Below are 55,961 nucleotides of genomic sequence, written 5' to 3'. Positions count from 1 at the left end.
AAAAAGCAGCATGTTGCTGCCTGGCGCGCCAGCGGCCTTACACGCCAGCAATACTGTGAGCTCAACGATATTCCCTTCACATCCCTTCGCGAATGGCCGCAGGACGTTGCAAAAGCTGAACGGCGTACCAGCAAACCCGCCGTTCTTCCTGTTCATGTTGCAAGCCCTGTATCACCAACCGGGACACTTCCGCCTGTCACGAACGAGCCGATCACTCTCTTCCTGCCCGGCGGGATACGTATGTGCTGCCATCCTTCGCAACTGAATGATGTATTCAGGGCCCTCAAATATGTTGACGCCTGATAATGTCTTCCTTGCCGTTAAACCCGTCGATATGCGCCGCGGTATCGACACGCTGACGCAGTATATACAGGATGAACTCAAATCGACGTGGCACGAGGGCTCCGCCTTCGTCTTTGTCAACAAAGCACGTTCGCGTATCAAAGTCCTGCGCTGGGATAAACACGGCGTCTGGTTGTGTACCCGACGTCTGCATAAAGGCAGCTTCCGCTGGCCACGTGCAGATGACGCTGCCTGGCACCTCACTCCCGACGAATTTAACTGGCTTATCGCCGGGGTCGACTGGCAGCAGGTCAATGGTCACGACCTGGCTAAATGGCTCCCGGAAACACCTTCCGCATATACGCAAAACACAGCGATAACTCAGTGAAAAATAATGAATATCTATGCCTTAAGTGGTATGCTTTACGACATGGATATCTCCGCTCTCACCACGACAAATGACATCGAAAAACTGCGCGCTATGGCACTTGCCATGGTGCAAAAAGCCATGTCTGAGAATGCTGAAAAAGAGCGGGAATTACAGGCCAAAAGCCAGCGTATCCAGCTTCTGGAAGAAATGCTGAAACTGGTGCGTCAGCAACGCTTCGGTAAAAAATGTGAAACACTGGCCGGGATGCAGCGTTCCCTGTTCGAAGAGGACGTGGACGCTGACATCGCCGAAATCACTGCGCAACTGGATAAACTGCTGCCGCCCTCTGTTGAAGAAGACGACAAAGCGCCCCGTTCACGGCCGGTACGTAAACCTTTACCGGCCCATCTTCCGCGCGTTGAAAAGGTTATCCCGCCAGCCACTGACCATTGTCCTGAATGTAACGAACCGCTGCACCATATCCGTGATGCGGTGAGTGAAAAGCTTGAGTATATCCCCGCACGCTTCGTGGTGAACCGCTATGTGCGCCCGCAGTACAGCTGCCCCTGTTGCCAGAAGGTGTTCAGTGGTGAAATGCCGGCGCATATCCTCCCGAAAAGTGCCGTTGAACCGTCGGTCATCGCACAGGTGGTCATCAACAAATACTGTGACCATGCGCCCCTGTATCGTCAGAATAACATCTTCGCCCGCGCGGATGTTGACCTGCCAGAGAGCACGCTGTCAGATATGGTTGGTGTCGCAGGCGCGGCTCTGTCGCCTCTGGCGGAACTGTTACACAGGGAACTCCTCACCCGTGGCGTCATACACGCCGACGAAACCGGGATGCGTATCCTGGACACGAAAAAAGGCGGTAAATCACGTTCGGGTTATCTGTGGTGTTATGCCAGCGGAGAAAGAAGTGGTCCACAGATAGTCAGCTTCGACTGCCAGACCGGGCGTGGTCATGAACATCCTGAAAACTGGCTTCAGGACTGGAGCGGGACGCTGGTTGTCGACGGTTACCAGGCTTACCGGACGATGGCGGGTAAAACGCCTGGTATTATCCTTGCCGGATGCTGGGCCCACGCCAGAAGGGGCTTCGCCGACCTGTATAAAATGAACAAAGATCCACGGGCGGCCATGGCGGTGAAAAAGATCGCCGGGTTGTACAGGCTGGAGAAAAAGATCAGCAGCCGTCCCGTGGAAAAAATCCGCCAGTGGCGACAGCGTTATGCCCGCCCGATACTGGAAGAACTGTGGTCCTGGCTTGAGGAGCAGGAGCAAAGATGCCCTCCGGGAGGAGCATTACACAAAGCGATCGTCTACGCGCTGGCACGGCGCGTGGAACTGAGTCTGTTCCTGGAGGATGGCGCAGTTCCCCTGGATAACAATGTCTGCGAAAGAGCCATCAAAACTGTGGTCATGGGCAGAAAGTCGTGGCTGTTCGCCGGTTCCCGGATGGCGGGAGAGCGTGCGGCCCGGATAATGAGTCTGCTGGAAACGGCTAAGCTCAATGGTCTGGAGCCTCATGCGTGGCTGACGGAAGTTCTGAACAGGCTGCCGTTATGGCCCGAAGATCGTCTTAATGAACTGCTGCCACTGCCGGGGTTCATCTTCTCAGCTTAAGGGGCATAAATGCTGAGCGGGAAGGGGCAGAAAGCCGCCCTGTGACCTGCCAGCCCCCGGCAACTCCCGGTGTCAGGACTCACGCGCCTGACACCGAAAACCGCGGGAACCCACTCACCACGCGGCTTCAGCGTCGTGAGAAACCCGAGTCAGTACTCGCCCCCCATACAGCCATTCCCCTGGTCAGTACTTCAACCCCCGTCGCAAACACCCGAGTCAGTACTTCATCACCCGACCGGATTACCCTGGTCCGGTTAGCAGGCTGCAATCGGTGCGTCAAGATGTTATGACCGGAACGTCACGTAGAGGCAAGCAGTCCCGCCATACCACAAGCAAAGCCACTCAGCGCATAGACAGCAAATTTATACCAGCTCACACGAATACCAGCGAAGCGGGTGGCTGTTTCATTGGAACCGATTGAGATGACAAGACGACCAAAAACCGTATATTTATAAATAAAGTATGCAATGATAGCGAAGGCAATCAGGATATAGACAGGCATTGGCAGACCAAACAAATATCCCGTACCAAAATCTACGAGTGAGGTATCATCAATAAAGATCGGCTGTCCCTTAGAGACAATCAATGCCAGTCCCCGGGCAATGGTCATCATTGCAAGGGTAGCGATAAAGGGGGCGATATTAAAGGCCGTAACGAGGACTCCGGCACCGGCCCCCACAAAAGCACCGATAAACAGGCTGGCGAATACCGCAGGCCACAAACCAATTTCCGGGATAAGGATTGCTACGGCGACTGAAATCAATGCCATTACTGAACCTACGGACAAATCTATACCACCGGTCAGAATAACAAACAACATACCTAATGCAGCCAGGCCTAATGGCACACTCTGACGAAGTACATTGGTAACATTATCCCCACTGTAAAATTTATCTGATAGTAAACCAGCGATGACCAGCATCAACAGAAAAACAATCAGTGTGGAGTTATTCATTAAAAATGTGAGCACCCGTCCAGGTAATGAAGAGGTAATCGTGGATTGCGATGTTGTTACATTTTCCATTGTGTCTTTTTCCCCGTTCATACTAAAGCGCGTTTTGGAATTGCGTGTTTCATAATATTTTCTTCTGTGATCTCACCATCAGTGAGTTCACGTGTTATACTTCCTTCACTCATTACATATACCCGATGGGATAAATTAATAACTTCAACCATCTCGGATGAAATCAAAATGATAGCGTATCCACGTTGCGCAAGTTCATGAATAACATTGTAAATTTCCACTTTGGCTCCGACGTCCACGCCACGCGTGGGCTCATCAAGTATCAATACATCACAATTTGTATTTAGCCATTTCGCAATAACCACTTTTTGTTGGTTACCCCCACTGAGACTGGATAAAGGATCTTCTACTGAACCCAGTTTTATTTTCAGTTTTTGCCGATAATCTTCAGCCAGTTTTTTGTCCTGATAATGGTTAATAATTCCAAAGCGATAACAAACCTCTCTTATACGGGAGAGCGAAGTATTTTCACGAATACTTTGTGTCAGGATCGCCCCTTGTTCCTTACGGCTTTCTGGCACAAGACCAATACCATGACGCATTGCATCGACAGGATGATGAATTATTACGGGCTGACCATTTTTTTTCACCGTGCCAGTTGCCATGCGATCAATACCAAATAAGCAACGGGCAACTTCCGTTCGTCCCGCGCCGACCAGACCAGCAAGACCCACGATCTCGCCTTTGCGGACATAAAGGTTAATATTGCGTAACAACGCACGGGTAGACAGGTTCTCTGCACGTAAAATTTCGTCCTGTGATGGAACATTAAGTGGCGGATAGAGATTTTCGAATTTACGTCCAACCATTGCGGCAATAATATCATCTTCACTACATTTTTTTGGGTCAAGATCGCCCATAGATTCACCATCTTTAATCACGCTGATACTGTCGGCGATCATAAAAATTTCCTCGAGTCGGTGAGAAATATATAAAATAGTAACACCCTGTCCTTTTAACAGTTTTAACTGACTAAACAGAATTCGAATTTCTCGTTCAGACAAAACTGCTGTTGGCTCATCCAGAATCAGGATCTTCACATCACGCGCCAGTGATTTGGCAATTTCCACCATCTGTTGATATGCCACGCTGAGATTAGCGACTTTTTCTTCCGGTGAAATATCAAAACCCAGACGACTTAATATTTTGGCTGCTTTTTGATTCAAAACCTTCCAGTTTATAACCCTCTTGCCGAAGGTCAAATTATCAAGAAAAATATTTTCCGCAACGGTAAGATCCGGAGCCAGGGATAATTCCTGATAAATAATTCCAATATTATGCTCACGACTTTGTCCTGGCGAAGTAAAATGCACTTCCTCTCCATTAATATGTAAGGCACCGCCGTCTTTGATATAAATCCCGGAGAGAATCTTCATTAGAGTCGATTTTCCGGCACCATTTTCACCAACAATAGCGTGAATATTCCCATGTCTGACTTTCATGCTTACATTTTTCAGAGCATGGATCCCGCCAAACCTTTTTTCTACTTTGTCGATGACAATTGAATAGTCTTCCATCAGAAATGCCTCATTGATGCCATTTTAACATCGCAGCAGAGGTTAATCTCTGCTGCGATAGCAGATCAAAAAATAGAATCTTTGTTATAATATTTGCTGACGTTGTCTTTGGTGATTAGAATTGACGGAATATAAACGTAGTCAGGGAAATCTTTCTGGCCGTTCTGATATTTAGTAATAACATCCATGACTGTGTTTGTCAGCAGGTCCGGGTTGTTGGAGGCAGTGGCCTGAATATCACCTCGTTGAATGGCTTCCAGACCTTTTTTGTAGCCATCGTGTGAGAACACACTGACATTTTGTAGTTTATTTGCGGCTTTCAGTGACAACACTGCGCCCAGTGCCATATCATCCATTTCGCTGTAAACACAGTTAATTTTATCTCCCTGAGCAACAATAAGGTCTTCCATCGCTTTCAAACCACCCTGTTGGTCCCAGTTACCCCAGCCCTGGCTTAATACGTTTACCTGAGTATGATTATATTTACGCAGTTGTGCTTCCATCACGCCTCGGAAGAAATTAGCACGCCTGGCTTCACCAACCAGGTTGCCCTGGTTACCACTGATCAGGACACAGTTCAGTGGTTTATCACCGAATTTTTCAACAGCGTATTCGCCTATCAAAATGTTGTTTTTGGCGTTGTTAGCCTGCACACGGGTAACGACGGGGGCATCAAGAGAGATATCACTGTCCAGTACAATGACCGGGATATTTTTACTCCTGGCAATTTGTGTAATACGTAATCCGGCTTCAGGATCCTGTGGGTTCAGAACCAGATAATTAATACCCTGAGCCAGCATATCTTCCACGTCGGAGATCTGCTTGTTCAGGTCACCACGCGCATCGGTAGTAATTAACTCATAACCGTGTTCTTTCGCGTGAATTTTCATGTATTCTGTCAGGCCATTGAAAAACGCACCATTCAGAGTTCGGTTGGCAAAACCGATTTTAATTTTGTCATCTGCGTGAGCTATGGCAACGACAGAAGTCAGGGCAAGTGTCACGCCCCAGACGAGTTGTTTTAATTTCATCTTGTTTTCCTTATATATGGATACAGAGTTGCCTGTAGTAGATATATCAGAGAGTAAAATCATCATGACAATACCCGTCGCGCTTCAACTTGCTGGCGATAGAGTAAACGCCAGTGTTGTAAACGATCCTGTAACGATTCCCAGCGCTCCACATCAGGTAAATAGCGGTGATGAACTGGAGGTTTTACACACACTGTTTTTTCATCTGCTCCGGCTGCCAGTTGAGCCAGCCGTGCGGCTCCCAATGCGCCTCCAGCTTCACCACCTTCGTGGGTGATAATAGGCATATACAGAACGTCAGCAATTAACTGTGCCCAACAGGAACTGCGTGCGCCACCACCAACCAGTGAACATTCTGTCAGTTCAGTACCGGACTCACTCAGTACCCGCAACCCATCAGCCAGACCGAAAGTCACGCCTTCAATCACGGCATAACCAAGATGTGCCCGTGTGGTTATGTGGTTCAGACCATGGAATGCTCCCTGTGCCCACGGATCATTATGCGGTGTCCGTTCCCCAGAGAGATAAGGTAAGAAGAGAGGGGATTGTTCACGTTGCTCATCGGTCATCTGCTCCACTTCCGCCATCAGCGTATTTTCATCACTACCAACTAACTGACATAACCAGCGTAACGCACTGGCTGCGGTGAGCATAACGCTCATCTGATGCCAGCGGTTCGGCAGGGCATGACAGAACGCATGTACAACAGATTCTGGATCAGGCCGGTAGCGATCATTAACAGCAAATAGTACCCCGGAGGTTCCCAGTGAAAGAAAGGCATCTCCAGTATTTACAGCACCGATCCCCACGGCACTTGCTGCGTTATCACCACCACCTCCGGCAATAATCACCCCATCAGACAGGCCCCATAGAGCAGCGATATCAGCACTCAATAAACAACTGATTTGAGAGCCTTCAACCAGTCGCGGCATCATGGTACGGTTTAAACCACAGGCGGCAAGTAAATCATCTGACCAGTCGCGTCTGGCCACATCCAGCCACATGGTACCCGCGGCATCAGACATATCACTGACCATCTCGCCGCTCATACGCCAACGCAAATAATCTTTTGGTAACAACACATATGCGATTTGCGTGAAAATATCAGCTTCATGCTCCGCGACCCATAACAGTTTCGGCGCGGTAAAGCCAGGCATCGCCAGGTTACCGGCTATACGATACAACTGTGGTGAATTGCGGGTCAGTGTTTCACACTGTTCTGCACTGCGGGTATCGTTCCATAAAATACAGGGACGTAATACTTCGCCACAATGATCCAACAACACCGCGCCGTGCATCTGACCAGACAGGCCAATAGCGCGGATATCTAACCAGCGTTTACCCACTTTGCGGCGTAACTGAGCCAACGCCTGGTTCAGGGCCCGCCACCACTCTTCTGGTTGTTGTTCTGACCAGTGAGGATGAGGTCGCTGCACTGTCAGTGGTGCGCCCGTGACTGCGATAATAACCCCATGATCATCCAGCACAAGTGTTTTAATCTCCGATGTGCCTGCATCAATTCCCAGATACATAACCAGCCTCTTCCAGTCGTGTTACGGTGTCGCGCAGCAACCAGGCAAAGCGCACATTATTGGTCAGAGGGCCAAACAGAGCCTCACTGGCACTGAACTGTGCCAGCGCATCATCAGATGCCAGCAGGGCGTGCAGTACATCAGCGTCCAGCACACCGTCCTGGTATGAGTATGGCAATTCACCACGATGCCAGCGTTGCAGAAACAGGAAAAACAGGGCTGGTAATACCGCTGTCGCACGTGGCTCATCACCGCGCTGATAACATTCCAGCAGCGTTGGAGTAATAAAACCAGGGATCTTCGACAGGCCATCAGCCGCAACTCGCTGATTTGTATCCCGAATATAAGGGTTACTAAAACGTGACAATACAACATCACGGTAGTTTTCCAGGTTCAAGGGACTGGGTGACAGGGAAGGGATCACATCTTCGGTGACATAATCCCAGGCCAGCTGGCGAATAGCATCAGTTTGGGTACTTTCGTGGATATAAGACTGCCCCAGCAGAGTACCAGCCCAGGCAATACAACTGTGGCTGGCGTTAAGAATACGAATTTTGGCTTCTTCCCACGGTAGTACAGATTCTACCATTTCCACGCCAGCGTCTTCTAATTTTGGGCGACCCGCGATGAAGTCATCTTCAATTACCCACTGAATGAAGGCCTCCCCCATTACTGGGACACTATCTTCTATACCAGTGACTTCACGTACACGTTCAGCTATATCGTCAGTTGGACGCGGAGTAATACGATCAACCATGGTGTTTGGTGAAGTGGTCTGATCACGAACCCATTGATACAGTTTGGTATCCTGGCGTAATTCCAGAAATGTGAGAAAACCATTGCGGAAACGTTCGCCGTTATGTCGCAGATTATCACAGTTCAGTAACGTCACAGGTCCGGAGTGTTTAGCCATACGTTCATGCAACACACGAGCCAGAGCACCATAAATAGTACAGGCTCCACCAGACAGGTCTGCCTGAATATCAGGGTGACGTGGATCAAGTTTATGCTCAGTATCGAGGTAGTAACCACCTTCTGTCACAGTAAATGAGATCACTTTAGTATTTTCATCAGCGCCCTGTACCACTAATTCGCTGATTTCACTGTCCCACGTCAGTACCTTGCGGATTGAACGGATTGTTTCGTACTGTCTCGCTCCTTCTGGCGAAACGGTTTCCAGTACGTATTCTCCTTTCTGAGCAGCCAGTGAAGCGAGAATCTCGCTGGCGTCTTCACGGATATTCCCCAGTGCAATACTCCACCTGTCATCACCTTGTTGCATAAGCCTGTGCAGGTACCACGCCTGATGCGCACGATGAAAAGAACCTGCCCCTATATGCATCCAGACTGCTTTTTCTTTGGACATAATCCCCGCCTTATTGAACATTTGACAATTTAAAGAGCAAATACTCACATGTTGGATTTATGTTAATGAAAGCGGACGACACATTTCTGTGAAGAAAACCACAAATATAGCATTTGCCCCAATCCGTAGCATTTGCCCGGATGTTTAATAAATAATATACGGGTAAAATGCCGTCATGTTGCTAAGGGAAATCACCAATGAATAAAGAAGAAAAAAAGCAGGAACTGGCCGCACGTGCTGCCTGGATGTACTACGTTGCCGGACTCACTCAGATGGATATTGCCAGTACACTGGGATTATCACGGCAGGTGGCGCAACGATTGATCTCAGGAGCCCGGGAAATGGGAATGGTCACAGTGAACATAAGCCATCCTGTCACAAACTGTATGATACTGGCCAATAAATTACAGAAACACTATGCCCTTACTATGTGCCGGGTAGTGCCCTCCACCGGACTTGAAAATGATGCTATCCAGCAGATGCTTGCGGTTGAAGGTGCAGAAGTAATGGCACAGTTTATTGCTGAGGACAAACCACAGGTATTTGGTATCGGTTCCGGCAAAACACTGAGAGCTATTATCGACGCCCTGCCATCATTTGAGCGTCCGCAGCACCAGTGTATCTCAATGATTGGTGCCATTGCCCGTGACGATTCCGGAACTCGTTATGATGTTCCTTTAAAAATGGCGGAGAAGATGCAGGGTAAATATTTCTTTATACCGGCTCCCCTCTACGCAGACAGCCCGGAGGATAAGTTCATGTGGTGCCAGCACCAGCTCTATCAACGGGTTGCAACACGAGCGCTAAATGCAGATATCACCTTTCTCGGCATTGGTGAAGTGGGTATTGGATGTCCCCTCAACGCCGAAGGCTTTATCACTGATGAACAGGTAGATAGACTGGAAAAACAAAATGTAGCAGGCGAAATGCTCGGCCATTTCTTTACCCATGAGGGGGAACGTCTGAAGGGAGAACTGGATACACTGTTAACCAGCGTGCCTCTGTGTAGTCATACTCCACGTCAGGTCTTTGGTTTTGCCGGTGGTGAAAAAAAATACTATGCAATCCGGGCTGCTTTAACCGGAGGCTGGATTAATGGCCTGGTGACGGATGAAGACACAGCAATAAAACTTCTGACTGACATTAAATAATAGTAAGCGTCTTCCCGGTGCTATCTGGTAAATTTCTGATACGTTAGACAATGTATCCACTACTAAATAATTGTAGGCGCCAAAAATGTGAGATATACAGAAAAGTGCCACACTGGGCAGACCTAAAGATTTCTTCAATTATCCTACTGAATTTAAACCACGGCTACCTGCTCCCGTGGTTATTTCGTTAATCATTATAAACAGGTAGACAGAATGACCGAATCCAGTGGTTACAAATCAGTCCAGGTCTTTATCGACGTTGACGTCGGTAAAGGCACTCATCACGATGTTGCCGTTAATCCCTCAAGTATGTACCTGTTCGATAAAATGTTATCCAACAACCAAAATAAACTCAGGTTACTCCCCGGGAAATCCGTAACGTAAGGATTACTTTACAGATGAGAAGTTCCAGGGCAACATCATGCCCAGTTAATTTGAGAAGGGCCCCCAGTGACGGTAGCAATTCATCAGGACGTTCTTTGAACATGACAATAGCCGCTTAATATGCAAACTTTCTCATTACCATACTCAAAAATAACGTTCTGCCAGAATAATTACCATGGAAAAAAGAAGAATAACAATACAACACCATCCGTATAAAGAAAACACTTAATCAGTCTGTCCTGTTTATTGGCAACGAAGAAAAGAAAGGCTGTCTCTATAATTACAAAAGGATGCCAGATGACAGGCAATTGTTATGGGTAAGTATCAATAACTGTTCCTAATTCATGCAGCCAGTGAAAGTCAACAAAAAAACAACGGGTAAGATGGAAGTGGTGTAACGTCCGGTTCCGCGGCATGGAGAATCGACGGTTCATCCCTGCCGGGGTCACAAAAACAGTTATGCGGCTGGCAGCCTGATGCGGTCAACAAAAAGAGGGCGTTTTTTATGCCCTGTGATGCACTGCGAATCAGCAGAAAACCATCACGGATAAAAAAACAAAGAACCACCAGATGCCACGATGACGTATGCTGATTCAGGGAGTCGGTAAGTTGCTGCGCCAGACCGTATGCATGAGCCGGGCGCAGCCGGCTGATAGTTGTTCATGCCTGAATCAGCCAGTGGCGCATTCTACCTTTGTCTTGCGGCAACTCAACACTTTTCGTCAGCTATCGGATTCTTCCGACACCTGTGCAATATCCTGGGACTTGATTATTTACCGCAGCAGGACATACGCTGATTCATCTTTCACCAACAACGCGTTACAGTTTATGACATCAATGAAACCACAATTTCTCAGGGTCACCGTTCTGGCAGGACTGCTGTATTCTTTCATGGTTTCCGGCGCGATGGCTGGCAATTATCGAGGATGTGAGTACAAACGCCGACATCTGGAGCACCAGTTAGAATATGCGCAGGCATACAATAACATTCACCGGATGGCCGGGCTGCAAAGAGCTCTCCGTCATATTGATGAATACTGTACTGATGGCAGATTGCCGGAGCAAAAAGACAGAAAAGTCGCCGAAAAACAGCAAAAAGTGACAAAGCGTCAGTATGAGCTGGAACAGGCCCGGATATCCGGGAAAAGTGAAAAAATCGCTGACAGGCAGGCGAAACTTGCTGAAGCCCGGAAAGAACTGGCGCAGGCGCGTGCTGAATTGAATCACTGATACCATTATTACATTTTCAGAAACAGGAAGTATTATGGATATAAAACAATGGTTACACTTTGACAGGATGATTACTCCCGGAATAATTAAGAACGTTTACTGGCTATTGCTGTTCTTCACCATTGCCAGCGGAATACTGGGGATGCTGATGAGTCCATTCACGAGTCCGATCACCCTTGTTATTCTTATTCTGAGCATTATCGCGCTGCGTATATCATGCGAAATGATTATTCTGATGTTTAACATTTACCAACAGCTTAAAAAAATTGCAGATAATATTCCTGCTGGAAATACAGAAAAAGCCGATATACCTGATTAAGAAATATCCCGTCAGGAAGCATACTGCCCGGTTTCCTCCAGTTCCCTGCGGGTCAGCGCCAGTATCAGTGACGTCCGGCGGGTACTCTGTTGTGGCGTTCCTGCCGGCAGATCGTAACGCAGGGTATACAGTCTGCCCCGGGGATTAAAGAAATCAATCACCAGTACCGAATGACCGTTAACCCGGGCAGTCCGGTAATTCAGCGTGATACAGGCTGCCCCCATTCTGGTGCGCAGCACGGCAACTTCTTCCCTCACCATCTCCGCATATTGTTCTGTATCCGCAGGCAACATCACTTTTTTCACATCTGAGCTCACTATTCTATCCAGTGCCGGGCAATGGGGCCGCATCCCAGCGCACGGGCAACTTTATCAATATGACGCAAATCATTCGCTGACAATATCAGTGTCCCCGCAGGCTTTGGTGGAACCTGCTGTTGACACCATGCTATACGCTGTACGATCCGTTCTGCAGTGAGGGTATCGTCGGTCTCAACAAGAACACTGCGCCAGCGACAGGCAGCCCTTCGCCATAGTTTCCTGTGCTCAAGATTCCGGGCGATGGCATCATCGGGTAACGTTGGGTTTTTACGCTTTTCTTCCGGCATATCCCCTCCTTTACCACCGGAGCATCTCAGCCACCGGGAAAGTTGTCCAGCGCTTATTGTCTTATTTATGACCAGATAATAATCATGATCGACAGTGATCCTGATACTGTTGCCAGTCAGACAGTATACGGTTATTGATTCACCAGCCTTATAAAAAACATTGTAAATGATCGTTTTCACCGATCGATGATAAAAAAATGATCGTTCCTAACTATTTTACATTTCCTTTAATCTGCGGGAACATGAAAATAGTTTATTTTCCGGCTGTTTTACAGCCCTCTGAGGAGTAGCAGCTATGAGTAAAAATACTGTAAACCGTTCCTGCACTGCGGGTATTCCTGATTTCCTTCCGCGCAAGAAAGACCCAAAAAACCAGGCACAGCAGAAAGAAGATATGTGGCCTGAAATTAATCCGTGGAGCGTTATGTTTTCTGTTCTCGGTGCGGTAGTTTCTGTAATTCCGGACTCCAGAACAGAAACCGAAACAGTATATTATTACAGAGATAATAATTACTGAAATTTCAGGCTGCCATATTCGGCAGCCTGATGAGTAATTTTATTTCTTCATGCCTTTAGTGATAACTGATTTACCGGCTCCCTTAACAATACCACCACCTTCTTTTCCTATATCCTGTGAAATTTTACCCGTATCAGATATCCCATTATTGATAAGATTGCCAATCGCGACCCCCGTCCAGCTAATCATCGCAAACCAGCCCATCGGGAACACCATATACATCGTGCCCAGGACAATGTTCATAATCCAGCCATCATTCACTGACTTCGTAAAATTCGTGATGCTGTCATAGGTCATTATCAGCAGTTTGTCATCAAGCCATCCTGCCACCTCCCACCAGAACGAGATGAATATCAGCGCAAACTGCGCAAAAGTGATGGTCACAATCGTCTTCGGGTCATAGGCACTGAACATCAGCAGCACAGGAATGCTGACAATCACCATCATCTCCAGCAACGCCTGAACTATCGGCAGGGCCAGTTTCAGTGCGTCAAACCCCGGCTGGGAGTCAAGTTGTTTCAGGGTTGCCCCCACGGTCATATCAAGCCGGGTTGCAACAGCCGCTCCCCCCTGCGGATTATCGTTACTGCCCAGAATATAGGTGTCATTCCCTATTGAGCGGCGGACGTTCTGCGGACTGACCAGCCAGCGCAGTGCTGTTTCCTCCCAGTCCTTACCTACCTGCCGGCGTAAGTCGTTAGTGACTTTCGGTGACATGCTGGCCAGCACCCGGTCCTTCAGTCCCTTTTTCGCATCCAGCCACCACTGTTTGCAGGTCGGATAGCCCCCGTCCCCCGTGTTCGCATACCCGGCATCCCGTTTCTCATCCCACCGCCACGCCTTTTTCGGCTGCTTCGATGTGTAAGTGTCGTAATATCCTTCCGTGTTCATAAAATAATCGCTGCCAATCCAGCCCACTGAGTTAATGGTTTTGTCCGTCAGGGACGGGTTGCTTTTTTTCAGCCTGTAGTACGCCCGCGCATAACAACTGTTGGCGAACTCCTGAAGCTCCTGCGCCAGCATCGGGTCTCTCAACTGGCTCTGCTGTACTTCAAAACGTAGCTGACGGATTTGCCCTCCGCAGGGAATGGACGCCGTCATCGCCTGCGTCACCCCTTTCGACAGCCTGTGAATCAGGTACCACCAGACGGAAATATTCGCTGTCTTCCCTCCCAGGTCATTCACTACTGAACTGTAACCGGAGGTCTGGGGTGTGGCCACGGACACATGACACTGTTTCGCCCGGCTGCTGTCAAACTTCATCGCGCTGATATCCACCGGAACAACCGGCAGTACGCAGAACAGGATCACCAGATACGGCACATACAGCGCATGCTCCAGCCGAGGCTGCAGCAACAGTCCCTTATTCCCTTCATCAAATCCCTCTTCCCGGGTTTTCAGCCAGACGGCCGTACATTTGAACACCAGAGGCAACAGGTATAACCCTGTACCGAAAATGATGTTCCACATCGCGTTGTTCAGTACCCAGCCGAAAAACACCAGAATGTACTCAATAATACTATTCGCGGTCATGGTGTATCCTCAGGGTACCTGTGTCCAGGTGTTGTATTCAGACAGCGCTATCAGCAGGACGGGGATGATTTCCGTGCGGAACAGCGCGAACTGCGGGTTCGGATGCCCGGAGGCCCTGAGCTGTTTCAGGTACCACCGGCGTAGTTCTCCCGGCCACCCCCAGAACCCCGCAAGAATGCCGTACAGTACCATCCGCCAGGCCAGTAACGACCACCGGGCATGGAACAGCCACTGCCGTACCGCGTCTCCCTGTGGGTCCCGGAGCACGATGGCCACCAGTAACATCACCAGCATGCTCAGCAGCACGCCCCAGAGGATCACACGAAATGACACCGCTGAACCGTGTCGCAGCCAGCGACCGGCCCGCCGGGTTCCGGAAACGACTGAAATCAGAAAAGGCGTTTTCATCATTCATCCCCCTTCTGTTCAAGCGCGCCCATCTTCTCATCAGCACCATTACCCTTCTGCATCAGCTGATTCCCGCTGTTACGTATTTCCTGACGCTCCAGCGTCTTCAGCAGGCTGTTACTGCTGATAGCCCGGCGAAGCTCCATCTCGTTCTTCAGGGTTTCCAGTCCCCTGTCGAGCGAGTCAATACGCCGGTCGCCCTCCTCGATGGCCTGCTTCTGTGCCGCCGCATTCGGTTCTGACTCCCCGGTCGTCAGCATCTGCCGCATGGCCAGCGCGGTCTCAATGGTGTCCGCCATCGCCAGCTCGCCCGCCAGCCGCTGTACCAGCGCGTTCCGGTCCGTGTCATCACGCAGCGCCTCAATCACCCCCCGGGTGACCGCCAGACCACCGGTTTTCAGTTTGCCGAGCTCTTCCGCAGAGGGTGCCCCACGGCTGTTCACCAGCCGGTTCAGCGTCTCCAGGTTCGTTTTCGTCGCCTCATCCAGCATCGGGCCAAAACCGGTACCGGCCACCGACGCGCCCGGCGCATTATCTTCCCCGCCACTCTGACACTTCGACGGGTCCGTACAGGTGCGGATACTGCGGTCGCCCAGCACCTTCACCACCGCCGCAGCCGCCTCTTCCGCGTTACTGAATATCCGACAGGCCGAGCCGTTACACCGGTTTTTCGGTACACTGCCGTTACTGTTGACCAGCTGGTTATTCATCATGTTGTACCCGGCTTTCGCCAGGTCGTGAGTGGGCTGTATTGCCGGCTGCCCCTTCCCGCCGGCTTTCTGCCCCCCAATCCAGCGGGCCCCCTCTTCTCCTGTGGCGTTATCCTTCGCCTCCTCCGCCTTCAGCGCATCCCCGCCGCTGCGGGTCACCGCATCACGGTATTCATCACCGACCGCCGAATCCGTCCATGCCCGGTCTCCCATGGTGTAGTCCGCCAGTTTCTTCGACATGTTTTCGCAGTTCAGCTTTGAGCGGTCAAAAGAGAGGCCTGCCTGCGCCACGCCGTTGGTTATCATGTCGTACAGTCCCGGATTGGCCCGCTGAACAATCATCGCCGGCATGCTGGTCACTGCTCCCGTGGCACCCTGCATCACATCGCCCATCAGGTCCTTAAATCCGCTGGTCAGTCCGTTCAGCTGGTTGCTGACGGTGGTTTTGATGTCAAAGTTGCCGCACATCAGGTCGCTGTTGATACCCGCCTTCAGCCCCAGGAGCTGCATGCTGTTGCTGGTCGGCGGCTGTGATATCACCGACCCGCCGCCAATCGAGTAGAACAGACCGTCGCTGACGGCATTACCGACGGCATCGCCCGCCGTCTTTCCGGCTCCGGAAAGAGAAGGCAGCGAAATCGCTGATACCTGTCCGGGCAGCATCATTCCGGTTGCCATCGTCAGGGCTATGACCGGTGCCAGAAGAGGCCGGGAAAATCGTGTTTTTTGCTGTGTTGCCTGCTGTGTTGTTTTCATCGGGTACCTCAGCTGAAATCGGTGCTGTAAAGAAACTTCTGACCGCGCGGCTTGCAGCAGCTGTACGGCTGCCACAATGTCCAGGCGTAGTTGCCGTCTTCCGCCACCTTCCCGCCCGTATCCGGAAATACCGTGCAGGACTGTGAAGCGGCGGGGGTAAGACGCTGCCATCTGTGGTTTCTGGTGCCGGTGTTTTCCGTCACCGGGTCCGGCGGCCAGTAGCCCGGCCGGTGTTTTCCGGTCAGCGGCTGGTAAACGTGTACCTGTCCGCTGCGGGTGATGATGTCCGCCACCCGCTGGGCGATGACGGCTCCGGCCTTATAGTCATCCTGCTGGGTGACAAAACCACTGCGCGGATAAACGTTGCCCCACATGTTTCTGTCGGTCATGCTGCCGATTTCCCGCTTACCGGGTATCAGCGCTTCCGGGTACAGGGCTTCAGGCAGACCCGTGCGCCAGGCCAGACTGTCCAGCGTACTCAGAAAATAGGGAGCCATTGGAGTGGCGGCACTTTTACAGGAATACCCCGGTATCTGCCCGCCGATAAGTGAAGTGCCCGGGTGGCCAATGGCGTCCGCATACTTGAATCTCGTACTCAGCAGGCTCTCACTGCCCTGCGGCCGTTTTGCCGTGGACTGCCCGCCGCCGGCACTCAGCCCGGCCAGCCCGGAGCTGATGGCATTCTCAATCCCGCCCGACGCGCTGCTGACCGTCTTCATTTCCGTCCAGGGGTTTTCTCCCCTGTCCTGGTAGACGGATACCACCGCTTCCGGGATGAAATGCTCCACCTTCACCGACGTTTTCACCGTGCAGCCAAAGGGCGTGCAGAACAGCCAGTAGCAGATACCCTTCACCCGCCAGCTGATACACGAGGGCGAGGCGCTGCCGGCAATCAGGGTGGCGGTGTTCACCGCCGCTTCAGTAACAGACGGAATGCCGGCTGCCAGCATCAGGGCCAGCGCCACCGGTTTCAGCCGGTATGACAGACTGTGACGTGTCATCGCTGACCCTCCCGGATTTTGTGACTACGGAACAGTTCTTCCGCCACCACCACATCGGCAGTGCCATAAACCACATACCGGTCGTCAGACACCACCGCCGGGTATTTTTCCAGCCCCAGTTGCCAGGCCTTCAGCAGTCCCCGGTAAGCCTGCGCCAGTTCAGACTGCTTCTGCTGCCAGCCTGCGGAATGAATCACCGCCTGCGCCCGGCGTTCTGCTTCTCCGGGGTCTGACGTCAGGGAGCCAAACAGCGTCTGCTGCAGCTGTTCCGGCGCATCAAGCCAGACCACGCGGGTATCGCCGGTCACGCCTGCAGGCGGATGCACATGGTCGGTGTACACCACCATCGCCGCCCGGGACGGCAGCAGTACGCTCAGTAACAACGGGGAAATAATGAGATTACGGGACACGTGTCCTCCGGATGTGCGTCATACATCCGGGCATTGTGTTAGGGAACGAAGAAAAATTCAGCGGGGAAATCAAAATCCATTTCTGATAATTTAAATGGACTGTTTTCTGAACCAGGTAACCTGCATGAGTAATCGTAACAAAAAGAATAAACAAAGAAGCCAGCCCGTCACGCCGGACGCCATTATGGCAGTCGTCCGGACGCTGGAATCTCACACCAGTGGCCCGCATGAGGCGCTGATGGTGCTGGCCGCCACGGCGCACTCATTCATGACATCGCTGGATATTGACTGTATTGAATCCCGCACATCAGACGGGCACGGAATAACGCTCACCCGCACTGATGACGATGACGTCGGGGATGAGCAGGAAACGGGGTCGAAACTACACTGAGCAGTACGGTGCCTGTGACCACTGCATGCGCGCATCGATGCCGATCACGATTTCGATCTCATGCGAATATGCAGACCACGGGTGCAATAAAAAACTGGAATTATCCGTTCTGCCTGTGCAAAAGTCAGAGTCCACGATAATCACGGGGAATATCTGTCAGCATTACTCTGTCACCCCGGTGGATTGCGGTTGCACATAACCGGAGAGAACCATGTCAGGCAATAACAACGACGACAGCGAAACGACATACTGTGAAATGAACGTCAGTATGGAGGCACTGAACGACCTCCACTGCCTTCTTGACACGTACTCAGAAAATCTGCAGGAAAAGCTGCTTCTGCTGGCCGTGGCGACCCACGCCCTGATGACCACACAGGACATTGAGTACTTTGAGTCCCGCCTGCCCTGCGGGCACAGGATTCAGTTTATTAACGACGAAGCACTGGAGGGGCTCTCCTCTCCTGAAAATCACACACCATACCTGCACTGAGCCTCCCGGCTCCATGCCGGACAGCCACTACGCAGATACCGGAAAAACCAGTACCCGGGGTGTCAGCGTTAACAAATGGTGACATCTTTACAATGGTGTTACACGGTATATATTCGACAGATATGTCCGCCTGCTACCTGGGGTACTGAATAATGATCGTTCCTGGTACCCACTGAAGATATCCATAAGCCAGTTCCCGTTCATCACTGTCGTAATGATAATACCTCCAGTGGTTCACCACCATTGAGTTTATCCTGCATATCACAAATGAATTTATCAATCTGACTGTTGGCAAAGAACTTAATTCCGACCAGTTTCACATCATCATTTTCGTCAATCAGTATAAGGTTTTCATCATTCAGCTTTTCCAGCATCTCCTCTTTCCATTTATCATCCTGTAACCGATCATCTCCTTTCGGTTCAAGGAATACCTGCCAGTATGCATTGTCTGATTTGCTCGTCAGAAGCAGAATGAAGTCCGGCATAAAACCCCTGGCACCCTTAAATTCTGTCAGCTTAAAACGCGTTGACTGTTCATCATTACGTATCAGATAAATATCATCGTAGCGGGCTTTCAGTTTTTCCATAAACGACCCGAGCACTTTCACCAGTTTATGCTCAAGCTGGTTGAGTATCGCGTTGTCATACACATACCATTTTTTACCGATGGTCTGCTCTGCGGTGATTTTCTGATTAACAATCACGGACGGGTCAATGTGCAGGCTGTAATCTTTGATCACTTCACTGAGCGCCCGGCTGGTAAACCGGTGCGTACCTTTCTCTTTCCTGTCATTGTGCCGCACGCTCTCTGAAATACGGAGCAGGACGGTTTCCAGCAATAACAGTTTTTCTTTTGCCGGGACCGCGGTAAAGTCCAGTGACTCCGGGACATTAACGTTAATTATCAGTTGTCCCAGATAGTCCTGGCTGTGGATAAATTCCGTCACACTGCTGAGATTCGGGAAATACCGTTTCAGGTTAGCCAGTTCGTAGAAACGGATTTTCTGCATCGCTTTACGGTAAAAACGTTCATCCAGAACCAGTGTCTCCAGCTTCGTGTTGCTGTGCGTTGAGGGTCCGGAAAGGTTATCCAGCGATTCTTCACTGGCGGTCAGGTACTGCACCTCAAAGCGGGTTTCCAGTGAGTAGGTTTTCCAGCAGCGACTGCGACTTTCAATTTCTTCCACCTCGTTGAAAAACAACCTCCCGGACTGGTAGACAACTGATTTTTTAAATTCCGCCTTTAATTTTGCATGCTCGACTTTACCGCTGCCATCCTGATGCGCGTCAATATCGGCCTGTTCAAGGGATTTATGCAGCGTTTTGATGTAAGCAGGCTCATTGATGGTATGGTAATGCAACTGCTCCAGTACACTCAAATCCCGTGCACTGGTATCAAACCGGCGGGTAAAACTGCGCTGACCGTCATAACAGAACGGGTAATACCGTGCGCCACGCCCGATAAGCTGCGCCTCACTGTCTGTGCCGGTTTTACTGTTGCCCGCCTGTTCACTGATACGGACAATGTCATAGAGATTGAGAACGTCCCAGCCTTCATTGACTTTGGCCACCGCGAAAACGGCCCTGATCGGATTATCCGGTTCTTCCAGGGTATTCAGCAGGACGGGGTTTTCTTCCAGCAAATCGGATTTATTGACGTTCAGCAGGTTAAAGTCGTTAAAATCTTCCTGTATCTGACCGATAACCGCGATCAGATCGCTCTCAGCATAACGCGCTGTCACTTTATGCCAGATACTGGTGTCTGAACTGAGCTGCGCTTTTTTATTCACCAGATGACGTCTGACGCTGTCCGGCGTCAGGGTTGCGATAAGCAGAGAAAATTCCGCCTGCATGGCACAGGATATGGCAATTTTATTCGATTTAAACAGAATAACCGGTTTGAAGCCATTGATACCATGATCTGCCGCCACCAGTTTACGGTACTGGCTCAACAGAACGGCATCAAGCATCTTGTCAGTATCGTTCTGACTGGCTTCCAGCAGCATAACCTTTTTGGAGTAGCCATCCGCCATGAACTGTTTCAGATCATACTGATACACCACTTTATTATGATATTTTTGCCAGATTTCCTTTTCGCTCAAATTAATAGTGGCAGTAAACTCCAGCAGCCGGTTTTCCGGACGCAGCGCCAGAATGTTCTCAATCGTACGTTCCCACGTCAGTTCCTCATATTCGGCAGAATTTTTCGCCTTCCCCCTCGCTCTGGTTTCAGCACTAAAATGATGAGCCTCATCCCCGAGCAGAACAAGCGGAATTTCACGTAAATCTTCATACGTGATGCTGTTTTCACGGTAACTGTTCAGCTCATCATGCATTTTATGGATGGTTGAAAGCTTCAGGTAAATCGTGTTGCACTCAGGGACAGACGGGAACGTTTCCACAGGCGAAATCGTGATTTTTTCTCCGTCGATTTCCAGCTCCTGACTGAATAGATACTTCGGTGATCGCTGGTTGAGAAGATTCTCACGGGTTTTTTGAATAATCGCGTCGGTGTGCACGAAGAAGATGAAGTTCTGATACCCGTGTTCTTTAAACAGACAGAGTATCGCCCCTGCCATGACCATGGTTTTTCCCGCCCCCGTAGCCATATGAAACAGCAGATGCCGGTAATGTATTGCCGCTTCTGCGGGATTGCGCTGCGTGTAATGGAGATAACGTAGCGCCGCATGCTGATACGGGCGTAGCGTATCTTTCAGGTTCGCCTGAATGTAGTCCGGCGTTTCATAGCGTTCACTGAACAGTCCCGGAATATCAAATTGCCGGAGCTGATTAAACAGTAACGTCTGATTGCTGCCGGAGGAGGGTTTCGTCGCCATACCGTCACTCCTGACCATAGAAGCTGCGGGTAAAGGCTTTGTCGCTCTCGGATATATTCAGGTCGCTGTCATCCATCTCGGAAGCGTTCACGTAAAGCTGATTTTTGTCGAGAATTTCAATCAGCAGTTGCTTCTGCTCATGCAGTTCCAGCTCGCTGAATACGACTTTACGCGGAATGCCATCCATTTCGTATTCAGCAGACAGGACGTTTTCCAGTGCCACCTGATAATTGAGGTGTGCCCCGGTTCTCATGATGGCAAAGAGTTGTTCCAGTGCTTCATAAGACTGCGCTTTCTGGATTTGATGTACAAACCAGGCGTTCAGTTCCATCAGTTCAGCGTAGACAAAACTGCCTCCCCCCTGCCAGCTCACGTCTTTGGAGATGCCTCCTTGCTCACCCTCAATGACTTTTTGCAGACGTGGTACGGTTATTTCATTGATGTAATCCATTTGTTCGATGCCGATATAACGACGTCCCATTTTATGGGCGACGGCTGCAGTTGTTCCGCTGCCTAAATGAAAGTCTAAAACTAAATCGCCTTCATTTGAGCCTATATGTAAAATTCTTCTTATTAATTCTTCTGGTTTTTTTCCGTTTTTAAAGATTACCGTTCCTTCATTATCTAGACTTGTTGTTTTTATGTCGGACCAAAAGTCTCCAGGGTTAGTTTCTAAAAAATTTTTTGCAAATAATATTTGAACCCTTGGTTTTTGTTTTTTCTCATCTATTCTATTTTTTATTAGGTAAATTTTTCCTTTTGGGGTTACATAATGAAAAACGTCATTGGATATATTTTTTCTATAAATATAGGATTTTAGGGTTTTTGTAAATAATTCTGATGTCGCAGTTGCCTGGAAAATTCTATACGCATTTTCATGTTTGAATTTATCTTGCTCTTTGGATGATATATTTTCTTTTTTGAAAAACACTGGCAATGTTTCAAAGTACATTTTTTCTGTTATTTTAGATACTATAGCAATATCTTCATCGCTAAATGAGTCTGAATTTGATATTTCCTCTATGATAGATAACTCTTCAGGAGTTACACCTAGCATGATAGTGTTGTATTCACTATCCCATGTTTTTTTTGGTATTTTCAATACATTAATTTTTGTATTATTGTTTTTCTTATATGAAAGAACATACTCTTTTAGTTTTGGTAGTCTTTTGTCGGCATGCGTCATTTTTACACCAGATGGCTCTGACATTTTTACCGAAATGTTAGCCATTAACCTTTCTTCACCAAAAATAGAGTCCAGAAGGCATTTTAGATATGCCTGTTCATTGTCATCACATTGAACAAATAAGATTCCATCTTCAGAAAGAAGCCCCCTGGCTATTTCAATTCTATTTTTCATGAACGTGAGCCATACTGATCTACTAAACCTGTCATTATATTTAAATCCGTCACTATCTGTATTATATGGTGGATCTATATATATTAACTTAACTTTACCTGCATAACTCTTCATTAATGAGTGCAAGGCAATTAAGTTGTTGCCCTTAATTATTAGATTGTCGTTATCGTTAAATTGAGTGATATTTTCTTTTACACCCGCTTTTGTATATCGCTTAGCATTAGTGAATACTTTTGGTGAAAACAGGGAGTCAATTTCATCTCTGGCAATGATTTCATTGTAGTAGATCTCATCCTTCCCCTGATCTTCTTTAGTCATACCACCTTCAAGCACACAATCCTTAAACGGAAAATCCAGCACCACATCTGAACTGTAATCAAGGTATTTACCTTCACTGGTTAACCCAATCTTATTGCGGTATCTGGTGAAACTGTTTGCCCAGTATTCTTTGTATTTCAGCAGGTGGCACAGTTTGTCAAAATCAAAAATAAAAAAACCATCAAGATCGGTACCGTAAACAGATTTTATTTTTTCATTAGCCAGTAAGCTTTTGATAACGTCCGGTTGTTTATTGACAATAGCATCAATAACCCTGGAACGGTACAATTTATCACCGCTCCAGAATTGCGGAAACGTTTTTAATACCTTATTGAGTTCCCTGAGTAACTCAGTTATTGGTTGCTGTTCTGACATAGTATCAATCTCACCTTTTCAGACCAGTCATTAACTATATAATTTAACGTTTCAGGGTTATCTTGCTTAATTAACTGATTTTGACTACCTTTGTTTCGCTCTGACTGATTATGTTCTTTGTCTTCGCCCAGAAGCGTCTCTGGCGGAAGATTCGCCAGCATGCGGGGGTATAACTTAGCCACCAGGATAAGGGAACGGGACTCTTTTAATAGTTCATCATATGGTGAATTTACAATTTCAGGCATTTTTTCCTGAATGAAATTCCCCTGCTTATCAAAACACTGAGAAAAATGTTTTCGTAAAACAGCCAGATGGTTACAGTTACTCATCGTAATTCTGGCACAGAGTGTTTCTCTACATTCAGGCTCGTGCATAGCTCTCAGAATTTATTGACGTGGAATAATATAAATAAATCATTTGCAGATTAATGCTTTCAACGCGAAAAATAGATCGTTAAGATCAGTAACTTAAATGATATCAGGGAGAAAAATAAGGCGACACCAGTCCTGTTCCGAACAACTGGCTGTATACGCTGTAAAATGTGAACATCGCTGGCTCCTGCAGACCAGTTCCCCCTGATTGCACCCGGACGATAAAAAAGCAAACAAAAAAATCAGCCTGTCACGCCGGATGCCATTATGGCCGTGGTCCGGACGCTGGAATCTCACACCAGCGCAGCACTTTGATACGCGAACTCCGCGAAGTGATTTGAAGGGAATATCGGTGAGTTCACAGTATTGCTGGCGTGTAAGGCGGCAACTTGCTGCCTTTTCTGTTCAATGGACCATCGGTGTTTTGACATCGGTTATCTCCGGTAAGTCGGTGAATGGATGTCGGTAATGCTAACTAACTGAAAATGCCTGTGAAGATGACTTCCCCGGAAGGACACGATAATCTCATAACAACCATTTCATTCAGACACGCTTTCTGACGCCAGAAACCGGAGAATAACGCTGGCCGTCTCCTCCGGATATTCTTCATAAAATGAGAGCTTTCCCCCGTGCAGTTCTGAAGACACCACGCCCGGCAGGGCACACAGGGCATCCATTTCCTCGCGGGATTTCTTCGGGGTATATCTGCCCGTCACCACCAGAACCGGACGGCTGATATGCTTCAGTGTGTCCAGAAAATGCCCTCTGTCCGTGAACAGATCCAGCGCGCCTGTCACGAAACGGAACGAGGCGTGACGCGCCCCCGGCGCTTCCGTCACCCTGAGTTTCCCCGCCAGCCGTGTTTCCGTCAGCCACTGCGGATTTTCGTAAACATGCCCCCGCCCCATCATCCTGATAAGCTGGCTGTTGACATTCAGCCGGTAAAATACCGCGCCGATACCCGGTAAATCTGTCAGCCCCGGCAGCCTTCGTAAAAAATCCGGTCGTCTTTTCAGCATTGTCGGCAACGGCCCGCGCCAGGTCGGGGAAAGCAGGCACAGACGTCCCACTGAACAGGGACTTTCTGCCGCCTGCGCCAGCAGATAACCGGCTGCATGACCACAGGCCAGCGTCACCTCAGGCTGCGTCACGTTTCTGGTCAGATACCGGAGAAAATGCCGGTAATGCTCCGGTCGCCACGCCACCTCCGGACGGGGTAGTCTGCCGAAGCCCGGCCAGTCAACAGAAAGGGTGGAATAATGTTTCCCCAGACGCATCTGCAACTCGCGTAACTCATCCCGGGTGGAAATGGAACTCAGTGCCGGCAACAATAACATCTCCGGACCACTGCCATAGCGGGACAAACCAATCTGAACCGGTTTACCATCAGCCACCCATTCAGTAACAGACTCTGTCCACAACATTACTGCGCTCCCCGTTCAGTCATCACACTGAGTTGACCACCATCACTACAAATGATTACCATTCTCATATTCATACCACAATCAGGGAGATTTTGTATCATGCTGTTACGCCATTTACGACATGCCGTGTCCTTCATTCCCGCCGTTCTCGTCGCTGCCGGACTTTCCCTCAGCGCCGTCGCCGGCGTCCATGCGGAAGACCTTACCCCCTGGAAAGGTGAATGGGTCTCTGCCGTCTCGCTGCTGAACACGCCTGCCGTGGACAGTGAACTGCAGTCTGCCTATGAGGAGCAGGGCAAAAAAGACGGTATCAGTGCACAGGAATGGAAAGCAAACAAACTCAGCAAATGGAACACCGCCATTAAGGGCATGACGATTGATGATAATGACATCACGTTCACCCTGGGAGACGGCAGCCAGGTCACCGGAAAGTACACTTATGCCGGCTCCGTCACCACCACATACGGGGAGCACGAACTGCAGTGGAGCAAATTCACCAGCGAAGATGAAGGCGCATGGCGCGACGTCATGCTGATGACGCCGGAAGTGTCTGAAGACCACACCGCCCTGACGCATTTCCATTTCCGCTATGGCAATGACGGTTTTGAGGCGCTGCAGGAGGCGACCGTCTTCCCGACAATGGTGGCACCGGACACCATGGCAGCACAGTTCGCTGCTGATTTTGCGGAATGAATAATCACCAGAGGCTCCTTCAGACACGGAGCCTTTATTGTTTCAGGGGAGGGAAATGGAAAGTTATCAGGTTCTGCTGCTCTTATTTATCGTATACGTTACCGGACTGACGCTGCATATTACGATAAGAAGCAGGAATAAAAATAAGTAGCGCCCCTCCCGGTATCCGTGAACTTCATCCTCGCCCGGCCGTTCCCCGTTACTCAACTGACTGCGTATCCCCCGGAGCTCTCCGGGCATAAAAATATGCAACTGACCACAGGCCAGCATTAACGAATGGTGACACTGTTAACCATAAAAATAATGGCGTTATTGCCCGGCATGTTTTACCGTTGTCTGCATCACCGACTCTTACCCTGCAGAGGAAAGTAAAATGCTGAAGAAAGAAATGACTGAAAAGCTTAACGACCAGCTGAATATGGAGCTCTTTTCTTCCCTGCTCTACCAGCAGATGAGCGCCTGGTGCTGTTACCACAGCTTTGAAGGCGCGGCGGATTTCCTGCGCCGCCATGCACAGGAAGAGATGGCGCATATGCAGCGTCTCTTTGCCTATCTGACTGACACCGGCTGTATGCCCCATATCAGATCGGTGGAAGCGCCTGTGGCTGAATTTGATTCGCTGGCCGCGTTATTTAAAAAAACGTATGAGCACGAACAGTTCATCACTCAGAAAATTAACGAACTGGTACATGTGGCCATGAGCACGCAGGATTACCCCACCTTCAACTTCCTGCAGTGGTACGTCGCCGAGCAGCATGAAGAGGAAAAACTGTTCAAATCCATCATCGACAAGCTGGCACTGGCGGGTGACACCGGCGAAGGTCTCTATCTGATTGATAAAGAAATTGCCTCAATGGGCAATGGTGGTTGATACATCTTCTCCGGACCTGATGCCCGAGACCAAAAAAGGGGAGACATCACTCCCCGAAAAACGAAAACTGCCTGTCATTATAGTGTATCCCTCATGCAACCGACGCTGACGGACAGCGCTATCATAGAGGAAAAAATAGCGAACGACATAATACCTTATTGGTATTATTCCTCAGCGTGAATAAATTTCATGACCGGTGGGTATCGGGTGCCTGTGTATCATGAAAAACGCCCGCACGGGGAGCGGGCTAATCATCCTGAGGCAGAGAAGCTGTCTGTGCAGCCTTAATTGATAACTCAGGGTTACAGTAACATAATATCATTATTCCATGAAGGCGTATAAACTCTGTGGGCAAACTTGGTTTCTGCCGTAACTGTTTCCTCTTTGCAGCAGACAGTTCCTGCTATTGTCAACGCCAGGATTTTGCCTCCTCCCCACACTGTCACAGAAATTATTCCTTTGCATTCTCGACAACAGGAAAGGCTCTCTTTTCCCGACATCTGAAGCAGGAAAACGTTATCCCGGTCACTCCGCTTCCGGTGACTTTTGACTCCCGTTTACGATTTTGTATGCCCGGACTGACTGAGCGAGACTCTCCCCAACAATGAAATATTATGGCTGAGTAACTCTGCACTTGACTCTGATAATCTGGCGGCATTTGAATAGATTTCGCTTTAATAATATTTTAACAATTAAGAACGTTTTCTTATGAAGAAGCTGGCAGTGGTTATTATTACGGGGCTGATGTGTGGAAGCATGGGTTTTGCGAATGCTTCTGATCTGTTACAGAACACTGCATCTGTCGGGTATGCATTCAGTCACATCAACGATTACGGCAATCTTAATGGTGTTAATCTCAGTTACCGTTATGAATTTACGCCTGAGTGGGGCGTTCTGGGCTCGTTCACATGGGCGACGGCAAGTAAAAGTGAACGCTCCGGCTCTGTGGATGAGGGGCTTTACAAATATGACAGTAAACTGAATTACTACTCTCTCCTTGCCGGTCCCGTTTACCGTATCAATGATTTTGTCAGCCTCTACGGTCAGATTGGCGTGGGTTATATTAAAGCACATGGCTCAGAGTCTGATACTTACCGTAACTCATACGACAAGGATAACTTTTCCCTGAGTAAAACAGGGTTTGCCTATGGTGCAGGCGTTCAGTTCAATCCTGTTGAAAATCTGGCGCTGACAGTAGGATATGAAGGTGCCACATTCAGTTCAGTTGACGATTCCGGTAGCATAAATCCGAACGGGTTTAATGTCAGTGTGGGTTACCGCTTCTGATCCTGATTTGGTGGCAGTATATGAAACAGCCCATCCGGGCTGTTTCCTTATGTCTCCAGACCGCTGTTCAGGGTCAGCATCAGGTACACCGCATCCACCATATCCACCACATCGATGTACCAGCGTGGCGCGCTGTAGTCCTCTTCCTCCGGAAACAGCGTTCTGCCATTCACAGTGATGAGCAGGTCAACCCGCCCCGTATCTCCTTCCAGCGTCATCGCCACGCTGCCACGGTGACCAACACGATGTGGGTGGCAGATGATACTCACCGGCCCGGACAGCCTGGCCCTCAGATGGTTGACCAGTTGTTGCAGTAACACCGCCTGCGCATGCCCCGTCACCGGCGCCGACTGCGGCAGGCTGTCAAACAGCAGGCCGTCCGCCCCCGTTTCCGCCACCTCCGCCGCAGGATATCTAAGCCTCACCATTCATCTCCCCCGTTCCGCGTCTTCTGTCCAGCTCTTTCGCCACCATAAAGGCCGCCTCCAGCTCCGTGCAGCCGTGCGCCTGCATCAGTTCCCGCCGCTGCGCCTTCTCGTCCTTCTCCGTCATGCCCAGTGCCAGATACAGGCTTGGCGGTACCGAACGGAACAGCGCATTCAGGTTATGGCTCATCACCACCCCCTCCGTATAGCAGGGAATACCGTTCACCTTCTGCCCCTTCTGCGCTGACGCCAGCATCGACTTATGCTCCTCCGTCAGCCGGCGAAAACGCCCTATCTGTTCAATTTCATCCGGTGGCATCGTCAGGCACACCCACCATTCCGCCATGTTCAGCATCTTCTCTGACTCATTCGGGTAATCCTTCAGGTTCTGTGTCGCCAGCCATAACCAGGTTCCCAGTTTTCGCCACATCTTGGAAATCTTCGCAAAATACGGGGAAACCAACGGGTTCGCCGTCACCACGTGTGCTTCATCAATACAAAAGATAATATCCCGGTCTTCAGACTGGTCCCGTTCCGCGATATGGTTCACCGTGTTGGCCAGCGATATCACCGCCAGCGCCATCTGGGATTCGTATCCCTCCCGGGACAGGTAACCCAGGTCCACGATGGTCACATCAGCTTCCGGCCACGCCTCCCCTTCCCGGTTAAACAGTTCGCCTTCAAACCCTTCTGTCAGCAGCTCCAGTGACAGCGCCATCTCCGACGCCCTGGCCTGCATCTTCGTGTGCCAGCGGGGACCGCCGCCGGGCTTATGTGACATATCCGTGGCTATTGTTTCCAGCGTTACCTTAAGGTCCGACGGCAGCATCTGCCGTTTTTCTTCGTGCACACGCTGCGCCGTCATTACCAGCGCCCGGCGCAGTAACCCGCGGTCGGCACGACTCAGCTTCTCCTCCTTCTCACCGCCCGTTATCATCAGGATGGCGGCGATTTCCATCTCACCCAGCACGTCACGCTCATCATCGTCATCACTGTCATCCACATCACTGATGTCCCGCAGCTTATTTTCGTCCAGTTGCTCCGGCCGGATATCCAGAATCAGGTGTGAATCCGCAAACACCGGCAGGCAGGTTCCGCGACCGGGTTTGATGCTGACCTTGTTGACCGTCAGCCCCAGACTCCGGCAGTAATCGGCCAGCAGACCGAACGAGTTGCCCGATTCCACCAGAAACAGCCGGGGGCGGTGCACGGCCAGCATCTGGCACAGTCCGGCGCAGAGAGTCGCAGACTTCCCGGCCCCGGTCGGCCCGAACAGCAGCAGGTGCGCACTGTTTTTACGGTCCTTCAGCGGGTCAAAGTGCAGTGGTTCGCCGCCACGGTTGAAAAAGCTGATACCGGGCTTACCCGTACCCGTTGAACGCCCGTACACCGGTGCCAGACCGGCAAAGTGCTGCACAAACGTCAGCCAGGTGTACCACCGGTGCCTGTCCAGCTCCGGGTTAAAGCACATCGGCAGGGCGCGCAGATACGTGTTCAGCGGCGAGAGGTCATATTCCGGGTTCAGTGGTTTCAGCCCGGCGTTCATCAGGGTGGTGCTGAGCGACAGATGGTGATGGTCCAGCGTCTTCATGTCCGGCGCCTTCAGCAGGAAAGTCAGCGCCCCGCGGTACAGCTTGTGCTTCTCCTTGAGCCAGGCCCGCGCTTCCTCCACCTGGTCTCGGGTACGCTCAGACTCCACGTTATCCCCGAGCGCCCGCTTACCCAGCCGGGCAAACTCCTCTTCCAGCTCCTTCTGCGGCTGTACCAGCAGGGTCAGGCAGGCCACCGTGCCCGGCGGCATCATGTCCATCAGCGCGTTAATACGCTCACCACGCACACACTCCGCCGTGAGATGTCCCGGTCCGGGCGGCTCCGTCAGGTTTTCCACCGCCACCGCCCGGTGCAGCACGTCATCAAACCACCACACGCCCTTCTTCGCGTCACTGCGCGGACGGGTGAAAAACAGCGATTCGCTGAAATCCGTGTCCACCGGCAGTGTATCCTGCCGGCTGTCACGCCAGGTGGCCGTCCGGTACAGCGTCTGCCGGTCAATCCACGACGGGGCAGGATTAAACAGCCGCAGCAGCCAGGCGTGGATTTGTTCCCCGCTCTGCCGGCGGCACACCACCCCGGCCTGGCTCAGCGCCGCCGACAGCCGGTCACAGGTCTGGCGCAACTGGACCACTGGCGGGTACGTTTCCCGCTGCCGCGGGTTCACGTAGCGGTACACCACCATCCGTATCTGTCGTATCTGGCCGCGCCAGCTGACGCCGGTCACCACCTCATCCTGAAACAGTCCCTCAGGACGGCTGATGACCTGCAGATGTCGCTCTGTCTCCGCAAGCCAGGCCTGCGTGAATTCGCTGCCCTGTGCGGCCGGGGTGACACAGCCCCTGATACGGTCCATCTCCGCCGTCAGGTCGGTCTCATCCTGGCAGAAGAACTGCACCACCCACTGGTGACTGCTGCGCTCTTCCGGGCCGTTCTGCAGCGCCACTTCCGCGATGTCGCGGATTTCTTCCAGACGCTCCGCTGAACGGCCGTCCGTCTGTGCCGGACTCAGGCTGAACACCGCCCCGACCGACACCCCGTCATCGAGCAGCAGGCACTCATCCTCCGGCAGGTATTCCACCCAGGGCAGGAAATCAATAAAGGACGGACCGTGTTCATAAATTTTTGCCTCGTCGCAGCGGGTCAGTCTGCCCTCACGCTTCAGCGGCTCACGCCCTGACGGGTGCGGTATCCGGGGTACAGATTTATTGCGTTTACCGGAAAAAAGACTGAACATCTACAGCGCCTCCGTTCGTTCGCCCGGCAGGGCGTACTGCGTGCGGGTGTAAAAAGGAAAGACCGTGCTGTACCCCGGCACCGGCGCGTTGCCGTCCGCCAGATGCGGGAACACGTACATCACCATGTCGGGGTTCGGCAGCCGCGGAAACTGCTGGCTGAGCTCGCTCTCCTGCGTGCGGCTGTAACTCTCCGCCTGCGGGCGGTCGCCCTGACGTTCCGGCCCCGTCAGCGGCCGGCGCAGCGCGTCCCGGGCCTGCATCCCCTGCTGTGCGCTGCCCGACCGGTGCTGCCATAAATCCATCATCGTGCTGTCCCCGGCCGGCAGTATCGCCTCCTTATTGCTGCTGCACCCTGACAGCAGCATTGCCAGCGCCATCACCGGCAGATATCCGTTAATTCGTGTCACCATTGCGGTACGCTCCGTCATCGCTAATCCAGTCCGCCGGTACCGGCATCGCTGCCCGGCAGCGTGAAGTCATATTTCACCCGGCGCCCTTTTTCGGCATAGTCAATATTCAGCTGACGCGTGATGTGTACCGCCACCGGTGCCCCGGGCGGAACGTACACCGCGTCGAAGGTCTGTCCGTAGCGCTCCTTCACCCACTGCGCCACCTCCTTAAAGCTGCCCCCCAGCGCCTGGCCCAGCACCGCCTGCCCGGCGTTTCCGGTCAGCGCCGACGTGATACCCCCGCCGTCGGTGGTGTTGTTCGTGTACTGACTGGCCGTCAGCGCGTCACCCGCCGAAGTGCCCAGCGCCAGCAGACCGATGGTCGGCAGGTATGAGGCCGCGTTGGACTTACGCTCTCCGCTGATACACGGAATGCCGCTGTTGTCTGACAGCCAGCCAATACTGCCGCCGTTCCCGGACCCGCCGCCGTTTTCACTGCCGCTGTTGTCGGTCCGGTCTGACGGGGCCGGCAGGGTTCTGACCGTGCCGTCGGTGAACACAAACGTGATGGACGTGACGCTGCCGCGAACGCAGGACAGCGTCCAGTCACCGCTCGCCGTACCCGACACGATGGCCCCCTCCACCTCCGGCTGCTCAATCCCGTTGGCCGTCAGGTTGTCCCGGCCAATCATCACCTTAAACGGATAGGGGTCGGTGACCTTGTTATTGACCGGCACCCGTCCCAGCAGCGCCGTCATCGCCGTACTGCCCACCAGGGTTGAATTCTCCGGCAGGGTGTACACCGGGTCGACCGGTCCCTCATCCTGACCGTTGTCCAGCCCCTGACGGTGGTTCGCATTCCGCTCCAGCGCATTTTTCTCCCGGGTTATCGGATTATCTTCCAGAAATGAAGTGGCAAAACGGGGTCCCTGCCCGCCCTGCTGTTCCGCCGGTACCGCGTCCTGCGGGTCAACCCAGCGAAAACCGTCTGTGTCTCCACCACCGGAGAAACCGGTATCCAGCCCCAGACCCACCGGGATATCGCTGCCCGTCTGAGCAGATGCAGTGGATGAGGGTGCTCCGCCCGGTGCCAGCCCGTTCAGCATGGCGTTAAACTGGTCCGTCAGCGTGGTTTTCTGCTGCGCCAGCGCCTTCTGTGTCCGGTCTTCTGCATCAGAGACCGCATCCGCAATACGCTGGTCCACCTGACCGTTCCCGGCCTGCAGCTTCCGGTTCTCTTCCTTCAGCTCCCGGTTCTCCTTCATGATGTCGCCCTGCTGGCGCTGGACCTCACCCAGTTTGCCCACCAGGGTGTTCAGGGTGTCCTGCGGCGTGTCGCCTTCTATTCCCAGCTCCCGCAGTTGTTCCGGGGTCAGCTGTGGCAGGGGAACCTGCTGTGTCGCTGCCTTCTCCGGAGTACCGGACGTGCAGGCGCGCATGCCAACGGCCGCCGCGCCCAGAACGACTGCCGGGATAATCACCTTCACCAGGGCGTTGGATTTCAGGGTGGCCATTACTGTTGCCCTCCCTTTATCGCAGGTGCCGCAGCCCCGACGAGAATCGCCAGAAAAATGAGAAAAACAACAGGGACCGGCACTTTTACCCGTGTACCGGATTTCATGGTGGCCATCAGCGCTTACCTCCCTTCCCTTTTGTCGCAGGTGTCGTTACTGCCGGTTCAGCGATAAACGCCGCCTCCGGCCGTCCCTGTATCACCAGGTAAAGCGTGGTGGTATCTTCCGGCTGTCCGGCCGGTCCCAGCCACCGGTGCTGAAACGTCGCCGCCACAAACCGTCCGGTCAGCGCCCGCGGGTCCGTCACCACTTTTCCGCTGCCGGTGTTACGCACCTTCAGCGCCACCACGCTGTACTCCCCCCGTCCCCAGGACGCCAGCGGACGGATATCAACGGGCTCAGACGGATACAGCGTGGTGAGGTGTGACGGCAGGCGGAGCGGCAGGGGATGAACACCCGGCAGGGCTTCCACCGTACGCAACGGGGCGTACAGCGTCTGGGCCGCATAGCGGGTCAGCACCACCGGCAGCGGGCCGTTCAGTTTCGGGGCCGGACGGGAGGCTGACACCTCACGTTTTGTCCCCCCACGCCCCGAACCTGAGGAAATATCTGAAGCAGTCTGATTCGCTGCCGTCTGTCCGGCCCGGGTGGCGCTCTCCACCGTCCCGTGATACACAATCTGTACCGCCTCCCGGACCGTTTTGCCGTCGGTGGCGCTGACGTCAATCAGCACCATCTCCCCGCTTTCCACGTCCTTCAGCACCAGGCGGGTCGCCGGAAAAGGCGCGCCGGCATCGAGATACACCGCCCCGCCGCTGCTCTGGATACGCAGCTTTCCGTCCAGCGACGCCGGAAAGCCCACCTTCACGTTTTTGTCCACGAACACTATCCGCTCCTGGCCCACCGTCAGCGGCACCTGCAGCGGAATACGCTCCCACTTCATCAGTTCCACAGCGTGGCTGAACGGACTGTACAGCGTGGCAGTCAGCAACAACGTGAAAAGACTGCGGCCGTGTTTCATTCATGTCTCTCCGTGTTGTCCATCTCGCTCAGCCCCGACACCTGCAGACGCTGCGGGGTGCCGGCATAGCAGTCCAGCGCCAGCCCGAACGGGTTACGCACAGGGTCGCCCTCCCACTTCACCACCCGCAGCGGATAGCGGGTCAGGGCACGCTTAACCAGTACCGCGTGATAGTATTCATCCGCCACCAGGTCCAGGTTCACCACCCAGCTGTCACGGCTGGTTTCCCGCACACTGTTGCTGTTGTACCCCTGCATCGGAATTTCATACACCATGCGAACCCTGTCCCGCAGCTCATCGTGCGCGCGGCGCAGCTTCACATCCCTGTTGAGAAAGTCCTGGCAGCCCGGCGTCAGGTAAGGACTCATCTGCGCAATCCGCGCCGGATAGTCCGCGTCGCCATTCTTCGGCCAGGCGTTGAGCTGCTGGAAGATGTAAAAGCCGAAGCTGTAGACGGTAGGGTCAGGCACCTCCCACCACTTCTGCGTGCTGCCGGAACGCAGGTCCGGCGGCACATGTACGGTCAGGTCGCGGGGGGCCAGCATCCAGCCCGCCATCGAGAACGCCGCCAGAATGCCCAGAGCAACGCAGGTGATGCGAAGCGTCAGAATATGGTTGTCACGTTCGGACAGCGCGTTACGAAAGCGGCTCATCAGCGATGTCTCCCGGTGCGCCGGATTTCCCGACAGGAGCAGTCCGTAAAAAAACGGTATCCGCCGTAACGACAGTTGCCTTCCGTGCTGCCGGTCGCCCGGGCAAGCTGCAGCGTGACGTGCTGCCAGAGATAGTTGTCCGGTTTGTTACGCTTGTAACGCGTCAGCCAGTCGCCGCTGAGCCAGGCCACCGGCAGGGGCATCAGGATGGCCAGCATGGGAAACGCAATCCAGCCCGCGAACGGCGCCACAAACACCGCCGTCACCAGCCCCAGTCCGCTACCGCACAGCGCCGCCACGCCCAGCTCCCCGACGGTGAATCCCCGCCACACCACCGGACGGACATTCAGCCGGTCGGGAATAAAATCAATGGCTGCCATATACATCCTCCGCTCAGATGACCGTCACGGCCTTGTTGAGGAAGTAGATGACCAGCACAATCATGATGGCGCCCACCACCACACGGACGCCAAAGTCAAACCAGCTGGCCTTGCCGTCACCAATCTTGTGGTAGGTGCTGACGCAGGAGATGACCACCACGATGAAGGCGGCGGCGCAGATAACCAGCGCCCCGTAGCTCACCCCGTTGCGGCTCATACTCTTGACATCCTCCATTACGTCGGCGGAATTTGCGCCACCGGTGATTTTGGGCAAATCCGCCCGGGCGGCCAGGGACCAGAAGAGGCCGGTGCAGAACGTGGTCACGCCACGCAGACGGGTAATCAGTGTCATCATTGTTCCTTCTGTTAAATCGCCGGCGACTGACCACCACCGGACGGTCATTAATAGCTGTAAAAGAGTATTGCCAGTTCAAGCAGGATTATCAGGCGCACCACAAACATGCCGGCTGCCCCCGCCTTCACGTCCTGGTTCGACCAGCCGACATAGACGGTCCGTATCATCCAGGCGGCCAGCAGAAACAGCAGCGCGAAAAAAAGCGCCACCACCAGATGTTTTATGACTGCCGGGTCGAGTCCGCCAGAGCCGGCGATAAAGGCCGTACGCTGTACGCTGTTCATTGCGGACGCTCCCGGCGGTACTGGCCGCTGACCGCGTCACCTTCAGATAGCCGGGGCTGGGCGCGGGACGGGTCGAGATACTGTGAAATACCCTGCTTCATTGCGCGGATATCCGCGGTCGCGCGGGTATAATCAAAATAAAAACGACCGTCGCCTGACGCCTGTGCGCTGAGGGTCTGAGCGCGGTCAAAGGAAGCCTGAAGCTGGTCAAGCTGGCGCATCACCAGGGCCAGTTCATCCTTTTCGGATGCCAGGGCTGCAGGTGCCGCCAGCGACAGCGCCAGCAGGGTGGCCGGAATGAGGAAGTAACGACGGGACATATCCTGTACGCTCCTGAATAAAAGGGTTCGCGCACAGGGTGTCGGAAACAACGATGAAAATCAGCAGTAAACTGTTTTTCAGATTTTGAAAAAAAACGGCGGGGATTTTTATGGAATATCTGTATTAGTGTGATTACCAGGGGATACTGACAGTCCGATCTGAGCCAGAACCAGACCTTGAAAGATTTCGGTCTGGTCCGCCACCGAGTTCAGATTACGCTTGCTAAAAAATAGTCGTCTGAATTTCGGTTGTGACGTTCTTACTTAATGCTTAGATTCATTTTCAATCTATTGAGAGGATATGGATATGAACTTTGCAGAACTCCACAACCAGCATGAGCCTCTTCTTATCGCTAACGTCTGGGATGCCGCCAGTGCTGTCGCAGCACAAGAAGCAGGTTATCAGGTGCTGGGAACGTCCAGCGCAGCAATTGCGTCCACACTGGGATATGAAGACGGGCAGGGAATGCCGTTTAATGAAGTATTTTATATAGTCACCCGTATCCGGGCTGTCAGCAACCTGCCATTAAGTGTTGACATGGAGGCAGGATATGGTGATTCAACCGAAGAGATAATAACCAATCTCAGGCGCCTTGCTCAGACAGGTGTATCAGGCGTTAATACGATTGGTGTTTTAAGACAATAGCCCAAAGATACAATGCCGTGCCACATGCAATTTTTGTTCTTTGCAAAGAAGAACTCCCGGCAGCATCCTTCCGGACACTCAGTTATTAACGTCCTCGATCACGTTTCAGGACGCATCAACCGGGCATTCGTGACCACAATGCGTCTCTATTTACTTACCGGAGATCGTTATGTTACGGCCCTTTTTTTGCTTTCTTTTTTCTCTTCTCTTTAGCGTCACGTCGTATGCCAACACGGCTTTTCGGCAACTGAATATCCAGGAGGATAATTCCCGCCCTCTCGATATTGCTATCTGGTACCCCACCGGGGCAACCGGCTTGCCGGAAAAAATAGGTGACAATATGGCCTTTTACGGCACCTCTGTACTGCGCAATGCAGCACCGGAAGCAGGCGAGCATCCGCTGCTTCTGCTTTCTCACGGCTATGGCGGTAACTGGCGCAACCTGAACTGGCTGGCAACGGAAATGGCGGCTCAGGGCTATATTGTGGTGGCGGTCGACCATCCCGGAACGACAACACTTAACAAACGGCATCAGGATGCGAAGGAACTCTGGCGCCGGCCGCAGGATCTCAGACAAGCGATGTTGAAAATTATTTCTACCCCCTCTCTTGCCGGAAAAGTTGATGTGCAGAGAATCGCGGCAACCGGGCACTCTCTCGGCGGCTGGACGGTGCTAGAACTGGGAGGGGCACGCTTTGACGCCGCACGCTTTCAGAATGATTGCCAGGCACATGCCTGGTTGGCTGCCTGCAAGTTAATACAGACGCTGGGTATCGATGAAGCTGACGGGCGGCTGAACGCAGACGAAAGAGAGCCGGCAATCAAAGCCATTGTCTCACTCGATCTGGGGCTGGCCCGTGGATTCACGCCAGAATCACTTTCTCAAATTGCAGTACCTGTGTTGATTATGGCGGCTCAGGAAGACAGTGATGAGCTACCCGCCAGGCTGGAATCGGGCTACCTGGCTCAGTATATTTCTGCCGCAGTAAGGCAGGAAGTGAATGTCGAAGGGGCAACGCATTTTAGTTTTATGCAGCAGTGCAAACCGGGTGCAATAGCACTCATCGCAGAAAAAGAACCGGGCGAAGAGATTGTCTGCCAGGATGGCAGCATCCGGAGTCGGGCTGCGATTCACCGCCAGCTTGCCCTTGATATCAGCACCTTCGTCAATCAGGCTCTCGACTTTCAGCCGCTGCCCGGCGGTAATCCGTCGGGGTCACACCGCTGATACGAAGAAATTCGCGATGAAAGTTTGATTTGGTGGCAAAACCTGCCTCCAGCATCACTTCCGTTATCGGCAGGTCTGTATTCCGCAGAAGTTGCTGTGCATAGTCGATGCGCAAACCGTTGATCCACTGTGAGACATTACAGCCGCACGTCAGGTTCACCGCTTTTGAAATCTGGCGTGCGGGGACCCCTGTTTTTCTCGCCAGCGTACTCAGTGTCAGGTCGGGATTCAGATACAGATTCTGCTCGCTCATCAAAGTGTTGACCTGCTGATAAATCGGGAGGAATGCTTCACTATTGTTCTCTTTACGCTCTCCGGGTGGCAATGCCGATTCCCCGGCAGGAAGTGACGGACGGTCGCTACCGACAATGGCAAAACAGACAAATGGCAGCAGAATAGCCTGCGAGATTGCGACCAGTTGCGGTGCCTGCTGCCCCTGGTAAAAATAGAAGTTGAGTGCGATGGTCAGATCGGTTAGTCCGGAAAAACAGAGAAAGCACCCTGCGATAAAAGCGAGTGATGAGTTTGAAACGCTGCCGCTAAGTCGCCTGAAAATGAACGTATCGCTTCCCAGCAGCGCCGTTCGGATCAGGGCACAACCGTAGCCGATATAGAGTAGCATCAGTACTGCATCCGTAGTTGCAGGGGTAGTAAGGTTCAGCACCAGAGCGAGTGCCGGCGGTCCCACAAAAGTGGCGATTTTTTGCTGTAAGCGCTGTCCTGTAAAGCAGTGCCAGGCCAGCGGTGGTAGGGTGATCGCGATGACAGACTGCAACTGGCGCAGCAGAATAAGATCGAACTGCCAGCGCAGGGCTGACATAAGGACCAGCAGCGAACAGCCCGCAATAAAGGTAGCGTTGTTGCGATAGCCTGCAGGGCGTTGCCGGCAAATCTTCAGCAGTAAAATAAGCAAAATAGACAGGGTGAACCAGGGAAAGGGAATAGCCAGCATGTGATACCTGTACGCAGAGCATTTATATCAAGGGGTATGTTGTGCCATAAACAGGCGCAAAAAACACTGTCAGGTACATAAATTGTCAACAATTCAACGCGTCCCCTGTTTTACGCCTTTCAGGATTATGAAGTCGTTATTTTGAATAAAGTAAGAGTCTGTGTGTTGCCCGCTGCCTGAAATTAATGTCCAAAACAGTGCATCAGCTTAAGTCTGAGCAAACACATATCTGCGTAAGTGTATATACGGTCTAAACGTGACGCTTACTCATAATGTAACATAGTGTTTAAACGGCGGGTCACCGTGACGGCGGAAAACGGGATACCTGTACGCCCGGGGGTGCTTCGTCAACCACCCCCTGCCTGATAACACTGTCATCCAGTTCATCCAGCGCGGTGATGACCGCCTGGCTGACCGATTCCAGCACATCCAGTTTTGTCAGTATCCGTTCCGCCGTACGTTTCTCCCGGCGGAATTCCTGTACCAGGGCAGCAAGTGCCTGATGGAGCTTCCCGTGCGCTTCCCCGAGACGGACAAACGCCGGCAGGGAGCCAAAGTTTTTCCGGCCTTCACCCTGATACCAGCGTCCCAGGGCACATTGATTCTCATCTTCCGCAGGAAACGTGTCCTTCCCCTCCAGAACCGACATGTACACCCTCTCCCGCCACTGGTAATGAATGGCTTTGAGAACCGTTACCTGCAGACTGTACGCCGTGCAGCGTATCATGTTTGCAGACACGGTCAGCTTTCCCTGTATTTTTTCATTCTCGTCAATCAGTCCGTTCAGCAGGGCAATCACTTTATTTCTGTATCGCCTCTCCCGGGGCGTCAGGGTACCCAGCTTGTTTTTCAGCCTGCCCCGCAGGGAATACATCTGATTGACCAGCCCGGTGACCCCGTCGGCCATCGTCTCATTCTCATCCGCCACAGCAGACATGCCGGAATACAGTTTTTCCGCTTTTTCTGCGGTATACAGCACATGCACCTGCTTAGCCTGCAGCATTCTGTACACCATGGAAAAAAGTGCGTTGTCACCTGATGTCACAATCAACTCCCTGCCACCACTTGCGGAAAGTAAAGAAAATAAAAGTAAGGGATTAAAATAGCACGGGAGATAAACGGTGCCGGATTGTTTCAGAATATTCTGCCACCCGGCCCTGTGGCAGGTTACCGCAGACATAAAAAACCCGCAGCAACATTACTGATGCCACGGGCTTTGATTTCTGACTTCGTACATACCGAAAAAAGGGTGCCTGACGACCACCACCTCAGCAACCGGAATGGCGGGGAATCACCTCCCCGCCGCGGTTTCCTGCATCACCGGTGACAGTGCTGCAGGCTTGCCGCAAATTCCGCCCCCCATAACGTCAGATGAAACTCGCATAATGAGCCGCGTAACATCCAGATGATGAGGACCATCGCGGTACAGACCGCGACCGTGATTAACGATTTTTGCGACATAAGCGCTTGCTCCTTTTCCGGAGAGGCGCTAACATTTCACTTGCTGGGTAGAAACGTCAGGCCTCGGTTAACAGTAATGTTTTCCGGGGCCTCCGTCTTTCTGGCCTTCGGGAACACCTTCAGACCAGAGGTCGAAGGCACCCGTGGGTACTCTACTGGTTTGCAGCCTGGTTCGCAAACACTTCCTTTCTGTATGTGTCCGTTTCTAAAGGTATTTCTTGAACGTGGACGCCTGTACCGTCAGGACGAGACCAAACAGCAGCGCCGACGGCAGCAGAAACGCATTCGGGTACGCCGCCGCAGGCCATGAGAGATACGCCATACACGGATACACCAGGGATGGCTTTATCAGCCCCCGTGCATGATGGTACAGAAAGCTCGACTCATACCCCGCCCCGTACCGCCTGAGGTCACGCAGGCTCAGACCTTCCACCATGGCCACTGCCGCCGCCATCACGAACAGCGGCAGTGACAGCAGCAGAATACTCACCCGCACCACAAACACCACCGTGATATACAGCGTGGCTTCCAGGAAAACTCTGAACTGTACGGCAAGCCATGCCCCGCTGTCCGCCACCGTCTGCGTGAACAGATTACCGTGACCGCTGCCGCTGTTCAGGGTACCGGATGGCATAATGTTCTCCGCGAGCCACCGGTATCCCTCACGCACCCACGACATCACCGTCACTGACGGCTGTGACAGCACCAGGCTGCGGGTAAAATCCGACGACAGAAACCGCAGCTCCGTCTCCATCATGGCTCTGGCATGCTCAGCCCCCTGCTCCGGCCACCAGAACACCAGGCCCGCGTACTCAACCAGCAGGCTCAGAAACAGCGAAGCAAACAGAATACCGGCAATATGCCACGGCAGACGCCACAACAGCAGCCACAGCAGGCCCGGCTTTTTCGGCGGGGACGTGTTCTGCGGCGGACGGGATTCTTCCTTCGCCATTACGCATCATCCTCTTTCTGCTCCTGCACTGATTCTCCTGTGGCCTCAGACGCCTGTAACTCCGGAAGGTGCGTTGCGTCTGCCGGAACGGGCGTACAGACTGTCAGCGGTATCTGTAGTTCCGGGTCAGGGCTGACCGGTTCACCGGCCGGGTCCGGCAGGGTGGTTATCGACGGCCACCAGGACTCTCCCGTCCGGTATCCCTGACGCATCGCGGTGACCATCGCCTCCATACCTGGCGGCATCGCCACATCGTTCGCGTCCGACGGCAGCGGCATCCTGATTTTCCACAGCTTCCCGCCTTCCAGCAGGGCGAATGCCTGCCCCTTCGGCAGGCTGATAAGCTCCGCCGTCGAAATCAGCGGCATCCTCACACTGCTCACCCTGTCCTGGGTGTTGGAGGTGAAGTGCGCCCCCTGCTCCGGATTTGAGATATCGGTGAAGCCCGATACCAGCGTTTTGGTGTACACATCCACCTCCGGCAACTGGCTGGTCAGCAGCTCTGCCGTCATTTTCTCCCTCACCCTCAGCATAATGAGGGTGTTGAAGTTACCGGTCACCTGGGCAGCTTTGGCCGCGTTCCCGATACGGGCTTCAATATCAGACCAGGTCTGGGTGTAGGCCGTCACCTCAATCCCGGCACCGCCGCCTTTATTGACCATCGGAATAAACTCCGGCCCCATCAGCTCGTTAAACTCGTCACAGTGCAGGCTGATGGACGGCTTTTTCGCCTTTCCCGCTGATGCAGGCAGGTCGCCTTCGTGACCAAACTTGTAGATATGCCCGGCCACCGACACCAGGTCGGCAAACATGGAGTTACCCACGGCTGACGCCACGTCCGCATCCGACATCGCATCGAGACCGATATACACAATCCCTTTATTGCGGATAACCTGCTGCCAGTCCAGCAACGGACGACGGTCACTGATGTCCCGGTAGTCCGGTGACAGCAGGGAGGCCATTTTGCCACTGGTCAGCTTCTCCAGTAATGGTAAAAGGGAAGCCACTATTTTATCGAAATACTTCTGGTCGTAGCGGACGGCGTTGCTCAGACTCTCCAGAACGGTATCTTCCAGGGTCTGGCCTTCCGGACTCTCCAGTACCTGCGTGATGGCCGCGCGGCGCAGCACGTGGTCGGGTATCCCTTTGTTCTGGTTCACCTGGCTTAACAGCGCCACCTGCTGGTCAACCACCGCCAGCAGGTGCGGGGCATGCTCCCTCAGGTACCATTCCACATAGCGCTCATGCAGTCCCGTGATGTTCATGACGTAACGGCGGACCAGGTTATAGTCCGGCCGTTCTCCCAGCGCAACCAGCGCCTGGGCAATAATGTTCACCACCCGCCAGGCAAATTCGCGAAACGCCGCGCTGTTGCCTTCCCCGCTGAGCTGGTTCGCCAGACGACCGGGAACTTCAGATGTCCGGCCAAAACGCCCGATACCATTGTAACGGGCACTGATGTCAGGCCAGCCCAGGTGGAACACGTACAGTTCGTTCTGCCGCCCTGTCCGGTGCGCTTCCGCCCACACCCTTCTCAGCAGGTCGGCATCGCCTTTCGGGTCAATCACCACCACGGTATTCCCGCGCCGGATGTCCTGGGTTATCAGCAGCTCTGCCAGCCGGGTTTTGCCCACGCGGGTGGTTCCCAGAACCAGCATATGCCCCACCCGCTCCCCCAGGTCCATACTGACCGTGTGCTCATCCGGCTCCACGCCGTGTATCGCCGGGTTTCCGCCTGCCGGCGGCAGGGGCCGCACGGGATTGAACGGGGTGTCGGTACGCAGTATCCTGCTCAGCCACGGCAGGCGGTACTCTGACCAGCGTTCTGTTTTTCTGGCCAGACGGTACGCCACTGACGGTTGCAGAAACGCCTGTACTTCAGGCCGGCGGGTCTCCAGCAGACGCTGGAGATGCTTTTGCTCCCAGGCAAATCCTTTGCCGAGAAAGAGACGGTAACAGCTGACCGGCACCTGACGGCTGGTCATCACATAGCGGGGAAGACGTTTGAGGTTGCGGCGGTAGCGCAGTATTCTGAGTCCCTGGCGGGTTCGTACCGCAGCCAGTGCCACAAATCCTCCCGCGGTCACATAGCTGACCGATGGCGCCAGCGCCACCGCCCACGGCGCACTGACACAAACAAATGCCGCACAGCCTGCCGCCACGGCGGTATTAAGCTCCACGGCGGGACGCAGCAGCGCTTCCATCACATAACGGTCGCTCACTCTTATTCCTCCTGGTAAATTTGTCAGGAAGTAAGAATGCACCTTATATAGTTTCCAGACAGCAATAAATTAAATGTTCCCTGCATGAAAAAACAATCAGAATATTAAAAAAATGGGACCTGATACTGTTCCATGTTACCCACTCCTCATGTTATAGAAAATTACATTAATATACACGCGAGAGTACAATGAATATTTACAAACTTGATGTGACAGAAAGGAACTGGTGGTCTCTTGACAAAGATGATTATGAGCAACGTACTGCCAGGCGTCCTCCATGGTACAAAGTTAGTGATGAGGGAAAACCTCTTTACTTTGCTGTCTGTCCGGCATGTAATAATCCAGTACAGATAATAGGGTTTTATAAACTACCACCCAATATCACCGCTCCTTATGCAAAACATTATGGTAAACCTGTACCCAGGGTGGGTATCTACGACAGGGATGCTTACAACTGGTGTCCTTATTCTGACCATTCCAAAAAAAATAGTGGCACAAAAAATAAAAGGTCAGAAAGTCTGTTGAGCCGTCAAATTCTGGAATTACTGATACTTCATTTCGACAAAATCATCTGGATGCTGGGTGATGCCACCGGGATCTCAATTAATGAAAAACTTGCAATTGAAATGTTACATCAATATCGTAAAGAAGAAGGATGGTTGTATTCACAAGCCACTCTGATGAATGTCCCATGGACATTTGCTTATATGACTGACTATCAGAATATTTTATTTAAAAAGATAAAAGATTCTGCACTACTTCAGGCTATCATCAGAGAATCCAATGATAAAATCCATGTCAAAGAAAATGGATTCATAGTTAAGAATCCATCATATAAAAACCATCTGGATATTGGCGTATATTATACAAACCATAGTATTTCTGTAGCGGGTCACGAATTGACAGAAAAAATGGACATGGTAATTAATATCAGAGATTCAGGAATCACCCCAAGGGAAATATACAGAAAAACTATAATTTTTAATTTTAACCACTTTAACAGTCTCATTAACTTCTCCGGATGGGAAAAATCTCCCTGGAATGAAACATTACTGAACCACGCCAGGGAGGTGCTGGGGAAGTACATTTATTAACGAAGACAGGGGAATGTACTCTGAAGTATTACCCACCACTCATCATTTATCCGGGGAACCTCCCCATGTTTTTCTGCCTCCCTCAGACAAAGCAGAATATTTTCAAGGGAAAGCAGAAAAATATGATAGTTATCCTGCATTACAAAATGCATCTGTTGCAATTCCGGGCAGGGTTTCACCATTCCTTCTGGAATTGCAAGGTTATGCTCTGTACGTTTTTTTTGTTGTCTCATAATTATCCTGTATTTATTGAGAGTTCACGAACCAGTCTGGTCGCCCCGTCATTCGCTTTCATCAGCATCGGTACCGACGTAAACCTCCGGATCTGAGGAACATTCCCCGTCACCGTTCATCACACCGGGTAACACATAGCGGTCGCTCATTTTGTCCCCCTGAACCACCGGGCCAGCCAGCCAGCTCCGGTAACTGGCGTTATTTGCATCTGACGCAGGGACTGGAGCTGTTGCAATAATACCCGGCCTTCATCTGCCTGCCTTACCGTGACCCGTCGCAGGCTGTCCGGCACAAGGTCCCCTCCAGGCGAACCACCAACCAGCCTCAGGGTGAAACCTGGTGAAAAGTGATCGACTTTCCAGCCCGGCGTATCTTCCCGGCCAAGCGTTTCAGAATGCAGGTCTGTTTCCCAGTACAGACCCGCCTGTTGCTGGCACAGCCGTTCCGCCTGCAGATCTGCATATACCGAAAGCAGTACGTCATCAAATTCGTAATGACGTAATGACACCCCGTGCAGATACGTCAGCCCCTGTTCATAAAACAGGAACTTTGCCAGGCAGGAACGGTGATTACCATCACTGCTCACATACCAGTCAAGTCCGTTATAGCTGACATAATGCATGGCTGGCTTTTTCACTTCCGTCCCGAGGTAATATGACGGGTTCTTCTCCAGCAGACGGATATTAATATCCATCCGCTTCCCACGGTGCAAAAACTCACGCCAGGTAAGCCCCTGATAATCCGTATGGTCAGTCCCTCTGATACAAAAAACGTTGATACTGCCACTGTCCGTCCAGTAAGCCCGCCGGACAAACTGGCTGTATTTCTGGTATTTATTAATATTACGTTCGGCAATGATATTGTCGGCCCATGCGGGTGGTTCCTCATCCACCCGTTTGAGAAAATCACTCTTCCCGCTCATACTGCATACTCCTCACCTCTGTCACATACATTGTTGTTACTCCACTGATGACACACTGAATACCCTCTGGCCTGATATTGTTTACATGCCGTCAGTACCAGTCCTGCCGCCCTGCCAGCAGGTTCAGCAGCCGCTGTCCGCTGACGAGCTGTACCTGCGGGTACATCTGCAGGCCGTCACGGCTTTTACGCCCCGTGCGCCCGGTATGGATAAAAAAACCGCAACAATTTTCACGGGCAAGCAGTTCACCAAAATCCCGGACGTGCTGTGGTGAAATGCTCCGGCTGTAGCGTTTGGCCTGAATAAGCCACCTTTCACCGGCAATAAACACCTGACCATCAAGTCCGCCGTCCCCGCTGTATGACGGGTTACGGATAACCTTCAGTCCCTGATCCTCCAGGGCCAGTAACAGCAGTTCCTCAAACACGTACGGGTTGATTCTGCGCAGGTAGTTCAGCCTGGCGCCGTCTGAGGCCAGTTGGGGCAGGCGGGTCAGCACCCGCTCTGCCGTCTGCCGGTAACGGCGGTGGCGGCGAACCCGGGCGCCCGCTCTCCGGCTGAACCCGGCGGCAACGAAAACCGCCAGCAGCAGAAAAAGAAGCAGTATGACCGACAGCATCAGCGCCTCACTGTGACAGCCCGCGGTCCGTAATCAGCACCGGGTAGTGCCTGAGCTGAAGACGACGCGCGATATCACTGGCGGACGCCGGCAGCAGCGTCAGGCCCGGGGCACCCGCCTGCAGTTCCCGCAGGACGGCGCTGTCAGTGACGTTCACCACCAGACCTGTGGCGTTCATACGCAGCAGGTCAGCCCGTCGCTGCGCCAGCCAGTCCCGGGACAGCGCATCGTCCCCGACCAGAAATACCGGCGTCATGCCCGCCAGCGCCAGACTGCGCGCCTCCACCCTGCCCGGCGTCATCTCCGGCGTGGTCACCGGCAGCATCCCATCCACCGTGACAGGCGCGGACGGCTGCGGGGGTGATGGCGGAGACAGCGACCGCGGCGGCGTGAACTCATTCGCCTCATTGTTGATGGCGTCAAACAGGGGAGCGGTGGGCTCACCGCCGAGGTCCGCCACCACGGTCAGTGCCGCCATCGCGGAGGTGGTCAGCAGCCCGACAAGTGCAACCGGCACCAGGGTGTGGCGGACTGTGGCATGCAGGGTATGAACATAATGTGGAAGGTGTCTTTTCATTTCAGTGTTCTCCCGGCATCTGAGGCTCCGCCCACCGCAGCGCCGTTTCTTCCGCTGTCACCGGCACTGACGGCAGGGATGGATAAGCCGTACTGCGTGGGCGCGGTTCTGCCGGCGTAATCGTCGCCAGCTTCCGCTGTACAATGGCCCGGTAGGTCCGGGCCGGTTTTCCGCCCGCCGGATGGTGGTAACACCCCGCCGCCTGCAGCCAGCTGCCGGGATTCAGGTCGTAGCAGTGGTGCAGGATTTGTGCGGCGGCCCGCAGGTTGGTGTACGGCTCCAGAGCTTCACGGTAATTGCCGAAATACCCGCCGTTCCACCCCAGGTTCACCTGGGCAATCCCCACATCAATCCGCTTCAGCGGATAACGGCGCATAAACCCCAGCAGCGCCTGGTATGCCTCCTCCCGGGTGGCGTACCGGTATCCCTTGCCCGCCACGTTAAGTGTCCACGGCCACGGGCGTTCCCCCTGCGGCAGCCGTCTTGAGGTTTCAGCCAGGGACACCGAATACAGCGCTTCTGCCGGGACGCCGTACTCTTCTGCCACCTGCCGGTAACCTTCAGGCACCGGGCTGCCGGCCGGTAACGGTTGCCCCTGTGCCTGTTGTGCTGCTGCAGGCGATGAAAATCCTGCCGTTAATATCATCAGTAAACCGGCTGATGCCGAAATACTCAGAATGCCGCGATTTGCCATCCGCCCTCCCCCTGCTGCAGCACCACCGGCATACGTCCCTGACCGAATTTCAGCCAGTTACCATTATCATGGTTAAGAGTGACCTGACGGCTGCGGACCTTATCCACCGGAATATGGTGCGCCAGCGCCCACTGGCGGATGACATCATCACTGCCGCCACTGTCCACCAGGTAGATATCCACCGGCCGGTTGTCGGCAAGAACGGCACTCAGCCGGGCATCACACTGCGGGCAGTTCTCACGTCTGACAAACAGCGCCAGACGCCCGTGCGTGTCGTGCGCCACGCCGGTCGCGTTCCCCATGTTCACCGGCAGGACGCCCGGATACCGCCGCTTCCAGGCCGCGTCAACTTCGCGCTGAAACGCCAGCTCCTTCTCCACCCGCCGGTATTCCTGTTTCACCCACAGCTCCGCCATCTGCCGGCGTTCGGCGGCAGACTCCGCCTCAAGGCCCAACGCCATCACCGGGTCAATCCCCGGTGACTGAACTCCGCGGGGACCCTTCATCACATCCAGGTACTGCTGCCACTGTGTGTCGCTGAGCCCCCAGACCGCCGACTCCCGGGCGCTGTTGTCTGTCTGTGTCTGCTGTACCTGTGACGTCACCGTCTCCGTCTGGCGGGCAGTTGCACTGGCGTTATGTCCGGCGCTGACCGATGCCGCAGCAGAACCGCATACTGACGGCACGAAGCAGGCCAGCGTCACGGCATTCAGCGTTATTTTTTTCAGCATTTGCATCGTTATCTCCTCCCTGCCCGGCTATGGCGTCAGCTGCTGTATGCGGCCGTTAACCTGAAACGCCGCCCGGTTGCCGTCGGTACTGACCAGCGTCCAGCCCCGGTAACTCTCCCCGGGGAGCAGCATATGCAGCTGTGACCAGTCGCTCCCCGCTCCGGCAGGCAGCACCACCGCATACGCCTGTCCTCCCCGGCGCTCCACGCCCGTCAGGACGAACGGCGGCGTAAGGGCGCGGGAAACCACGGGAGCTTTCACCGGCGCGGAGGCGGCAGCCGGCTCATGGCGGGCCTTCGGGGACAGCTTTGTCGCTGTGCCGGTTGCCTTTTCTTCCCGCTGCGTTTTCCAGACTGACAGTGCATCAATGCGGGTGACCTGTTCATCCAGCCGGGACGACAGCGTGTCCGTCAGTTGCTTCAGCGCGTCCTGCTGTGTTGCCAGCGCCGTCACGTCGGCCCGGACCTGTTCACTGTCTTTGACCAGTTGCATCACCTGCGCTTTCAGCGCCTCCCGGGCCTTACCGTCCTCCCCGCGCCAGTCCTGCGCCTGCGTCAGGGACAGGTACTGCTGCTGTTTCTCCTCCAGCGCCTGAACACGCTGCGGCAGAACATCCACACGCCCGCTGCGAAACGCCGTGTCCAGCGAGGTCAGCAAAATTTCCTGCTGTCTGACTGTCTGCCACAGGAGTGCCAACGCACATATCAGCCCCGGGATCAGAATCCCCGAAAAAATCGCCCATACCCGTGACAACAGTTTTCTCCGGGACGCTGGTTCAGCCCGCCGGCTTCCTTTGCCTCCCAGCCGGTGCGAGGCCTGCTGTGCGGAGGTTTCTTCTGCAGTGGTCGGGGTATCCGCCGCGGAGGCCCCGTCGTCCTGCGACACCGGTGAATCCGCGCTCTCTTCCGGAGCCGGACTGCTCAGATATGAGGAAATGGGGGCCTCTTCATCACCGGGCACAAATGCCGGCACGGCCGTGAGTGTTGTCATGACAAAAGTCCTCTGACTGTCGGTTTGCGTTTATCATGACTATGCGGAAAGTGCCTGCAGGATTCAGCAGGCAAATCAAAACCGGAAAATGAAAATAAAAGTGATGAGGACTGTCATCAGGATGATCGACGCTGGCATTCCGTCAGACAGAATTTTTACCTCTGTGCATGTTAATATGATGGTGGCTTCGGGGGATTATCTGGTTGACAGTCACCTGGCCAGAAGTGCCCCCAAAAAAAACAGAACCCACTTCACAAACTACACAACAGATAAATAACGTTTCAGAATAGTAGATCACTTTGCTGAGAACCTTGTGTGTCAAGGGATGCATCCAGAATTCAATCCCCAACCCAGAACACAGGGCTGACGCCGGGCCAGAGCTTCAGCCCCCCCCATCCTGCTCTAAAATTGAGCTAAACCCTCAAGTGGAGCACTAATTTGAAACGTTATTTATGTCAGGAGCTCATATGACACGGAAAACCAGAAAAATAAACACCTCACTCAGTTCATACAATAACAATGAGGAAAGGATAAAACTGTTATCAGAAACCAGAGAGATACTGGAGACTTTCGCTGAAAAGACTGTATTTCCCAGGATGAAACATGAAAGAAAAATTTTCGCATGGGTAACAATCCTGCCTTTAATTTTAACTATAATCTATTTCTATTCAAAATCTCATCCTTTTGAATTCATCTCCAGTGAAGGAATTATTAATTTGTTTTTGAATATTTACATTGTCAACATAATTGTAATATGCTTTTATTTTTTCATGAATATAAAAGACGCCGGAAAACTGGAAATGAAGATCCTCAGGAACTGCGAAAATCAATACCACTGGTCGATACCAGCCCTACTTTTCGCCAGAAGAATAATAAAACCACAGATAGTCACATGCGAAAAAAACTATCATTTCTTAAGCTGTTTTGCGCTGCACTGGTTTTTCTGCTTACAGTTGCAATATACAACCCACCACACTCCATTGAACTGGCCGGAGAAAAAATACTCTCAGGTGAATGGGGAGAACTTATAAAATCACTGATATTCTGTGCGTTAACAAGCGCACTGATAACAGTAGTTCTTGCTTTCTTCCTGATCACATATCACATGCAACGTTTCTTAATGACTGACATATCTCTGAAATTTATCATTTCAGTCCTGTCGCCGTGTAACTCTTTTCAGGAACCTGGAGATCTTATCAGCAATGAATGCTATTTCAGGAATAAAAAGCGCAATAATAAAACAAATAACAAAAAAAACAGGCACTGGTAACGTAAACACCATTAAAAACCAGTCGATAAAAAAATCGGTTATCCCCATCTGATGAATACCTCCGGTCAGTGTACAGTAGTGGTCTGTGGCAACTGTGCAGCCCCCCCTCCACCGACGCTACCGTAAATTCATAACCGGAAAATAAAAATAAAAGGTATTAAATTAACACAAAATGCCCCGTCAGCAGGCTGCGCGGACGGGGCGCTGACCGTCACTCATCGCCGCTCAGTATACCCAGCACCGTGAAGATTTCAGCCATAATACTCTCACCATCCCGTCCGTCACGGTTGCAGAACTCAGCAAACAGCTCAATATTCTCTTCCAGAAAATCGCGAATTATCAGTGCCTGAAAATCACTCATCACATCATCCATCGCTTATCCCTCCGACACCACCCTGCTTAACGTTAACCCAGTACACCCGTCAGTTCGCCTGCCGCCTTCCGTGACGCCGCGCTTGCCGACACCGTTCTCGATACCTGATGCCCGTACAGCCGGAACCCTGCCTGCCCGTATATACTGTGACTGAGCGGTGTGTCACTCGCCGATATCACCACCGGCATCCCTTTCCGGGTATGGAGTTCTGCCAGCTGGCCCGCCAGTCGCTCATGGTCCGCCATCGTGAACACCTCCCCGCTGTATGTCGTGAACCCCGCAGTCGGGCTCACCGGCAGATACGGCGGGTCGCAGTACACCGAACACGATATCCCTGAAAACATCCCCGACGTTGTCATCTTCAGCGTGTCCTCAAACCCCGCGTGGAAAAACGAAACATGGCACCGCTCCGTCTTCCGGGCAAATACCATGATTTCCGTTTCCGGTATGTAAGCTGACTTCCGCCGGCCAAACGGTACGTTGAAGATACCCCGTTTGTTATACCGGCAGATACCGTTGAAACAGTGCTGGTTCAGGTAGATAAACAGCGCCGATTTCTCCGGACCGGGACTGATACGGTTGAACTCGTCCTTGCTCTCCCGGTAGGCTTCCTCGTTGTTACCCTCGTGGAACAGTTTCTCCAGGCGTTTAACCAGCCCCGACGGGTCGTCCCTGGCGTGGAGATACACATCAATCAGGTCGGCATTGATATCCGCCAGCAGGTACTGCCGGTAATCCGTCCCCAGAAAAACGCTGCCCCCGCCCACAAACGGCTCCACCAGACACTCCACCTCATCCGGAGAGGGCAACCAGCGCAGCAGCGTGTCCAGACTGCGCCGCTTGCCTCCCGCCCATTTCAGAAACGGCATGGACGGCATACGCCGCCGCACGGAGGGGCTTTCCATTAACAATTTATTCATCAGAACCTTCAGTGACCGTAAAACGCTAACCTTAGGGTATGCAGCCTGCGTTTTTCAATCATCCCTGTCCGGATATTCCCTTTCCCGGTAATGCCCTGATGGTGTCCAGCAGCAGCACGCTGGTCCGCACCGTGCCGCCGTTACGCAGCCCGGTCTCCGGGCTGTACGTCTCCCCGGCGGTGACCACCCACGCCTTCTCTGACCGGTAAAGCCCGACGTTTTTCCGTATTTTTCCCAGGGCCGTTGTCACTTCAACCTTCCCCGTATGCGTTTTTACCATTCGCTCACGCCTCCCTTTTATCCTTATTATCTGAAGTTTCAGCGTATTCCGCCACTGTCGGCGCCCCGTCCTTTTTCTCCGTCAGCCCCCTGACAAGCTTCGTGACATCGATACCCGACACATTCTTCAGCATTTCCGGCGCCGTCGCCATCAGTTGCGTCACATACTGGCTCAGTTGCAGGGCGCCATTGCCGTTACCGCTGTCCACTACCGTCAGTTTATCAATGGAGGCAAGGGGCGCCGCCACCTTACCCGCCAGCTCCGGCAGCATCTTCGCCACGATATCCAGCACCGCCGCCTGGCCAAACTTCTCAAACGCATCTGCCTGACGTTCCCTGGCCTCCGCTTCCGCCAGTCCCCGCAGACGTATCACTTCCGCTTCTGCCGCCCCCTTCGCCTTCGCAGACTCCGCCTGCGCCAGACCATCCAGACGAATTTTTTCCGCACTGGCCTTCGCCTGCGACTCGGTCGTGTACTGGCTCGCCTCCGCCAGGCGCATCTGTTTCACTTTCTCAGCTTCCGCCGCCTGCTCCACCGCGTATTTATCCGCGTCTGCCTTTTTCTTCACATCCGCGTCGTACTGCTTCTGGCTCACCAGAATTTCTTTTTCCTTCAGGTCGATTTCACGCTCCTTGCGTACCAGCTCCACCTTCATCTGTTCTTCCACCGCCTTCTGCTGCGCGATGGCTTCCTGAATCTGGTAGGCCTGGTCCGCATCCGCCTTCGCGGTTTCCTGCTCTTTACGGAACGCCGCCACCTTCAGCTCTTTCTCTTTTGTCGCTTCGGCGATACTGGTGTCACGCAGCAGTTCGGCTTTCTGCCCTTCCTCCTCCGCCAGGGCCTTGCGGATACGCGCATCCCGCACCGCCTCCGCCTCGGCGATTTCCGCGTCACGCTTGACCGCCGCTATCCGCGGTTTCCCCAGCGCGTCCAGATACCCGTGGTTATCCTGGACATCCTTGATGGTGAAGGAGACTATCTGCAGCCCCATCTTCTTCAGGTCGCGGGCCGCAACGCCCTGTACCTCCTGGGCAAATTTGTCCCGGTTACGGTACACCTCCTCCACCGTCATCCCGCCCAGAATGGCACGCAGGTGACCTTCCAGCACCTCCCGCGCCTCGCCCTTCAGCGCGTCCACCGGCTTGCCCAGGAACTGCTCCGCCGCCGTGGCAATATCATCCGTGGCGCCACCGACCTTGATGATGGCCACCCCGTTGGCCAGTACCGGCACCCCTTCGGAGGTGTAGACTTCCGGCGTGGAGATATCGAGCTTGTGGGACAACAGCGACAGATACTGCGACTGCTGGAAAACCGGCCAGATAAACGCCCCGCCGCCCCTGACTATCTTGACCTTACGCCCCGGGTCATCGCTGATGACCGCGTTGCCGTTGCCCAGAAACGAGCCGGTCACAATCATCGCCTGCTCGGGTCCCACCGTCCGGTAACGGGCCCAGAACGCCAGACCGCAAATCACAATGACGGCAACAATCACCGCCGGAATAACAAAAATATCCAGACTCAGCATGCTGTGTTTTCCCTGTTCACTCTAATGAAAATGGTGAGACGTAAACGACACCGTCGCTCACCTCGACAATCACCACGGTTGTTTCTTTCTCAGTCTGCGTGCCGTCAAAGCTGGCAGCCACCTGAAAGGTCTGTCCGGCACCGATGCGTACCATCACTTCACCATACCCCTGCGCCGGAATCGTCACGCTCACCACCGCTTCTTTCCCCGCCAGCTCTTTCATGGAAAACGCCGTGGAGGTCTCCGAATGGCGCAGCGGTCGCACATAGCCGTAAAACACCGCCACGGACAGAACCAGCGCGCCGGCCAGTGCCAGCGCCAGCACGGTAAACGTGGCCAGCGCCGTATGTTTCAGCAGCAGTATGCCCGCTCCGCCCGTCATGGTGCAGGCTGACGCCACCACCATCGGATGCAGCGCATCCAGGCAAAAAATACTCTCCAGCCAGTCACCGGCAATCAGGCTGAGCAGCGCCAGCACCACGCCGGTCACCAGTAATCCCACATAAATGTCCACAGTCACTCTCCCCTGTCGCCCGGATATCTCATTATGGTCACCGTAAATCCGCATAAGATTACTCTCAGCACGGTTCTGTCAACGCCGTGTGGGGGTTACTTTATTTTATTTCCCGCTGCCGGCGAGTTATCGCCATTTTTATCTGCGCCATCGCCAGCGCAGCCTGCCTGTATTCCGGGGAGGAGCCGGCGTACCAGCGGTTCATCACGGCGTTATCCGCTTTCGTGACCAGCATCAGATTGCCGATATCGCAGTTACGCCGGTTATCATCAATGAACCTGACAACGCCATTCTCCGGTATTTCTCCCCGGTACTGTTCCCATACAAGACGGTGCTTCAGCTGCCAGTGATTTGGATCTGCCACCTTCACCCGGATGTAGCCGTCTTCCGTCAGCACTTCATCCCCGACACAGGCGGTATTTCCGGGCCTGTGTCCCTTTTTAAAACTGCCCCGGCTGGCTTTCCTGACGCCCCGGGTTCCTTTATTCGCAGGCACACTCCCCGGAACGAAACATCCGCGGCGACCGGTTCGCAGGTTAAGCCGCTTACGCAGGCCGTTAAGCGATTCCGATGACCGGGTGGTGCCAAAGTGTAAATTAAAAGCCATAACCAGCCTGTCCAGCCGCAGCAGATAGTTGTCCTGCATCCAGGCCTTCATCTCACGGGTGTAAATAAACCGCGCCATTATTTTGACTCCAGATACCGGGGCGTATTTTTTATCAGCCCGTCACCCTGCATCTTCTGCGCCTTCAGGGCCAGATTACCGTTTTACACAATCCCCCTGGCAATTTCTGACACCGCCCTTGCCCGGCTGATTTCCTCCTTCAGCGCATCACCCTTAACGTTTTCGTCAGACAGCCGCTCCAGTTGCGCAAAAAGATGGTTATGTAAATCTTCCAGGCTGTTTTTCATCCTGACCTCCCGCGCCGTGCGCGTAAGTTTTTAATATTTTCTTCCTGTTCCATTTCCGCTTTTATCTGGCGGTATTCGTCGTGCTCCAGGCGTTCGAACCTGCCGTTAAATTCACGGATGGAGACCGGGCGCAGGCGACCATCCTCCCGCCGGCATACAACCCGGCGGGCATCGCAGTCATAAATGATAACCGGCCAGCCGTTATCATCGGCATACAGTTGCCCCCGCTGAACAAGACTGAACATCACAACGTCCCGTCCGGCTCATAGCGGATAATCTCTGCGCTGACGAGCATATCAGCCAGCCACTCTACACCACGGAGGTCGTCGTCAGCGCAGGTAATACCATCCAGCTCAATTGTCACCATTTCCATGTCGCATTCCCGGTTGCCGTCCTTCACCACCACTGACGGCAGACTTTCATACAGAATTTCCACCGCATAACGAATAGCATCCAGCCCTGTAATATTCCCCCCGACCTCAAACTCAAACGTTCCCCTGTACCGCCAGCACCCGAAGGTCAGC

Annotated in this window: 61 protein-coding genes and 3 pseudogenes (2 of these 64 cut by a window edge); 17 read left to right on the top strand and 47 right to left on the bottom strand. The window is 53.0% G+C overall.

Going from position 1 to position 55,961, the window contains the following annotated elements; all coding sequences use genetic code 11:
* The 3 genes in view from HV477_RS19455 to HV477_RS19445 are tightly spaced (at most 6 nt apart) and all read left to right on the top strand, a layout consistent with a single transcriptional unit that may run on beyond the window.
* Nucleotides 1-303, top strand: partial view of an IS66 family insertion sequence element accessory protein TnpB gene (locus HV477_RS19455; protein WP_175065351.1) — the 3' portion only. It extends 30 nt beyond the left edge of the window; 303 of the gene's 333 nt are visible here — the last part of the coding sequence; the start codon falls outside the window, past its left edge; the stop codon is at nt 301-303.
* Complete coding sequence (tnpB, locus tag HV477_RS19450) at nt 290-670, top strand: IS66 family insertion sequence element accessory protein TnpB (protein WP_175065350.1); 381 nt, start codon at nt 290-292, stop codon at nt 668-670. The genes HV477_RS19455 and tnpB overlap by 14 nt, the downstream gene beginning before the upstream one ends.
* Before the next feature lie 6 nt (nt 671-676).
* On the top strand, nt 677-2,278 hold the full coding sequence (locus tag HV477_RS19445; protein WP_175065349.1) for an IS66 family transposase: 1,602 nt from the start codon (nt 677-679) through the stop codon (nt 2,276-2,278).
* A gap of 301 nt (nt 2,279-2,579) precedes the next feature.
* Here the strand turns inward: HV477_RS19445 and HV477_RS19440 are convergent.
* The 5 genes and pseudogenes from HV477_RS19440 to dalD all read right to left on the bottom strand — a co-directional run.
* Nucleotides 2,580-3,302, bottom strand: a pseudogene (locus HV477_RS19440) (ABC transporter permease); the annotation flags it as partial.
* A 17-nt stretch (nt 3,303-3,319) separates the two neighbouring features.
* The gene (locus tag HV477_RS19435; protein ID WP_175065347.1) at nt 3,320-4,819 is read right to left on the bottom strand and encodes a sugar ABC transporter ATP-binding protein; all 1,500 of its coding nucleotides are present in this window, start codon (nt 4,817-4,819) and stop codon (nt 3,320-3,322) included.
* A 65-nt stretch (nt 4,820-4,884) separates the two neighbouring features.
* Complete coding sequence (locus HV477_RS19430; protein WP_175065346.1) at nt 4,885-5,850, bottom strand: substrate-binding domain-containing protein; 966 nt, start codon at nt 5,848-5,850, stop codon at nt 4,885-4,887.
* Between the two features lie 62 nt (nt 5,851-5,912).
* Nucleotides 5,913-7,382, bottom strand: a complete 1,470-nt coding sequence (xylB, locus tag HV477_RS19425) for a xylulokinase (protein ID WP_175065345.1) — start codon at nt 7,380-7,382, stop codon at nt 5,913-5,915.
* On the bottom strand, nt 7,366-8,748 hold the full coding sequence (gene dalD, locus HV477_RS19420; RefSeq protein ID WP_175065344.1) for a D-arabinitol 4-dehydrogenase: 1,383 nt from the start codon (nt 8,746-8,748) through the stop codon (nt 7,366-7,368). Before dalD ends, xylB begins: the two co-directional genes overlap by 17 nt.
* Before the next feature lie 197 nt (nt 8,749-8,945).
* Between dalD and HV477_RS19415 the strand changes: the two genes are divergently transcribed.
* From HV477_RS19415 to HV477_RS19400, 4 genes and pseudogenes are all read left to right on the top strand, one after another.
* Complete coding sequence (locus HV477_RS19415) at nt 8,946-9,899, top strand: sugar-binding transcriptional regulator (RefSeq protein WP_175065343.1); 954 nt, start codon at nt 8,946-8,948, stop codon at nt 9,897-9,899.
* 213 nt (nt 9,900-10,112) lie between these two features.
* Nucleotides 10,113-10,262, top strand: a pseudogene (locus tag HV477_RS19410) (IS110 family transposase); the annotation flags it as partial.
* A gap of 606 nt (nt 10,263-10,868) precedes the next feature.
* Nucleotides 10,869-11,513 carry a DUF1090 domain-containing protein gene (locus tag HV477_RS19405; protein ID WP_175065342.1) on the top strand — a complete coding sequence of 215 codons (645 nt, stop codon included), beginning with the start codon at nt 10,869-10,871 and terminating at the stop codon, nt 11,511-11,513.
* A 34-nt stretch (nt 11,514-11,547) separates the two neighbouring features.
* Nucleotides 11,548-11,832 (top strand): DUF4282 domain-containing protein, encoded by a 285-nt coding sequence (locus tag HV477_RS19400; protein ID WP_175065341.1) that lies wholly within the window; start codon nt 11,548-11,550, stop codon nt 11,830-11,832.
* 11 nt (nt 11,833-11,843) lie between these two features.
* Here HV477_RS19400 and HV477_RS19395 read toward each other — a convergent pair whose 3' ends face one another.
* Both HV477_RS19395 and HV477_RS19390 read right to left on the bottom strand, forming a co-directional pair.
* Nucleotides 11,844-12,149, bottom strand: coding sequence for a hypothetical protein (locus tag HV477_RS19395; protein ID WP_254621686.1), 306 nt, complete (start codon nt 12,147-12,149; stop codon nt 11,844-11,846).
* On the bottom strand, nt 12,149-12,439 hold the full coding sequence (locus HV477_RS19390) for a PerC family transcriptional regulator (protein WP_175065340.1): 291 nt from the start codon (nt 12,437-12,439) through the stop codon (nt 12,149-12,151). The genes HV477_RS19395 and HV477_RS19390 overlap by 1 nt, the downstream gene beginning before the upstream one ends.
* Nucleotides 12,440-12,734: 295 nt before the next feature.
* Between HV477_RS19390 and HV477_RS19385 the strand changes: the two genes are divergently transcribed.
* Nucleotides 12,735-12,956: a hypothetical protein gene (locus tag HV477_RS19385; RefSeq protein ID WP_175065339.1), complete on the top strand. Its 222-nt coding sequence runs from the start codon at nt 12,735-12,737 to the stop codon at nt 12,954-12,956.
* 39 nt (nt 12,957-12,995) lie between these two features.
* Here HV477_RS19385 and HV477_RS19380 read toward each other — a convergent pair whose 3' ends face one another.
* From HV477_RS19380 to HV477_RS19360, 5 genes are all read right to left on the bottom strand, one after another.
* On the bottom strand, nt 12,996-14,489 hold the full coding sequence (locus HV477_RS19380) for a conjugal transfer protein TraG N-terminal domain-containing protein (RefSeq protein ID WP_175065338.1): 1,494 nt from the start codon (nt 14,487-14,489) through the stop codon (nt 12,996-12,998).
* A 9-nt stretch (nt 14,490-14,498) separates the two neighbouring features.
* Nucleotides 14,499-14,900 carry a hypothetical protein gene (locus HV477_RS19375; RefSeq protein ID WP_175065337.1) on the bottom strand — a complete coding sequence of 134 codons (402 nt, stop codon included), beginning with the start codon at nt 14,898-14,900 and terminating at the stop codon, nt 14,499-14,501.
* Entirely contained in the window at nt 14,897-16,285 is a 1,389-nt protein-coding gene (locus HV477_RS19370; protein WP_175065363.1) for an integrating conjugative element protein, read from the bottom strand. Before HV477_RS19370 ends, HV477_RS19375 begins: the two co-directional genes overlap by 4 nt.
* A gap of 86 nt (nt 16,286-16,371) precedes the next feature.
* Complete coding sequence (locus HV477_RS19365; protein WP_175065336.1) at nt 16,372-17,364, bottom strand: TIGR03756 family integrating conjugative element protein; 993 nt, start codon at nt 17,362-17,364, stop codon at nt 16,372-16,374.
* Complete coding sequence (locus tag HV477_RS19360; RefSeq protein ID WP_175065362.1) at nt 17,361-17,711, bottom strand: TIGR03757 family integrating conjugative element protein; 351 nt, start codon at nt 17,709-17,711, stop codon at nt 17,361-17,363. The genes HV477_RS19365 and HV477_RS19360 overlap by 4 nt, the downstream gene beginning before the upstream one ends.
* Nucleotides 17,712-17,898: 187 nt before the next feature.
* Here HV477_RS19360 and HV477_RS19355 point away from each other — a divergent pair, with 187 nt between their 5' ends.
* Together HV477_RS19355 and HV477_RS19350 are read left to right on the top strand one after the other, a co-directional pair.
* On the top strand, nt 17,899-18,165 hold the full coding sequence (locus tag HV477_RS19355) for a hypothetical protein (protein WP_175065335.1): 267 nt from the start codon (nt 17,899-17,901) through the stop codon (nt 18,163-18,165).
* A gap of 211 nt (nt 18,166-18,376) precedes the next feature.
* Entirely contained in the window at nt 18,377-18,655 is a 279-nt protein-coding gene (locus tag HV477_RS19350; protein ID WP_175065334.1) for a hypothetical protein, read from the top strand.
* A 203-nt stretch (nt 18,656-18,858) separates the two neighbouring features.
* On the opposite strand, the gene HV477_RS19345 is transcribed toward HV477_RS19350, so the two are convergent.
* The 4 genes from HV477_RS19345 to HV477_RS19330 form a co-directional block, all read right to left on the bottom strand.
* Nucleotides 18,859-21,492 carry a DEAD/DEAH box helicase family protein gene (locus HV477_RS19345; RefSeq protein ID WP_175065333.1) on the bottom strand — a complete coding sequence of 878 codons (2,634 nt, stop codon included), beginning with the start codon at nt 21,490-21,492 and terminating at the stop codon, nt 18,859-18,861.
* 4 nt (nt 21,493-21,496) lie between these two features.
* A complete protein-coding gene (locus tag HV477_RS19340; protein ID WP_175065332.1) occupies nt 21,497-23,545 on the bottom strand; it encodes a site-specific DNA-methyltransferase in 2,049 nt (682 codons plus the stop codon).
* Nucleotides 23,524-23,874 (bottom strand): hypothetical protein, encoded by a 351-nt coding sequence (locus HV477_RS19335; RefSeq protein ID WP_175065331.1) that lies wholly within the window; start codon nt 23,872-23,874, stop codon nt 23,524-23,526. The genes HV477_RS19340 and HV477_RS19335 overlap by 22 nt, the downstream gene beginning before the upstream one ends.
* A gap of 581 nt (nt 23,875-24,455) precedes the next feature.
* Complete coding sequence (locus HV477_RS19330) at nt 24,456-25,340, bottom strand: alpha/beta fold hydrolase (protein ID WP_175065330.1); 885 nt, start codon at nt 25,338-25,340, stop codon at nt 24,456-24,458.
* Nucleotides 25,341-25,439: 99 nt separating this feature from the next.
* Here HV477_RS19330 and HV477_RS19325 point away from each other — a divergent pair, with 99 nt between their 5' ends.
* From HV477_RS19325 to HV477_RS19315, 3 genes are all read left to right on the top strand, one after another.
* Complete coding sequence (locus HV477_RS19325) at nt 25,440-26,033, top strand: ZinT/AdcA family metal-binding protein (protein WP_175065329.1); 594 nt, start codon at nt 25,440-25,442, stop codon at nt 26,031-26,033.
* A 373-nt stretch (nt 26,034-26,406) separates the two neighbouring features.
* A complete protein-coding gene (gene ftnA / locus HV477_RS19320; protein WP_175065328.1) occupies nt 26,407-26,904 on the top strand; it encodes a non-heme ferritin in 498 nt (165 codons plus the stop codon).
* A 708-nt stretch (nt 26,905-27,612) separates the two neighbouring features.
* Nucleotides 27,613-28,191 carry an Ail/Lom family outer membrane beta-barrel protein gene (locus tag HV477_RS19315; RefSeq protein WP_175065327.1) on the top strand — a complete coding sequence of 193 codons (579 nt, stop codon included), beginning with the start codon at nt 27,613-27,615 and terminating at the stop codon, nt 28,189-28,191.
* Between the two features lie 47 nt (nt 28,192-28,238).
* Here HV477_RS19315 and HV477_RS19310 read toward each other — a convergent pair whose 3' ends face one another.
* The 10 genes from HV477_RS19310 to HV477_RS19265 form a co-directional block, all read right to left on the bottom strand.
* Nucleotides 28,239-28,619 carry a hypothetical protein gene (locus HV477_RS19310; RefSeq protein WP_175065326.1) on the bottom strand — a complete coding sequence of 127 codons (381 nt, stop codon included), beginning with the start codon at nt 28,617-28,619 and terminating at the stop codon, nt 28,239-28,241.
* The gene (locus HV477_RS19305) at nt 28,606-31,404 is read right to left on the bottom strand and encodes a conjugative transfer ATPase (RefSeq protein WP_175065325.1); all 2,799 of its coding nucleotides are present in this window, start codon (nt 31,402-31,404) and stop codon (nt 28,606-28,608) included. The genes HV477_RS19310 and HV477_RS19305 overlap by 14 nt, the downstream gene beginning before the upstream one ends.
* Nucleotides 31,405-31,833, bottom strand: a complete 429-nt coding sequence (locus HV477_RS19300; protein WP_254621685.1) for a TIGR03751 family conjugal transfer lipoprotein — start codon at nt 31,831-31,833, stop codon at nt 31,405-31,407.
* Between the two features lie 2 nt (nt 31,834-31,835).
* On the bottom strand, nt 31,836-33,308 hold the full coding sequence (locus HV477_RS19295) for a TIGR03752 family integrating conjugative element protein (RefSeq protein ID WP_175065324.1): 1,473 nt from the start codon (nt 33,306-33,308) through the stop codon (nt 31,836-31,838).
* Nucleotides 33,309-33,423: 115 nt separating this feature from the next.
* Nucleotides 33,424-34,329, bottom strand: coding sequence for a TIGR03749 family integrating conjugative element protein (locus HV477_RS19290; RefSeq protein ID WP_175065323.1), 906 nt, complete (start codon nt 34,327-34,329; stop codon nt 33,424-33,426).
* Nucleotides 34,326-34,982 (bottom strand): PFL_4703 family integrating conjugative element protein, encoded by a 657-nt coding sequence (locus HV477_RS19285; RefSeq protein WP_175065322.1) that lies wholly within the window; start codon nt 34,980-34,982, stop codon nt 34,326-34,328. The genes HV477_RS19290 and HV477_RS19285 overlap by 4 nt, the downstream gene beginning before the upstream one ends.
* Entirely contained in the window at nt 34,982-35,362 is a 381-nt protein-coding gene (locus tag HV477_RS19280) for a TIGR03750 family conjugal transfer protein (RefSeq protein WP_175065321.1), read from the bottom strand. Before HV477_RS19280 ends, HV477_RS19285 begins: the two co-directional genes overlap by 1 nt.
* Before the next feature lie 13 nt (nt 35,363-35,375).
* Nucleotides 35,376-35,717, bottom strand: a complete 342-nt coding sequence (locus tag HV477_RS19275) for a TIGR03745 family integrating conjugative element membrane protein (RefSeq protein ID WP_254621684.1) — start codon at nt 35,715-35,717, stop codon at nt 35,376-35,378.
* Nucleotides 35,718-35,764: 47 nt separating this feature from the next.
* Nucleotides 35,765-36,001 carry a TIGR03758 family integrating conjugative element protein gene (locus HV477_RS19270; protein ID WP_175065320.1) on the bottom strand — a complete coding sequence of 79 codons (237 nt, stop codon included), beginning with the start codon at nt 35,999-36,001 and terminating at the stop codon, nt 35,765-35,767.
* On the bottom strand, nt 35,998-36,321 hold the full coding sequence (locus HV477_RS19265) for an RAQPRD family integrative conjugative element protein (RefSeq protein WP_175065319.1): 324 nt from the start codon (nt 36,319-36,321) through the stop codon (nt 35,998-36,000). Before HV477_RS19265 ends, HV477_RS19270 begins: the two co-directional genes overlap by 4 nt.
* Before the next feature lie 307 nt (nt 36,322-36,628).
* Between HV477_RS19265 and HV477_RS19260 the strand changes: the two are divergent.
* Both HV477_RS19260 and HV477_RS19255 read left to right on the top strand, forming a co-directional pair.
* A pseudogene (locus tag HV477_RS19260) lies at nt 36,629-36,943 on the top strand (isocitrate lyase/phosphoenolpyruvate mutase family protein); the annotation flags it as partial.
* A gap of 193 nt (nt 36,944-37,136) precedes the next feature.
* On the top strand, nt 37,137-38,195 hold the full coding sequence (locus HV477_RS19255; protein WP_175065318.1) for an alpha/beta fold hydrolase: 1,059 nt from the start codon (nt 37,137-37,139) through the stop codon (nt 38,193-38,195).
* Here HV477_RS19255 and HV477_RS19250 read toward each other — a convergent pair.
* The 5 genes from HV477_RS19250 to traD form a co-directional block, all read right to left on the bottom strand.
* Nucleotides 38,134-39,147 (bottom strand): AraC family transcriptional regulator, encoded by a 1,014-nt coding sequence (locus HV477_RS19250; RefSeq protein ID WP_175065317.1) that lies wholly within the window; start codon nt 39,145-39,147, stop codon nt 38,134-38,136. The genes HV477_RS19255 and HV477_RS19250 overlap by 62 nt on opposite strands.
* A 298-nt stretch (nt 39,148-39,445) precedes the next feature.
* On the bottom strand, nt 39,446-40,150 hold the full coding sequence (locus HV477_RS19245) for a CZB domain-containing protein (protein WP_175065316.1): 705 nt from the start codon (nt 40,148-40,150) through the stop codon (nt 39,446-39,448).
* A gap of 314 nt (nt 40,151-40,464) precedes the next feature.
* Nucleotides 40,465-40,608 (bottom strand): Hok/Gef family protein, encoded by a 144-nt coding sequence (locus HV477_RS19240; RefSeq protein WP_175065315.1) that lies wholly within the window; start codon nt 40,606-40,608, stop codon nt 40,465-40,467.
* 205 nt (nt 40,609-40,813) lie between these two features.
* A complete protein-coding gene (locus HV477_RS19235) occupies nt 40,814-41,560 on the bottom strand; it encodes a TIGR03747 family integrating conjugative element membrane protein (protein WP_175065314.1) in 747 nt (248 codons plus the stop codon).
* The gene (gene traD / locus HV477_RS19230) at nt 41,560-43,782 is read right to left on the bottom strand and encodes a type IV conjugative transfer system coupling protein TraD (RefSeq protein ID WP_309224846.1); all 2,223 of its coding nucleotides are present in this window, start codon (nt 43,780-43,782) and stop codon (nt 41,560-41,562) included. Before traD ends, HV477_RS19235 begins: the two co-directional genes overlap by 1 nt.
* A 188-nt stretch (nt 43,783-43,970) precedes the next feature.
* Between traD and HV477_RS19225 the strand changes: the two genes are divergently transcribed.
* Nucleotides 43,971-44,876, top strand: a complete 906-nt coding sequence (locus tag HV477_RS19225; RefSeq protein ID WP_175065313.1) for a hypothetical protein — start codon at nt 43,971-43,973, stop codon at nt 44,874-44,876.
* On the opposite strand, the gene HV477_RS19220 is transcribed toward HV477_RS19225, so the two are convergent.
* From HV477_RS19220 to HV477_RS19190, 7 genes are all read right to left on the bottom strand, one after another.
* Nucleotides 44,873-45,109: a hypothetical protein gene (locus tag HV477_RS19220; protein ID WP_175065312.1), complete on the bottom strand. Its 237-nt coding sequence runs from the start codon at nt 45,107-45,109 to the stop codon at nt 44,873-44,875. The two genes, HV477_RS19225 and HV477_RS19220, sit on opposite strands and share 4 nt — an antisense overlap.
* Nucleotides 45,110-45,255: 146 nt before the next feature.
* Nucleotides 45,256-46,032, bottom strand: coding sequence for a hypothetical protein (locus HV477_RS19215; RefSeq protein WP_175065311.1), 777 nt, complete (start codon nt 46,030-46,032; stop codon nt 45,256-45,258).
* Nucleotides 46,033-46,123: 91 nt separating this feature from the next.
* On the bottom strand, nt 46,124-46,651 hold the full coding sequence (locus HV477_RS19210; RefSeq protein ID WP_175065310.1) for a restriction endonuclease: 528 nt from the start codon (nt 46,649-46,651) through the stop codon (nt 46,124-46,126).
* A gap of 7 nt (nt 46,652-46,658) precedes the next feature.
* Entirely contained in the window at nt 46,659-47,228 is a 570-nt protein-coding gene (locus HV477_RS19205) for an integrating conjugative element protein (RefSeq protein ID WP_175065309.1), read from the bottom strand.
* Between the two features lies 1 nt (nt 47,229).
* Nucleotides 47,230-47,874, bottom strand: coding sequence for a lytic transglycosylase domain-containing protein (locus tag HV477_RS19200; RefSeq protein ID WP_375372880.1), 645 nt, complete (start codon nt 47,872-47,874; stop codon nt 47,230-47,232).
* A gap of 26 nt (nt 47,875-47,900) precedes the next feature.
* Entirely contained in the window at nt 47,901-48,659 is a 759-nt protein-coding gene (locus tag HV477_RS19195) for a TIGR03759 family integrating conjugative element protein (RefSeq protein WP_175065307.1), read from the bottom strand.
* Between the two features lie 21 nt (nt 48,660-48,680).
* A complete protein-coding gene (locus HV477_RS19190; RefSeq protein ID WP_175065306.1) occupies nt 48,681-49,643 on the bottom strand; it encodes a hypothetical protein in 963 nt (320 codons plus the stop codon).
* A gap of 467 nt (nt 49,644-50,110) precedes the next feature.
* Here HV477_RS19190 and HV477_RS19185 point away from each other — a divergent pair, with 467 nt between their 5' ends.
* Entirely contained in the window at nt 50,111-50,674 is a 564-nt protein-coding gene (locus tag HV477_RS19185; RefSeq protein WP_175065305.1) for a hypothetical protein, read from the top strand.
* Nucleotides 50,675-51,124: 450 nt separating this feature from the next.
* Here HV477_RS19185 and HV477_RS19180 read toward each other — a convergent pair whose 3' ends face one another.
* The 9 genes from HV477_RS19180 to HV477_RS19140 form a co-directional block, all read right to left on the bottom strand.
* On the bottom strand, nt 51,125-51,274 hold the full coding sequence (locus HV477_RS19180; RefSeq protein ID WP_175065304.1) for a hypothetical protein: 150 nt from the start codon (nt 51,272-51,274) through the stop codon (nt 51,125-51,127).
* 44 nt (nt 51,275-51,318) lie between these two features.
* The gene (locus HV477_RS19175) at nt 51,319-52,206 is read right to left on the bottom strand and encodes a Dam family site-specific DNA-(adenine-N6)-methyltransferase (RefSeq protein WP_254621683.1); all 888 of its coding nucleotides are present in this window, start codon (nt 52,204-52,206) and stop codon (nt 51,319-51,321) included.
* Between the two features lie 58 nt (nt 52,207-52,264).
* Nucleotides 52,265-52,486 (bottom strand): hypothetical protein, encoded by a 222-nt coding sequence (locus tag HV477_RS19170; protein ID WP_175065303.1) that lies wholly within the window; start codon nt 52,484-52,486, stop codon nt 52,265-52,267.
* 4 nt (nt 52,487-52,490) lie between these two features.
* A complete protein-coding gene (locus HV477_RS19165; RefSeq protein WP_175065302.1) occupies nt 52,491-54,011 on the bottom strand; it encodes a flotillin family protein in 1,521 nt (506 codons plus the stop codon).
* Between the two features lie 16 nt (nt 54,012-54,027).
* Nucleotides 54,028-54,525 (bottom strand): NfeD family protein, encoded by a 498-nt coding sequence (locus tag HV477_RS19160; protein ID WP_175065301.1) that lies wholly within the window; start codon nt 54,523-54,525, stop codon nt 54,028-54,030.
* Between the two features lie 100 nt (nt 54,526-54,625).
* Nucleotides 54,626-55,210, bottom strand: a complete 585-nt coding sequence (locus HV477_RS19155; protein ID WP_175065300.1) for an HNH endonuclease signature motif containing protein — start codon at nt 55,208-55,210, stop codon at nt 54,626-54,628.
* Nucleotides 55,211-55,293: 83 nt separating this feature from the next.
* Entirely contained in the window at nt 55,294-55,437 is a 144-nt protein-coding gene (locus HV477_RS28500; RefSeq protein WP_254621694.1) for a hypothetical protein, read from the bottom strand.
* Nucleotides 55,434-55,682, bottom strand: coding sequence for a DUF4222 domain-containing protein (locus tag HV477_RS19145; RefSeq protein ID WP_175065299.1), 249 nt, complete (start codon nt 55,680-55,682; stop codon nt 55,434-55,436). The genes HV477_RS28500 and HV477_RS19145 overlap by 4 nt, the downstream gene beginning before the upstream one ends.
* Nucleotides 55,682-55,961: the 3' portion of a DUF5406 family protein gene (locus HV477_RS19140; RefSeq protein ID WP_175065298.1), read on the bottom strand. Its footprint extends 95 nt past the window's final position; only the last 280 of its 375 coding nucleotides appear in the window; its start codon lies beyond the right edge, outside the window; the stop codon is at nt 55,682-55,684. Before HV477_RS19140 ends, HV477_RS19145 begins: the two co-directional genes overlap by 1 nt.

The sequence above is a fragment of the Salmonella sp. SG203 genome (assembly GCF_013350575.1).
GTDB classification, from domain to species: Bacteria; Pseudomonadota; Gammaproteobacteria; order Enterobacterales; family Enterobacteriaceae; genus Salmonella; species Salmonella enterica.
The sequence above is the reverse complement of the archived record's forward strand: the minus strand, read 5'-3'. Positions and strand labels throughout refer to the sequence as shown.

Coding starts and splice junctions, on each gene's coding strand:
- HV477_RS19390 (WP_175065340.1), bottom strand. CDS start 12,439: ATGCCGGAAGAAAAGCGTAAAAACCCAACGTTACCCGATGATGCCATC.
- HV477_RS19435 (WP_175065347.1), bottom strand. CDS start 4,819: ATGGAAGACTATTCAATTGTCATCGACAAAGTAGAAAAAAGGTTTGGC.
- HV477_RS19415 (WP_175065343.1), top strand. CDS start 8,946: ATGAATAAAGAAGAAAAAAAGCAGGAACTGGCCGCACGTGCTGCCTGG.
- HV477_RS19200 (WP_375372880.1), bottom strand. CDS start 47,874: ATGATATTAACGGCAGGATTTTCATCGCCTGCAGCAGCACAACAGGCA.
- dalD (WP_175065344.1), bottom strand. CDS start 8,748: ATGTCCAAAGAAAAAGCAGTCTGGATGCATATAGGGGCAGGTTCTTTT.
- HV477_RS19310 (WP_175065326.1), bottom strand. CDS start 28,619: ATGGTGAGGCTTAGATATCCTGCGGCGGAGGTGGCGGAAACGGGGGCG.
- HV477_RS19305 (WP_175065325.1), bottom strand. CDS start 31,404: ATGTTCAGTCTTTTTTCCGGTAAACGCAATAAATCTGTACCCCGGATA.
- HV477_RS19350 (WP_175065334.1), top strand. CDS start 18,377: ATGTCAGGCAATAACAACGACGACAGCGAAACGACATACTGTGAAATG.
- ftnA (WP_175065328.1), top strand. CDS start 26,407: ATGCTGAAGAAAGAAATGACTGAAAAGCTTAACGACCAGCTGAATATG.
- HV477_RS19270 (WP_175065320.1), bottom strand. CDS start 36,001: ATGAACAGCGTACAGCGTACGGCCTTTATCGCCGGCTCTGGCGGACTC.
- HV477_RS19195 (WP_175065307.1), bottom strand. CDS start 48,659: ATGCAAATGCTGAAAAAAATAACGCTGAATGCCGTGACGCTGGCCTGC.
- HV477_RS19300 (WP_254621685.1), bottom strand. CDS start 31,833: ATGACGGAGCGTACCGCAATGGTGACACGAATTAACGGATATCTGCCG.
- HV477_RS19215 (WP_175065311.1), bottom strand. CDS start 46,032: ATGAGCGGGAAGAGTGATTTTCTCAAACGGGTGGATGAGGAACCACCC.
- HV477_RS19315 (WP_175065327.1), top strand. CDS start 27,613: ATGAAGAAGCTGGCAGTGGTTATTATTACGGGGCTGATGTGTGGAAGC.
- HV477_RS19365 (WP_175065336.1), bottom strand. CDS start 17,364: ATGACACGTCACAGTCTGTCATACCGGCTGAAACCGGTGGCGCTGGCC.
- HV477_RS19235 (WP_175065314.1), bottom strand. CDS start 41,560: ATGGCGAAGGAAGAATCCCGTCCGCCGCAGAACACGTCCCCGCCGAAA.
- HV477_RS19370 (WP_175065363.1), bottom strand. CDS start 16,285: ATGGCAACCGGAATGATGCTGCCCGGACAGGTATCAGCGATTTCGCTG.
- HV477_RS19210 (WP_175065310.1), bottom strand. CDS start 46,651: ATGCTGTCGGTCATACTGCTTCTTTTTCTGCTGCTGGCGGTTTTCGTT.
- HV477_RS19250 (WP_175065317.1), bottom strand. CDS start 39,147: ATGCTGGCTATTCCCTTTCCCTGGTTCACCCTGTCTATTTTGCTTATT.
- HV477_RS19325 (WP_175065329.1), top strand. CDS start 25,440: ATGCTGTTACGCCATTTACGACATGCCGTGTCCTTCATTCCCGCCGTT.
- xylB (WP_175065345.1), bottom strand. CDS start 7,382: ATGTATCTGGGAATTGATGCAGGCACATCGGAGATTAAAACACTTGTG.
- HV477_RS19380 (WP_175065338.1), bottom strand. CDS start 14,489: ATGACCGCGAATAGTATTATTGAGTACATTCTGGTGTTTTTCGGCTGG.
- HV477_RS19155 (WP_175065300.1), bottom strand. CDS start 55,210: ATGGCGCGGTTTATTTACACCCGTGAGATGAAGGCCTGGATGCAGGAC.
- HV477_RS19285 (WP_175065322.1), bottom strand. CDS start 34,982: ATGAGCCGCTTTCGTAACGCGCTGTCCGAACGTGACAACCATATTCTG.
- HV477_RS19205 (WP_175065309.1), bottom strand. CDS start 47,228: ATGAAAAGACACCTTCCACATTATGTTCATACCCTGCATGCCACAGTC.
- HV477_RS19265 (WP_175065319.1), bottom strand. CDS start 36,321: ATGTCCCGTCGTTACTTCCTCATTCCGGCCACCCTGCTGGCGCTGTCG.
- HV477_RS19430 (WP_175065346.1), bottom strand. CDS start 5,850: ATGAAATTAAAACAACTCGTCTGGGGCGTGACACTTGCCCTGACTTCT.
- HV477_RS19445 (WP_175065349.1), top strand. CDS start 677: ATGAATATCTATGCCTTAAGTGGTATGCTTTACGACATGGATATCTCC.
- HV477_RS19375 (WP_175065337.1), bottom strand. CDS start 14,900: ATGATGAAAACGCCTTTTCTGATTTCAGTCGTTTCCGGAACCCGGCGG.
- HV477_RS19190 (WP_175065306.1), bottom strand. CDS start 49,643: ATGACAACACTCACGGCCGTGCCGGCATTTGTGCCCGGTGATGAAGAG.
- HV477_RS19225 (WP_175065313.1), top strand. CDS start 43,971: ATGAATATTTACAAACTTGATGTGACAGAAAGGAACTGGTGGTCTCTT.
- HV477_RS19335 (WP_175065331.1), bottom strand. CDS start 23,874: ATGAGTAACTGTAACCATCTGGCTGTTTTACGAAAACATTTTTCTCAG.
- HV477_RS19385 (WP_175065339.1), top strand. CDS start 12,735: ATGAGTAAAAATACTGTAAACCGTTCCTGCACTGCGGGTATTCCTGAT.
- HV477_RS19180 (WP_175065304.1), bottom strand. CDS start 51,274: ATGAGTGATTTTCAGGCACTGATAATTCGCGATTTTCTGGAAGAGAAT.
- HV477_RS19295 (WP_175065324.1), bottom strand. CDS start 33,308: ATGGCCACCCTGAAATCCAACGCCCTGGTGAAGGTGATTATCCCGGCA.
- HV477_RS19340 (WP_175065332.1), bottom strand. CDS start 23,545: ATGTCAGAACAGCAACCAATAACTGAGTTACTCAGGGAACTCAATAAG.
- HV477_RS19405 (WP_175065342.1), top strand. CDS start 10,869: ATGCTGATTCAGGGAGTCGGTAAGTTGCTGCGCCAGACCGTATGCATG.
- HV477_RS19165 (WP_175065302.1), bottom strand. CDS start 54,011: ATGCTGAGTCTGGATATTTTTGTTATTCCGGCGGTGATTGTTGCCGTC.
- HV477_RS19170 (WP_175065303.1), bottom strand. CDS start 52,486: ATGGTAAAAACGCATACGGGGAAGGTTGAAGTGACAACGGCCCTGGGA.
- HV477_RS19280 (WP_175065321.1), bottom strand. CDS start 35,362: ATGGCAGCCATTGATTTTATTCCCGACCGGCTGAATGTCCGTCCGGTG.
- HV477_RS28500 (WP_254621694.1), bottom strand. CDS start 55,437: ATGAAAAACAGCCTGGAAGATTTACATAACCATCTTTTTGCGCAACTG.
- HV477_RS19185 (WP_175065305.1), top strand. CDS start 50,111: ATGACACGGAAAACCAGAAAAATAAACACCTCACTCAGTTCATACAAT.
- HV477_RS19240 (WP_175065315.1), bottom strand. CDS start 40,608: ATGTCGCAAAAATCGTTAATCACGGTCGCGGTCTGTACCGCGATGGTC.
- HV477_RS19275 (WP_254621684.1), bottom strand. CDS start 35,717: ATGATGACACTGATTACCCGTCTGCGTGGCGTGACCACGTTCTGCACC.
- HV477_RS19355 (WP_175065335.1), top strand. CDS start 17,899: ATGAGTAATCGTAACAAAAAGAATAAACAAAGAAGCCAGCCCGTCACG.
- HV477_RS19245 (WP_175065316.1), bottom strand. CDS start 40,150: ATGCTGCAGGCTAAGCAGGTGCATGTGCTGTATACCGCAGAAAAAGCG.
- HV477_RS19345 (WP_175065333.1), bottom strand. CDS start 21,492: ATGGCGACGAAACCCTCCTCCGGCAGCAATCAGACGTTACTGTTTAAT.
- HV477_RS19175 (WP_254621683.1), bottom strand. CDS start 52,206: ATGAATAAATTGTTAATGGAAAGCCCCTCCGTGCGGCGGCGTATGCCG.
- HV477_RS19255 (WP_175065318.1), top strand. CDS start 37,137: ATGTTACGGCCCTTTTTTTGCTTTCTTTTTTCTCTTCTCTTTAGCGTC.
- HV477_RS19330 (WP_175065330.1), bottom strand. CDS start 25,340: ATGTTGTGGACAGAGTCTGTTACTGAATGGGTGGCTGATGGTAAACCG.
- HV477_RS19290 (WP_175065323.1), bottom strand. CDS start 34,329: ATGAAACACGGCCGCAGTCTTTTCACGTTGTTGCTGACTGCCACGCTG.
- HV477_RS19400 (WP_175065341.1), top strand. CDS start 11,548: ATGGATATAAAACAATGGTTACACTTTGACAGGATGATTACTCCCGGA.
- HV477_RS19145 (WP_175065299.1), bottom strand. CDS start 55,682: ATGTTCAGTCTTGTTCAGCGGGGGCAACTGTATGCCGATGATAACGGC.
- tnpB (WP_175065350.1), top strand. CDS start 290: ATGTTGACGCCTGATAATGTCTTCCTTGCCGTTAAACCCGTCGATATG.
- HV477_RS19220 (WP_175065312.1), bottom strand. CDS start 45,109: ATGAGACAACAAAAAAAACGTACAGAGCATAACCTTGCAATTCCAGAA.
- HV477_RS19360 (WP_175065362.1), bottom strand. CDS start 17,711: ATGGTGGTGTACACCGACCATGTGCATCCGCCTGCAGGCGTGACCGGC.